Raw genomic sequence first — 47,312 nt, 5'->3', positions numbered from 1 at the left:
TGGCTGTGACAGGTTTATATGGCCCCGGCAGGACGGTTATTTCCGGCCCCACTTCATGACTCGCCGGGCACCTGTGGCGGTTATTTGTGGCCCCACCTTCAACGTTGGATTCATCACTGGATGGATGCGGCGGAAGGCTGGTCTGGATGGAGTCGAGAGTGGAGTTGTTCGCGCGGATTCGAAGGGACGCCCGGGTTGAGGGCCTGTCGGTTCGTGCGTTGGCGGTTCGGTACGGGGTTCACAGGCGAACGGTAAGGCAGGCACTGGATTCAGCTGCCCCTCCGGAGCGTAAACAGAGACAAGGCGTGTCCTGGAGGCTGGAGCCCTTCAAGGGCGCGATCGATGCGATGCTGACCGAGGACACGACGGCGCCGCGGAAGCAGCGCCATACTGCACGCAGGATTTTGGCCCGGCTCATCGAAGAGCACGGTGCGCCGGAGCTGTCGTATTCGACGGTGCGGGATTATGTGCGGGTCCGCCGCGCCCAGATCGATGTGGMGGCCGGCCGCCGGGTTGAGGTGTTCGTTCCCCAGGAACACGCCCCCGGAGCGGAAGCCGAGGTGGACTTCGGTGAAGTCTGGATCATGCTGAACGGGGTGAAGACGAAGTGCCACATGTTCATCTTCCGGTTATCACATTCGGGCAGGGCCATCCACCGGATCTACCCGACCCAGGCTCAGGAAGCCTTTCTTGAAGGCCACGTGGAGGCCTTCAAAGTTCTGGGCGGCGTCCCGACTAAACATATCCGCTATGACAACCTCACCAGTGCTGTAACCGCTGTGGTGTTCGGCCAGGGCCGGCAGCGCCGGGAGAACGACAGATGGGTGTTGTTCCGTTCCCACTACGGCTTCGACCCCTTCTATTGCCAGCCCGGCATCGCCGGGGCCCACGAAAAGGGCGGGGTTGAAGGTGAGGTGGGCTGGTTCCGCCGCAACCGGCTTTCACCGATGCCGGTTGCTGACTCCCTGGACGAGCTCAACGACCGGATCCGCAAATGGGAAGCCCAGGACGAGGACAGGAGGATCAATGACAGGATCCGCACCATAGGCCAGGACTTCGAGATCGAACGGCCGTTCCTGGCCCCGTTGCCGGCAGAGGAATTTGATCCGGGTCTGGCGCTGAACCCGAGGGTCGACAGGTCCTCGATGGTCACCGTCCGGATGGTGAAGTATTCCGTCCCGGCCCGGTTCATCGGCCGGAGGGTCCGGGTGTCATTGCGGGCGTCCGAGGTCGTGGTGTTCGATGGCCGCACCGTGGTCGCCAGGCATCAGCGGCTCGCCGCCCGGTCCGGGCAGTCGGTCCAGCTGGACCACTATCTCGAGGTCCTCAAAACCAAGCCCGGCGCCCTTCCAGGCTCCACCGCTTTGGCCCGGGCGCGAGAGTCCGGGACGTTCAGCAGCGCGCACGAGGCATTCTGGGCCGCCTCCCGCCGGGTCAACGGCGACGCCGACGGGACCCGTGAACTCATCGACGTCCTGCTCCTCCACCGGTCCATGGACGCCTGCGACATCCACGCAGGCATCACCGCGGCCCTCGTAGTGGGCGCGGTCAGCGCCGACGTCGTCGCGGTCGAAGCCCGCAGACACGCCACGACATCTTGCCGGGGCGGGGCCAGTTCGGACCGTCATCCCCGTGTTCATGCTGAAGAGAAGGTGCAACGAGTTGTCAGTCTCACCCAGCGCCGCCTCATGGACCCCGTCGCCGTCATCGCCGGGCTGCCACCTGATAGCCGGCCCCTGCCATCGGTCCGCGCCTATGACGAGCTGCTGGCCAAACGTTCGGAACACCCCGCAGGAACCGCGTCAAAGGAGAACATCTCATGAGCCCCACCGCACCGGCGACCACCATCACCCCGGCCCTGCGCCGGCGGCGAGGCCTGACCGAACAGGCAGCGGTTGCCGCCGTGGACCAGGCCTGCCGCCGACTGCGCCTGCCCACCATCCGGGCAGTCCTCGATGAAGGCCTCGCCGTCGCGGGGAAGGAACAACTCTCCTACCAAGGCTTCCTGGCCGAACTGCTGCTGGCCGAGTGCGACGACAGGGACCGGCGCTCCTCGATCCGGCGCGTGAAAGCCGCGAACTTTCCCCGGGACAAGTGGCTCGGGGACTTTGACTTCGACGCGAACCCGAACATCAATTCCGCCACCATCCACACCCTGGCCACCGGAGAATGGATCCGCAAAGGACAACCCCTCTGCCTGATTGGGGACTCCGGAACCGGCAAATCCCACCTGCTCATCGGACTCGGCACCGCCGCCGCGGAGAAGGGCTACCGAGTCAAATACACCCTCGCCACCCGACTCGTGAACGAACTCATCGAAGCCGCAGACGAGAAGGTCCTGGCCAAGACCATAGCCCGCTACGGCCGCGTGGACCTGCTCTGCATCGACGAGCTTGGCTACATGGAACTTGACCGTCGAGGCGCCGAACTCCTCTTCCAGGTCCTCAGCGACCGTGAGGAGAAAAACTCCATCGCCATCGCCTCCAACGAATCGTTCTCCGGCTGGACCAAAACCTTCACCGACCCGCGCCTCTGCGCCGCCATCGTGGACCGGCTGACCTTCAACGGCACCATCATCGAAACCGGCACCGACTCCTATCGCCTGGCCCATGGCATCGCGCGTAGAAGTTCGGAACAGGTGAACAACCCCGCTGCAGGAACCCAAGGTCCCCACGGAGGTGAATCCGACCTCATGCCACGGGCGCCGGCAGGCACTCGGTGACTCCCCTCGAAACTTTCCCCAAAAGTAACCGATACGGCATCCGCGTGGGGTAGTTTGATCGCTATGTTGACCGGATTCAAGAATTTCATCATGAAGGGCAACGTCGTAGACCTTGCCGTCGCCGTCGTGATTGGTGCCGCCTTCGGTGCCGTAGTCACGGCCCTAGTCCAAAGCGTTCTCATGCCGTTCATTGCGGCCCTGGTCGGATCTCCGAACTTCGATAGTTTCGCCGTCGTGACCCTCAACGGAAACGACATCAAATTCGGTGTCCTGCTCACGGCAATTGTTAACTTCGTGCTCGTGGCGGCAGCCATTTACTTCGTCATCGTCGTGCCCATGAACCACATGGTCGAGCGCCGCAACCGGCGCCTCGGCATCAACCCGGACGTCAAGGAAGAAGCGGCCGAAGACCCCCAGATTGCCCTGCTTACGGAAATCCGGGATTCCCTCCGGCAAGACCGCAGGCCCTAATCAAGCCGGCGTACCCGAACCCCGCCAAAATCCGCTGTCAGCGCTGAACCGCGGCGCAATTGCTTCGGCACGCTCACGTTCCACAGACCGACGCTGCGATAGCGTGTCTCTCAGCGGCGCAGGGATAAATCCGGGCGTTCGTGCAGCCGCAGGCTGGCTGGGCTTGTTTTCCGTCATCGATGAAAGGACATGAAAATGGCTGTTTCGATTGAATTGGGCAAGGCATTGGACAAGGGCTACGAGAACTCGACTCTGGACGAGGTCCTTTCGGCCCCGCCCTCGGCTCTTGCCGGACTGACCGAAAAGCACGACGAACTGCTTGCCGGTATGGGAATCAAAACCATCCGCGATCTGGGAAGCAACAAATACTTCGCTACGGCAGGGGTACTGGTCGCACTCTCCGGCAAGGTTGGGTAGTCGGTCTGGACTGTTAGCGCGTCTAACGGCATCTGCCGTTCCCCCGGGCGATACAGGAACCCTTAGCCAACCGGTGCGAAAACCGTCCCGCGAGCCCGAGACCCACAACAACGTTCCGTGAACCTGGGGCCACTTTCAATCGCCCCTCTGGGGCCAAAAATACTTGACACAATCACTGGGCCATTGGCCGTCGCCGGGCAAGCTCTCCCAGCCCTCCAGCACCGCAGGGGCCTCCTTCATCTGCTCCCTTTGCGGGCCGCCCAGGTGGCGTGCGTGACATAGAGCAGCGGGCGCGTCTCTGGATCCCGGCAGGGCCACCGTTTCGCGGACAGGCAGACCTTGCACGTCTCCATATACTTTTCCGGAACCACCGGCCGGACCCTCATCTCTGTCATCGCCGTGCCCGTGCTCCGCTGCCATGCCCATCACCCTACAGATTGAACGTGGCTCCGGCGGAGGCTACTGACTCCCGCTATCAGGACAGTTCTGAATGACCTTCTGGCCCGTGGCCATCTCCATCATGGCGCGCCGTATGTTGACCCGGGCAAGGCAAGGGACCGGCTAAGCCTGGCATTTCTGCTTTAGGTGTCGGACGTATTTGAACTAATTTCCGCATCAGCCATTGTCATGGTATTCACTAGCGTGGGAAGAGGAGCGACTGTGAGAATTTCGCCTAGAGTCGCAAGGGTAAAAACCCGCCCCTCAGTGTCACGGACAACGGGTCCGAGCGTGTCATTAACACGTGTCCACCCCATTCCGCTAAGGACGGCAAACAAGGGGATTCCGCCAAGTCGAATCGACTCTCCTCGAAGTCGCTCAAAACGAAGTGCCTTGTCCCGCGCGGTTCCGCCGTCGTTCACAAGTTTGCATTCGAGGATTCCCCGTAGGCTGCCCGAGTCATCGAAGATCACGAAATCTGGCGCGGGCTGTACTTGAAGTTCAAATCTCCGAGCTATTTCGGCTTGGTCGTGGGCACCCGTGCGTATGTACGGGACGCCAGCGCTCAGAAAGAGTTGCTCCACGGCGTCCTCTATGAGATTGCCGCGCTTAGTTGACGTCGCATCCAGAACTTGCCGATAAGCGCCCCCGTAATGCCGCTGGTGAAGGAAATCTGCGTAAGGCACACCGGTTGTGGCCAGGTTGCTTGCAGAAGACCATCCGTTTTCAGTATCGATCTTGGCTTGTTTGGAGCGCAGTCCTCCTCCTGGATCACCAAACAAGGATCCGTCCATGATTTGAGTCAACGTCTGAGCAATCGTCGTTGCTTGATCAGGTGTGGCGGTCGTTCCATTGCGTTCCAGGGAGTCGATCTTGTCTGCAGATACTCGTGCCCTTTCAGTTGCTTCGGCCACGAGTACCGTAGCCTGCGCGAACTCCGCTTTTGTCAGGCCGAGAATAGTCCGGAAGACCAAGAGGGTTCGAGGATCATCGGTTATCGTCGTCGAAAGCGTTGTTTCATCAACGACTGTAAAGTCGCTCGTTGCTGCGGCTGCCGCGACATACGCTGCACGGAAATACGGCGCTTCATAAAAGGGTGCTTCATGGATGTAAGCAAAATCGGGGGCCAGATGCGGAACGTATGCCTCGCGGGCGACGTCAGCAAATATACGTGAATGCTCCGCTGTTCCATGACGCTGCGATACGAGCCTGATCTGGGCAACCCGTTGATCCCAGGTGGGAGCTTGAACGATTGCTTCCACGGTTTCGTTGACGGTGGCCACTAGCCGATATCCATCAGCGAGCCACGTGGGTCCCAGGCAAAGGGCGAGAACCAGTCAGAGTAACGGTCAGTGTGAATGCGTGGGTACGCGCGGGCGGAAGAATCGAGACGAAGAGGCACAGGATGAACTTTACTCACCTCGTCGACAGCATTGGTCACGCCATCCGAAGAATGGGGAAACAGGGATCACTCGTCGGCGGCCCAAATCTCCCTGGCTATGACACGGCGCTCCTCGCCCACTGCTGGGTAGCGCCCGGCACGAAGATTCACCATTTCCTCACGCTGCCGGCCCAGGATCGATTCCTGTTCGAGAAGTGAGAGACGAGCCTGTTCACGTTCCGGGTCGTACCGCTCCTTGTCGCGCTCATAACGGGCCGCGTCCGCCGCGAACTGCGCGTCGCTGCGCCGGCCAACCTCATCCAGCATCTCCTTCACTTCCGGGTCTGTCATCTGGCGGAAGCCGGGTTCCGCACGCCTCCACTGTTGCATTACCGCCAGCGCGGAGGTTCCTCCGCGGCGCGGTCTTCGTGGACCCAGGGGTTCCACCGGGCGTCATCGTTGGTCTCAATGAAGGTGGCGCGCGGCGACATACTCCTCAAAAGGGGACGTGGCGCCTGGCGTTGGAGCCACAAGCGTGCCCTCCAGCTCGTAAATCCCCTCCGGCCGGCGGGATTTCGACTCGGTCATAGCTTGTAGGATCGTCGATCCGTCCAGGAACCGCCAGACTCTGGCAGAGGCTTGGATCTGAAGCGTGTTGCTGCGGCGGACGCATCAAACCTGTAGAGCGCAGCATCCAAAGCAGAAATCGCCGAAAAGTGTGTTGGTTTCGCACTCGAGCGCAGCAACCCCTTAAAAGTGCGTCTTGCCAGGCGTCGTCACGCTAGTATCGGCTAGAACGTAACAAGACGGCCTACAGCCGATAAAGGGGATGGGGGTTTGCCGAGGTTCAATGAACCCCCGTGGACACGAGACTTACGTCGTCGTGCCAGCGGTTGCGGCAAATAAAAGCACATGTCAGTTCTGCAGCCACCGACTCCACTCTCCCACGAACAACATGCTTTGTTGGTAGCGGCGACCCCGCTCTCCAATCTCCAAGACGCCTTAAATTGGATTGCCGAACAGCGCCCTGTAGCGGGTGGAATCACGCACCGCTTGCTGACCGCACTGGTGCATGCTGCAGATGCCGCTGTTCCAGGTGCCGAGGCAGCTCTTCGTGCCATCGCCAGGCAGGTCCTGCACAGTACGCTGGATACCAGCGCCGATTTGGTTTCAACCAAAACAATCGTGGCGCCCCACCGCTATCAGGAAGCTCTAGCGGAGGTCGTGAGGAGGACTCCGACCAGCTCCTTATCCGGTATTACCCCTCAGGCTGTTGGCGCAGCACAAGCAAGCAACACGCTCGTGGTGGAAGCCCTAGCCCTCGTCGCAGGCCTTAGTTGGCGGGATCTCAGGGATCGCGCCAGTGCCAGGGGAACCAGTCTTCCCGGCGAATCGACCGGGCCCTGGCAATCCAGCCAAATCCGGTGTGCCTTTGCCATCATCGATGAGATTGTCAGGGGGCAAGTAAAGCCCCAGCTGGCTGGAGCAGTCGGCGCCCGTCCCCTCGAGCTCCTGCTGGAAGGAACCAACAGCTGGTCGGCCGTGGACGCGCTGTACCGCGATGGCGTCAGTTACGGGACACTCCTTGCACAGCGCGATGTGGGAAGCGCCTGGAGTGCTCACCGCAATAGAACGAACACAGAAATAAGTCGGCTAATAGTGGTCAACGTCCTCAGCGCGCTTAGCGAAGCTGGGGTCTCCTACTGGTCTGTGGAAGGCCCTGGAGCAGTTCCGCGATCCTTTCTTGCTAAACAAGCCGTGCAGTCCGGGAAAAAAACACCAGGGCAACTCTCTGTCGTCACCAAAAGCCCCGACGGCAGACCCGCTTGTGCTGTTTTGGTTGCCGTGGCACGCGATGGCGGAACGGCCCGAAAGACGGCGGCAACGTTTCTCAGTCTCCCGGAATCTCTGGCCCTCCCCGCGGCGCTGGTCCTGGTGGGAACCGGCTGGGCGGATCGAAGCGAAAGCGACAAACTGGTTCGCGCCTACGGTGGGCGGATCTTCACGGAACACACGCTCCAGGAGCTAGCTGTGTTGGCGGCAGAAATGTCAGTCATCAGTGACACCATTGGGGCGACTAAATCTCTTGAGGAGCGGTAATGACGACCACCATGACAATCGAAGCACGTAAGCAGACGATTCAGGCAGCTGTTCAAGCAGCAGACGCGGCATCCAAGGCCGGAAACGGCACCTCTGAATCTATTAGGTGGAAGACGGGGCAGCTGATTTTGCCGGTCGCCAGCGTCGATGTTGATGTGGTTCTCCTCAGCCGCGACAGCCACCGGATCAAGGCTCAGTTGCAGTCACTCCCGCAGGCGGATCAGGACCTGGTCGAGTCGGATCCGTACGGGGTGCAGGCTCAGGAAATTATCGCTCGACTCCTGAGGGAAACGGCCGGTTATGAGCGGATCAAGAGTGCTATTGCCAATGACGGCCAGCTCGACGCCGGCGTCCTGACTACCGGGGGTGTGTTGGTTAACGCCAACACACGCGTGGTGGCTCTGCGGGAACTGCGCCAGAAGTACGTCAAGGTTGTTGTTCTCCCCGAAGACGCAGGGCCCAGGGAGATAATGGAGCTCGAACTCCGCCTTCAAATGGAGCAGGAGGTTAAGCAGCCGTATAGCTTCACCGGCCAGCTTTTGTTCATGGAAGACCTCGTAAACAGCGGCAACTACACCACGGCGGAAATCGGTCTGGCGCTTCAGACTGGGCTCACCAACAGTCGCACCGACCTCAAGAAAGCGGTCGACCTTGTTGAAGGAGAGCTTCGTCTTCTTAGCCTGATTCGCGAAGTCCTGGCCATGAGTGGTGGTGCACTCAATCTTCTCTACTTTGATGACAAGCGGCAATCGCTGCTCGAAATCGATCAGGATTACCAGAAGCTGAAAAACACCAAACCAGAGCAAGCCGCACGTATCAGGGATGCGCAGCTGGCAGGAATGATTGCAGACATTGGATACAGGAATCTTCGTGATGTCGATGCCGTCCTTCTGGACGAGTATGTAGGGCCGGCCCTTGAAGAAGACGCGATATTGGCTCCCCACCTTGGTGCGCTTTTGGAAGTCACTGCTTCCGAGGATGAGGATGCACTCGAGGGACTGGACTTGCTTGGCGATGAGGCCGATGACCAGCCCCTGAACAGTGGATTCAGCTTGTCCGGAATTTACACTTTGCTCGCTCAGACCAAGCCGGAGGAACACATAAGTGTCCCGAACGAAGACGGCACGATGGTGAATTTGTCTCGCGACGTCGTGGTTTCAGGTGTGTATGGAGCCTTGACAACAGCAATCGAGAATAAAAGGCGGGACACTCGTAGGCTCGATCGTCTTACTGCACCCATGGTGCACCTCAAGGAGGCAGCGAAAGCCTTGGACAGCGCTACCGTTGCCTACGCCGAGGTGAACAAGAGGTCCGGTTTTAACCAAACCGAATTCTTGAGGGCCATCGCGGAATACCGGAGGGCCGCCACGAACTTTTCCATGTCTACGGGTCTAGGCAACGAAACTGACGGCGATGACCTAGCCGCCGGCGACACGGATTTCGAGGACACTCGTGCCTGAGTCCACCCTCGTGCTCGATTTGGTTGGTTCGCCTCCAGTCGTACGGGCGAGCAGAATCGGTGAAGTAGCCCAAGGATTTTGGCTTCAGCTTATAGGGGAGTGGGGCTCTGACGGCTTACGGCCGGGACAGCAGATAACGCTGCCCCTGGAGCGTCTGCTTTCACGGATGGCTTGGCTGCGCGCAGCCTGCACACGCTACAACGTGAGAATTAGCTGGCAGGACGAGCTGAGGGCACTTATTGAGCAAACGCATGCGCAAAGAAGGCTGCTGCAGGGTTCACTTGCCAATCCTGAGCCCTTGGGAGTTGAGGAAGTTCAGGAGCGGCTAACGGGTGGCCGCTTTACCCGAGAACTGCGTCCCTTCCAGGTGAGGGACTTGGGCCAACTACTCTCACTCGCCAACGGGGCAAACTTTTCTGTACCCGGTGCGGGCAAGACCTCGGTGGCCTACGCCGTATATGAGGCTGAACGGGCTGCCGGCAGGGTGCAGCAAATGCTGGTGGTGGCACCACTGTCGGCTTTCGACGCCTGGCAGTCCGAAGTGTCTGCGTGCTTTGAAGAATCTGAGCAGCCGGTGGTGGCCCCCTTCGTCGAATCTGTTCCGCACGGTGCGGAAGTGGTCATCGTGAACTATCACCGGCTTGGCAGCCGATATGAAGCGTTGTCTCGCTGGGTGAATGAAAGGCCCACTCTGGTCCTTTTGGACGAAGCTCACCGGATGAAACGCGGCTGGGATGGAGCATTTGGCAGTGCATGCCTGAATATTGCTTTCCACGCCGCACGCCGTGACATCCTCACTGGGACTCCAGCACCTCAAAGCCCCCAGGACTTGGTGGCTCTGATGGATTACCTGTGGCCTGGACAAGCCCGCAAAATATTGCCGCAGGATGCCCTGTCTACCCCTCCTCCTCCCGACTCCGGGGCACAAATTGCTTCTGCTATCTCCCCGTTGTTTGTCCGTACACGCAAGAGCGAACTGGGCCTGCAAAAGCCGATAATGAGCGTAGTCGAAGTAGAGCTCGACCCGCTTCAGGGACAGATATACGAGGCGCTGCGGGACCGGTACGCCGGTAGCCTGCGGGTCAATATGGCAGAGCGCGCGACATTTGCGAAAATGGGCGAAATTGTCATTTATCTGCTCGAAGCGGCAACCAATCCCCAGCTTTTGGCGGCCGGATCTGGTGCGGAAGACGATCCAAGCTTCCGTCATCCTCCCTTGGACGTTCCACCCGACAGTGCGCTGTGGAGTCTCCTCCAGCAGTACAACCAATACGAGACGCCAGCGAAGTTCAAACAACTCGCCCAGATGATCGCAGACAATGCAGCACAGGGGAGGAAGACGCTCGTGTGGAGCAACTTCGTACGCAACCTGAAGGCACTGGAACGGATGCTCGCTGTGCATCAGCCGGCGCTCATTTACGGCGGCATACCGTCGGAATTCGCGGATCCGACGGCGGATCGTACACGCGAAAGCGAGCTTGCCCGCTTTCGCACAGACCCCAATTGCATGGTCCTGCTTGCGAATCCTGCCGCCATGAGCGAAGGCGTGAGCCTTCATCAGGTCTGCCACGATGCTATTTACTTGGAACGTTCATTTAATGCCGGACAGTACTTACAGAGTATCGACCGGATTCACAGGCTTGGGCTCAGTCCCGACCAGGACACCCGGATCACATTCCTGCTCACGCGTGGAACTGTAGATGAAGTCATCGACGACCGGATAAGGGCGAAAGCGGAGCGTCTCGGCGAGATGCTCGATGACCCCGACCTAAGCACCATGGCACTGCCATCGGATGAGGATTACGGGCCGGCGATCGACACGGTTGAGGATATGGCTGCCCTCTTCGCACATCTCCGAGGGGAGGGATGATTACAGGCAACGCGGGGGCGGACCAGATGGCCACCCGCTCCACGCCCACGGCCTTTCAACTGCAGGCTGCCCTGCTGGCTGGACGGGTACTGGACACCGCCGGCAATTCAGCCGAGTCGCTCCTGGTTAGCTATGACCGGTTGGCAACAGGCGGATTTTATCGATCTCAGGATTTGCAGGCCGGTCACCGGTTGTTGGAACGTGCAGGCCTGGTTAAAACCACGCCTTCCAATCACCTGCCTACCCCCGAACTCAAAGAAATCTGCCAGCTCCCCGACGATGTCGCCTCTGAGCTGTTATTGCAAGAACTCCTGCTGAGAGAGCCTCCTTTGTGGCTTTACGCAGCGGTAGTGGATGACGAGGTGCGTTGGGAAAATGTGCCAGAGGCCGATCAGAACGCCCTCGCTCAGCTCCTTGCCGACGCTGCCCGGCGAGAAGCCATCCTGCTTACCCTGGGGCGGACCTTAGACGCAGAACTTCTCGCTGAAAGAGGGTCGTTGGGCGAGGAATTCGTCGTGCAGCTGTGTCGAGAACATCTTCAGCAGCGGGATCGCCCCGACCTTGCGGGAACAGTACGTCGAGTCAGCCTCCAAAGTGACCAACTTGGCTACGACGTCACGAGTCCGGACACCACAGGTCGGCGCCACCGTATGGAAATAAAAACTACGGGTAAGGCATCTACTGGACGTGTGGAGTTCTTTCTTTCCAGGAACGAGGCAACTGTCGCCGGGCGTGATCGTGCTTGGTCCCTGGTGGCCGTTAGCCGGGACAGAGACGACAACCTGCATCTAATAGGGTGGTGCCCAGCAGTTCACCTGGTATCACACCTCCCCAGAGACATCTCGACTCAAGGACGCTGGACAAATGTGCGACTGAGCATCGCAATCACAGATTTTACCCCTGGGTTGCCCCTTGATAATCGGCCTGAGAACGGGGACCGGTAGTACTACCCAGGCGTGCTTATTCGATCGTTGCTGCTGGGGAACCCTTTTTCGCCCGTGGCTGAGGACGGAGGAATTCGGTGTCGCTGGCCTCTGCCATGAAGTCCTCTCGCCACGTGCCGCTGAGCTCGCCGATCTGCAAAGCGTAGGAAGCGACGACAGTGAGGAATTCCTGCTCTGCTCCAGGCTCTTGGGTGGGTTGATGTTGAGCGAGGGGTAGTGATGATAGGGGTACCAGGTCGAGCAACAGATCCAACGTACACGCGCGTACTCCGCGCTTTGCATGGTCGGTTTCATTTTCGCTATGAACAATTGTGCATCCGGCTGTGCGAAGGCCGGCGCTTTGTAGGGCTTCAAAGAGCTGCACCCAAGCGCGTGGATCGCGGTTGGCATAACTGAAAATGAGATGCCCGTCGTCACGAAGAAGCCGTGTTGACTCGCGGAAGATGGAAGCCAGGAGCGCCTCATAGCTTCCATCCGCCACAAGTTGCCCAGTCACGCGGTTGACCACCGCGTCTGCCGTCAGGTCAGGCTGGGAAAGGCCAGCCCATGCCTGCAACGGCAAGGAGAGCTCCCCGTAGTGAACGTCGTCATGATATGGAGGATCTGTCAGGACAAGATCGACTGAACCATTGGGTAAGAGCTGACGCTGAGAACTTCCAACAACAACGAGAGCATCTGGCCGGTCTAGTGGATTTCCGTCTACATCCTCGCCAATTAGCGGCTGGACGGAGGCGGATGCAGCGGCCAACGGTCCCTGAACATGCAGTCGACGGCTGGTTTTTTGCTGGAGCCACTCTGCGGCTTTAACGAGCTGGATCAATCGACGGAGCGTTGTTCCTCTGCCGCTGACGGTCGTTCCCCAGACATTCGGTTCTGCAGCCAAGGTAGTGAAATTGAATCTGTGCCCGGCCATGGATTCGTAGCTCTTTAGGTAATAACGATCCCACCGTGAGAGATGGCCAGCCATCTCTGTGGAACCAAGTACGGCGAGCCTCAGGGCCGCTACTACAGCCTGGTCTTTGGAGCACTCCTCGGTGAGCTGCAGCAGTTTCTCGACCATGGCCCGCTGGCGCCGAGGGTAGAGATCCTCCCATTGAGTGAAGCCATGACGAAGCAGCACGGACGTTTCTTGGCCCGCTGGGATAGTTCCGAGGTTACGAGTGGGGTGCGCGTACTCGGCTCGCGCAGCATCGAGTTCTCCGGCTGTGGGGAGGCCCAGCTCGCGGCGACCGTTGCCGGCACGCTCGACCAGGACGACTTCCCAGTCGAATCCCCCTGAAGCACGCGCCTCCAAGCGGTCTTGATGGCCGCATGGGCAGGTGACAACGCGCCGGGGCGTGTAGGCGGCAGACGGGTCCGTAGCTGCTGAACACGTCGGGCACTCTTGGAGGCCAGTACGCACCCCTTCAAAGAGATGACCGTTCGGGCAGGCGAGGAACGCCTCGGGCTTGTTTCGTTCTACGCGGCTAAGAAGACTCACCAGTGCGTGTGGAAAAAGCCGTTGCGAGACCCCGCAAGCAGTACATGCGCCCACGGCGACACGGAAAGTGTGCGATATTTGGCCCAATGATCCATCTGACAGCAGAGTGCCGTAGGCGGCCTGCACAGGGGTAACAACACGCTGGGTGAGTGCGGCAATGCCAGCGCGGAGATCGTCCGGGTCGGGGAGGCCCAGCATGGCAGTCAGGCCTGTGGCGGCCCAGGGGTTCAGATCTTGGGCGTAAACCTTGTGCCCTCGCATCACCGCCGCCAGAGGGATCACTCCGCCGCCGGCAAATGGATCACTAACGACCATGCGCCCGGAGTGATCGCGACTGACCGCATCGATGATGGAGCCGTTCACAGATTCAGTTCTACGCGCCCACCACCGGTAGGTGCTGACCGGCGGGAGATGAACTTCCCGGTTCCGCACTTCGCGACGCACCCGTGCGCTAATCTCATTAGCGTCAAGGTGACGCAGGGGGCTAAGTATTGGGCCGGCAGCTGCCTCACTCGGTGTTGAGATGCTGGAAAGGAAGACATCAGCCTTTGAGCACAGCTCTTCAGCGTTCACTGTCACTACTCGCGCGTCCATCTAGTGCCGGGCCTTTTCTCGATGGGATCGAACGCTATTGGGTGCCCCCACATAGCGGCATCCGTCATGCGTGCATCGTTCCCAGTGTCCCTTCTCCACCGCTTCGGCAGTAACGGAGTGGATGTCACCAAAGCCGTGTCCATGCAGCATTTGTGCCACCGAGCCACCGTACTTGGCCGCCAGGAGTGCAGCTTCTGCAACCTTGTCGTGGCCCCGGGCGAAGAAGGCTCCGATACCAACCTGCTCCCCGCAACCGCACCAGCAGGTGCCGGTGGGAATCAAACGCGCGTTCTCTAAGACAGTCACCTGATCAAGATAGCCCTTCTTGATGGCGTTCCAAGAACCGACTCTCGCTAGGTGTGAAAAATAATGCCTTGCCCCTGCTATCGCGTGGTAGTTTTTACACGCAGAACCGGGATCAGCCAGGCCTACAACTTGTCGATCCAAGTATCTTCTTCACGGTTATCCCATGCCGTGCCCTGGCGTGTTGGCTTGGGGGTCTGCATGCTCTTTAGGACCTTCAAAAGGCGGTGAGCCTCGACTGCCTGAAGGTCACGGAGACCTGCTATCGAACGAAAAGTGACAGATTCAACGATTTCCTTGCGTTGGTCTTGGCTCGTGATGCCCGCGCGTTCAAATGATTGCCTGATCTCTGCAACTTGTTCGGATTGAACCGGCAGGGGCGTCTGGGCCGTGGAAGTGCCAGGCACTTCCACATCAAAGAGTGAGGGGATCTCGTTATTCATAATCCCCCACTCTATCGACTGCACGCCCGGCGCCGGCCGCGCCAGCAACGTTCGAGAATGAAGCGTGAGTACTGGCTGCCGAAGGTGATCCCGATGAACTTTCGTGCCCGCGCCTACCATCCGTCCAAGGGCTGAATCCGTCCACAATGAAGTCACGGCACAGGGTGACGACTCTGTCGCGGGACGTTGCCTGATGCGAAAGCCACCAGTTGCCCAACTGCTCAGTGACGCCACTGACTGCATACGCGTAGGCGTTGATTCTGTCGGGTTCCATATCAGTGACCCAGTGGCCGATAACGTCAGCGATGCGATTCACAGTGTCTATCCGAAGCGTGGCCACGTGATCGACGACGTCCTCAGACACACCCGGACCCGTGCTGTACAGCATCGCCCAGCGGCCAGGATCTTGTTCCAAAATCTGCAAGAACACATCAGCTACCTGCTCGAAGCCGTCGCCCATCAGTAGTGGACCCCTACCTGCGCAGATGAGTTCGCCAAGGCGATGCTCCAGGTCGGCCCGCGCACGTTGTACGCAAGCAATGAAAATGGCCTCTTTTGTGGCGTAATGACGGTACACCACAGTGCGGGTGACGCCTGCCGCGCGCGCAACATCTTCCATTGAGGTGTCTTTGAACCCATGATCTGCGAATAGGCGTTCAGCGACGTCGAGCAGCTGCTGCCCACGTCTATCGCGGGTTAGGCGCGCCTTAGGCGTCCTGGGATCCGATGAGCCGACCATGGCGCAAGTTTACAGCGTGTCAACTAGTCCCGTTTTAGCCCCGCCGGAACGGAGAAATGGACGTCGAGGGCGCCCCCGGGTCCGCCCGGTCTGCCACCCGGGAACGGCGTCGTCCAGGAGCCTGAACTTCACGGAGTCCAGTTCACCGCGGCGGTGTTTGTAGCGCTGGGTATGGATCCACACCCCGAGGGTGTGTTCACGCTCTGAGTCATAGTCGTGGTGGCGGGGCCAGTCGTGGCCTTCCTCGCGGTAGGCCACGAGCTGGTCGAGGCGGCGGTGCCAGCGGGCTTCGTCCTCGGATTTCCTGCGGTTTTCCTGCCACCCCGGCACCTGGGCCAGACCGTTACGGTAGGCCGCGTCCAGGGTCCCTGCGGCCGCTTCGCGTCGGCGCCCGGACAGCCACCGAGCCATCGACCTTTCGCCCCGGTCACAGGCACGGTCCTGGGGGAGCCGGCCCTCGGCCGAGACCCAGGCGATGATCACTTCCATGCGGGCGAGATCCTTGGGGGAGGGGTGAGGAGCGGGGTCGGCGGCCTGGTGCTCGGCCTCGAGTCCCGGGTCCTGACGGCGGGCGATGGCCAGGTGGTATCCGACGGTGTTGGGCTCGGCGCACACGAGGGCAGCGATGCGTTTCCGGCTCAGTCCGAGCCGGTACATCAGCACCCATTCCGCGTCAGGAGCGCGCCGCAACAGCCTGTCCATAATGGACCCCATCCTGCCACGGCCTATCCGCAAGTCGAGCGGCCATGGCGGGTCAACAGACAATTCTTTCGAGCGTCCATTCGCGCGGGCGGAAATCAGGCACTGCTTCCGGCCTGCCATTCGCCTTTTCATATCTGATCGCTTCCTTGGCGGGGCGGCCCGGATCATCAGGGTGCTAACTCTTTGCGTAGCCCTATGCCGGGCAGTTCCTTTGGGGGAGTGCAGGAAGGGCCTCGCGCAGAAGCGGCGAGGGCTGGCCGGCTCCTTAAGCGCCGAAGGTCCGATTCCCCTGAAAGTACGGGATGCTGGAAGTCCCAAATGACGAAAGCGAATCCTTGACCCGTCTCCAGCATGATGGCGTCGGCTTCACCCGGCTGTCTCCATGGGACTGAGCAGCGCCGGCGGCGCCGGCCATCTCGATCCGCTGCTGTATCCATGGAACCCGGCCGTGGCCTCGGGTGTCATGGACGGTGATGAGTTCCGGCCCCTTGAGCTGTCAGCCGGACTGGATGAAGCCCTCGCGCAAGCCGGCGCGGCACCGCTGGAGGCCCGTTCCCCGGTGGTCTCCTCGGCTCGAATTCAAGCGCGGACGTGATGCGGCGGAAATTCGCCAGCTACCGCCGGCCTGTCAGTGCGGTCCTCCCGCTGGTCCGGGGGCAGCTCCACAACATCGCCGTTGGCCACTCCGCCCACGTGAGCAAGGCCGGCTATATAGCCGCCGCCCCGTATCCGCGGATGGGGGAGTGCACAGCGGTCTGGCTGTCGTGGCGGGACGATGTCCAACTGATGGCCCTCGACGGAATGGAGCCCAACTACCGGCGGATCCAGCTCGACGGCGAAGCCTGCCCGCTCCTGGTGGACCACGGGGAACGTCCGGAGGAGTTTTCGCTGTTCACCTCGCGCTGGGGCGTGCTGACCGACGGCGACGGCGGGAAACTTCACTTCCTCGACCGGCCTGCCCTCTTCGGGCTCCTCGCCGGCAGCGGCAACGGGGACCTGCTGGAGGAAGGGAAGCCCGTCTTCGACGGGCCGCCGGACCTCGTTGCCGAGCAACTCGCGATCCCCTCGGTCCAGGCATGAGCCAGGGAATGGTTCAGCTCGGCCGGCCTCACCGCGCCCGTGGACTTCGGCGGGCCTTGACCGGTAGCCACCTGTCTGGAACGTCTCCTTCACCGGGCGGCGATGTTCCCGGAAGTGTGCTGCGCAATGCATTCGGCATCGCGGCCCGCACCCGCCACGATGGACGAGCCGTGCCCCGTCAGCCACGGCAACCCGACGGCGTACAAGCCCGGGCGTTCGGTAACGCCGCGGGGGTGCCGGGGGTAGTTCCATTCGTCCAGCACCGGGATATCCAGGATGCTGAAGTCCAGCCGCTAGCCCGTGGCCCAGAGGACCGACGTGACGTCGGCGACTTCGAGGTTCAGCCGCGCCGATTCCGAAGGAAGCCAGTCGTTCTTGCGCGGCGGCACTGGCTCCGGTGCCGACATGCCGGTGGCGGCAATATAGCTGTCGAACATCGGCTTCATCCGCTGGTGGAATGCCGCCTCCACCAGGCACAGGCGTTCCGCAAGGTCATCACTGAAGACGAGGTCGCCGTCGTCGGCTGCCTCCGGGGCGGGTCTGTCATGCGGCAGGCCGACAGCGCGAGTGAGAAGCTCGGCGTGTTCAGGAAACGCGCCCCGCCCGGCCTGACACGCCCCGCCAAGTGTTTCGCACCGTTCCGGCAACTGATGTTCGACTCGATCAGTACCTCGCAGGGGTCCGATATCTAAGCCCGAACTACTTATCCGGCGGACCCGGGCTGTCCTTTCTTGACCCTCCAGCGCCAACCGGGCAACTGCCGTTGCCCTAATGCAATGAGGGCCAGCGGTGCTCCAATCAACGGAAGCGGGAGCGAAGGTAACCGTCCTGCTCGGGTGTGAGAGCGCCCCAGCGGTCGCCCTCAAACGGCAGCTTGCCATACTTATCTCGCAGTGCCTGCCGGATCGTTTTGGGGCTCTTGCCGACCTCGCGTGCTAGCTCGACCGGCGTGAGTCCGCGTGCTCCTGCGGCGGGGGCCGGGGCAGAGTGGCGGGGCGGGGGAACGGAGGCCACGTCCGCGGACGCCTCCCGGACTTGCGAGCCTGACGCCTCCAGAGTCATCGCCTCGCGCGCCCGCCGCAGCCGAGGAAGCGGCCGGGGGTTGTGCATAATGTTCAGCGGCGGCATCCAGCGGTGGATGACTGCGACCTCAACCTCTCCGAGCGCCTGCGCGAGCAACGGCGGTCGCTCCCACACTGCGAGTGATAGGCGCTCGTGCATCCAGGCCGTGAGCCGGGCATCTCCAACCGGCGTGAGCCCGTAGTTCGAAAAGTGGCTTGGCTTATCGGGGTTGCGGGGAACCGCATGAAGGTCGAGCGCGTCGCGCAGCAGTGCGGCGAACGACCGCCGTACAGTCGAACTGCCGGTACGCGGCTTCTTGGTCGGGCTGGCCGCGAAGTGGGTGTCGAGTTCCCGGCTCACAAGGTCGTCCTCGCTCTTGCCAACGTACAGCGCGGAGCCCGGCTCCGGGTCCAGGCCCAGGGTGGCCCACGCCTCGGCGTCACCATAAATGGCGTACAAGCCGGGAACGGGCCGCACGTGGCCCTTCGCCTGTGCGACGGGCCAACGCTCCCCTGACAGAGCGGCGATGGCATCTTCCACTTGCGGCGAGAGCTCGGATGGGATCATGCGAGGGATGCTAACAGGTGCTCCGCGCCCTCTTTAGTCGTGATGGCCCGGCGCACGCGAGGGTGTCGCCGCCGGAGCTGGAGAAGAACTGGTCGACTTGCTGAAGGGCGGGAGCCATCGCTGCGCCGGGTGTCGATGCATGATGAAGTCGCATGATGCGCGAAAGGTTCCCAGGACTCGTGCGTCCGCGGCGGCTAAGACCGACGCTAGCCCCTTGGTCGAACTTAGGACTGCAGCGACTGCATCACGGAGAGGTGCCCGGCACCGTCGGCGAGGACGCACTTGGCTAGCAGGGCAAATTGGCGTGTTTGTCGTACTGCGTCAGCGCGAGCACCGGATCCGGGCCCGCAGGTCCAGTAGCTTGGCACGGCTCGGCCACATCTGGCTGCGGCTGATCTGGCACCCGCCGGGCCCAGGATCCGGCCGAACCGGGAGTTGGTTCGTGCCCTTCAGATGGTAGAGCCGCACCTGAACGGGACCGGTGTGGTGGCAAATCTGCTCGCATCACGACAAACCAAAGGGCAGGCCGGCTGTGAAAGCCGCCCTGCCCTTGGTTACGTAACAAGAGTTCGCCTACATAACCCCTGTCGGCACCAGCAGCGCCCAGGCCAACGCGGGGGCCACCAGGACCACGCCGCCGGCGTACATCATGAGCTGGCGGTAGACGCGCTGGCGGTCGTTGTCGCGGGCGTTGGCCACCACCAGGGCGCCGTCGGTGGAGAACGGGGAGACGTCCACGACGGTGGCCGCGATGGCGAGCGCGGCGACGGTGCCGGAGGCGCTGAGTGAGCTGGTGGCCAGCAGCGGGCCGGCCATCGGGATGAACGCGGTGAGCAGCGCCGTCGAGGACGCGAACGCGGAGCCGACGCCGATGACGTAGCAGAGCACCAGGGCGATCAGCAGCGGCGCTCCCAGGGCCAGGGCCATCTCGGCGAGGGTGTCGATGACGCCCACGTGCTGGAGCAGCGAGACATAGGTGATCATGCCGGCCACGAGCAGCACCGTGGACCAGGACACGCCGCCGATGAAGGTCTTGTGTTCCTTGATGTTGACGAACGCCAGCAGCAGGCCGGCGGAGAGGGCCACGAAGCCGATCGGCAGGTGGAAGCCCAGGGTGCACACCAGGATCACTGCGATCAGGGCCAGGGTGAAGATCTGCTGGCCGCCGGGGCGGCCGGTGCGGGGCGTATCCAGGCCGGCGTACTCGTTGGCGTGCTTGTCGCGCAGTTTGCCCAGCAGTGCGAACAGCACGATGGTCAGCGCCGAGAGGATGAAGTTCAGCGCGAAGCTGGCCGTGAAGAGCCCGCCCTGCGAGATGGGGAAGCCGTTCTTCAGCGCGATGTCGTGCACCAGCACCCCGGCGACGGACAGCGGGGAGAAGCCTCCGGCGTGGGCCCCGTTGATCACGAAGGCGCCCATCAGCACCGGGTGGATGCGCGACTCGTAGGCCAGCCCCAAGGCCGCCGGCGCCAGCAGCGCCACCGCGGCGGGGGAGAAGGTGCCCAGCGCCGTCAGCGCGGCGGCCAGGAGGAAGAACACCCAGGGCAGCAGCATGGTCTTGCCCCGGACCAGCCGGACGCAGGTCTGGACGATGATGTCGATCGACCCGTTCCGCTGCGCCATGCTGAAGAAGTAGGTCACGCCGATGATCGTCAGGACGATGCTGGCCGGGAAGTCCTCCAGGATTTCCTTGTCGCTCATGCCCAGCATGAAGTAGCCGACGCCGAAGGAGGCCACCAGCCCCATGACCCCGATGTTCAGCGGCCATTTGGTGGCGACGACGAACATCACCACGAGGATGACGAGCGGGATGATCTGGGTGGCGGTCATGGTCGGCTCCGATTCAGAGGCGGCCGCGGGGTTGAAGAGGACACCTCCGAACAGGAGGGCGATCAGACCCAGGACAGCGATCGCGGCTACCGTCACCAGCAGGATACGGCGACGGCGGTCCCGGCGCCGGGAGGGCTCGACGCGGGTGTCGCCGGGTGCGGCCTGTACGGACGCCTCTTCTGTGGGCTGTTCCGCAGTCTTTTCTGCGATGTTAGTCATGATGCGTTCTCCTCATCGAGTAGCGCTGGCAAGGGAGGCGTCGACGGCGGTGCCGAGGGCCTCGGGCAGGTGGATGGTGGTGGTTGCGATGGTGCGGGCGGTGCGGTCGACGCCGACGAGCAGTTGCCCGTCCCGTGCCTCGCTCCACGTTTCGATCACTCCGGCCGGGGTGCGCAACCGCAGCGTGGGGCCGGCGGTGCCGCCGGTGATGTCGCCCAGCAGGGTGCCCGGGGTGCGGGCGGCGAGGGTCAGGGCGATGCTTCCGGTGATGGCCAGCGCCGGGTGCGGCTTGCCCATCGAGAGCATGACGACGGCGACGTCGGACTCGGCGTCGGACGGGGCAGGGGCGCCCACGACGGCGACCTTGGGGACCGCGCGGGCGGCCTCGGCGGGAGTTGCCGCCAGCCCCATCCGCACGGCGGCCTGGCGGCGGATGTGTTCCAGGGTGTCCAGCTGCAGGTCCAGCCCGGCGGTCCAGCTGGCGTGGCGCTCCGGGTCCAGGCCCAGGTCCTCCGCGCGCAGCATCACGACCGGGGCCCCGGCGTCGACCATGGAGACGGTCCAGCGGGTGCCGCCGGCGACGATGGTGTCCGTGGCTGACCCGGTGGGAAGCAGCCGGCCGGTGGTCATGCCCGCCGGGTCCAGGAAGCCGAGCCCCACCCGGTAGCCGGGGAACGGGACGCCGGGCATCTCTGCCTGCGGGACGATGGGCAGGGCGCCGGCCGGCGTCGCCACCCGCTGGATGATGATCTGGCCGGTGTTGGTGTTGCGGGTGACGATCCGGGTGACGTCGCCGTCGGGAACCACCCAGCCCTTTTCGATCGCGTACAGGCCGACGACGGCGGAGCAGTTGCCGCAGTTGCTGCCCCAGTCCACGGCGGCCTCCTCGATGCCCACCTGGGCGAAGGTGAACTCGACGTCGACGCCGGCGTCGGCGTGGCGGTGCAGGATCATCGCCTTGCTGGTGGTGGAGGTGGCGCCGCCGACGCCGTCGATCTGCCGGTGGTCGGGGCTGCCGAACAGCCGGGGCAGCAGCACGTCCGGGCTGATCCCGGTCTCGTCCAGCTGGCCTGTTTCGAAGACCCAGCATTTGCTGGTGCCTCCGCGCATCCACTCCGCTTCGATCTTCATGGTCTGTTCCTAGCTTCGGTTCTGCATAGATCTGCCCCAATGGTGTTCAAGGGCTTGATTCGAGATTGATCCAGATCACAAATGAAGACAAGGTTGGATTTCTGCACGGGACTGTAGTGATGCTTCATTCATTGTCTTTGAAGCTCAGGCCATCCTGCCTACCGGAGTGCCGCCGTCGGAAATTGTTCGCTTCACCCCCGGAAGAGAGCGTGAATGTATAGAATTAACGGATTCAACAGAAGGGCATAGCGTTGCTTAACGATCCTGATCGGGAATTGTTCGACATTCGGCGCCTTGCCTTGCTGGTGGAGGTGGTGGAGCAGGGGTCGATCACCGCTGCGGCCGAGCTGATGATGTACACGCCCTCCGCCGTTTCGCAGCAGCTGAGGAAGCTTGAGCAGGAAGTCGGCCAGCCGCTGCTGAACCGCCGCTCCCGCGGAGTGGTGCCCACCGAGGCCGGGCAGGTCCTCGCCGGGCACGCGCGCAAGGTCATCGGGCAGATGCGCGCCGCCCAGTCGGACCTGGACCAGATCGCCGGCCTCAAGCGGGGCTCGCTGACGGTTGGCACCTTTCCGACGCTCGCCGGCTCGTTCCTGCCGGTTGTCATCCGGGCCTTCAAGAAGAGGTACCCGGCGATCGGCCTGTCCCTCCGCAGCGCGCGGTTCGATGAGCTGGTGAGCGACCTGCAGTCCGGAGTGACCGGGCTGTGCCTGCTGTGGGACTACCCTTGGAACCGCTTTCACGACGATTCCATCCGGATCACGGAGGTTTTCCAGGAAAGCACGGTCCTGCTGGTGTCCCGCAGCCATCCGCTAGCCGACCGCGACGAGATCCGGATGGAAGAGCTCCGCAAGGAATCCTGGATCGTGCGGGCCGAAGCGCACCCCGTCGTCGAAGTGCTGCAGCGCTCCGCCCATGAAGCCGGCTTCGAACCGACCATCGGCTTCCTGGCCAACGACTACCAGGAAGCGCAGGCGATGGTGAGTGTCGGCATGGGCGTGGCCATGGTGCCGAAGACGGCCGTGGCCCTGCAGCACCCGGACGTCCGGGTGATCAGCCTCGGCGAGGCCGCGCCCCTGCGGCGGGTACTCCTGGCCCAACGCCAGGACAAGGTCTACGCCCCGGCAGAGGTCGCCTTCCATTCCACGTTGCTGGAAATCGCCCGCGAACGCGCCGGGGACTACCTGTAGGGAGGGCGCCCCCGAGACATCTGATCGGCCAGGAATTCGGCGTCGTCGCCCACACCTGAGAGCAGGCCGGACTTGAAGGTGTGCATCCAGTGCAGCCCAAGGAAGTACAGGCCCGGAACGGCGGTGACGCCGCGCTGCTGGGCGGGCCGGCCGCGGGCATCGAACACCGGAATCCTGACCCAGCCGTAGTCGTAGCCGTACCCCGTCGCCCAGATGATAGTGGTGATGCCTTCCGCCGGGAGGCTCAGCGACTCGACCTCCTGTACACCGGGAAGAGGCTCTGGTTCCCCCGAATCCGCCTCGGCGAACCCATCCTCACCGCCTCTGGTGATGAAGTCCCGGGCTGCAGCCACGAAGCCGGCGTACGCCTGATCGGCCTCATCGAGGATCTGATTCGCGTTGGCTTGCACCCCCAGCTCGCCGCCTGACGCTCCGGTGACCCGGCCAATCACGTTCGCGCCGGCTGCCGCAAGCTTGCGAACGTCGACGTCGTAGCCGCCATTCACCCCTGTCACGACCGTCGACGGCGGGTACTGACGCTCGGGAAAGCTGTCGATGGTTTGCGCAAAGCGGCCCAGTGCGTCGAACCACCAGTAGGCGTCCTTGCCCCGGAAGCGCCGCGGGACGCGCCGGTGCCTGCTAACCGAGAGGTAGACGCGGCGTCCGGCACGGAGCAGCTCATCGGCCATCTGGGTGCCGGAGGCGCCGCTGCCGACAACGAGCACGGCACCTTCCGGCAGGGCCTCGGGACGCCGGTAGCGCGTGGGGTCGAGCTGCAGGACCGATCGTGGGACCTCGTGCGCCACGGCGGGGATCCGGGGAAGCTGAAAGGGCCCCGTCGCGATGACGACGTTCCGCGCGCGGATGGAGCCGTCAGCCAGGGACAGCTCGAAGCCCTCGTCCCCGCCAAGCGCCGCGAGACCCTGGACTTCGGCGTGTTCACGCACGGGCGCCGCCAGGTGCCCCGCATAGTCCTCCAGGAGACTGAGAATCCCGCGGTAGTGGGCGAACCCCTCCGGATCGGGCCCCTGATATGCGTAGCCAGGCAGCTGCAGGGTCCAGTTCGGGAACTGAAAGCGGAGGGAATCCCATCGCTCGGTCCGCCAGCGCTCACCGACCCGCCCGCGCTCCAGGACGACGTGGTCGCGGCCTTGCTGCTGCAGCACCCGACTCATCGCGAGCCCGGCCTGACCGCCGCCGATGACAACAATGTCCTGCTGCTCCCGCATGCTCAGCTCCTGGGAACCGGTGACCCACCCGGCGCACCAACCGCATGCACTCGCCGGGTTGTTGGAAGTGTCAGCCCGCCGGTTTGATGTTTTGGTTGATGTGGAAGAGGTTGCCGGGATCGTACTTGGCTTTGACTTGGGCGAGGCGGGCGTAGTTCCCAGCGTAGGTGTCCTCGATGTGTGGCTGGTCGTCGGCGTCGAGGAAGTTCACGTAGCCTGCGCCGGATCCGAGGGGGTGGAGTTCGGCATAGTAGTCGCGCACCCATTTCCTATTGGCGTCATTGTCGGCCGGATCCTCCCAGTGGCAGGCAATGTCCACTGCAAAGTCGGCGTCGCGGTAGGGGAACGCGGTCGCGTCCCGCCCGACCCGCTGGACGGCACCGTTAATGGGATAGAAGTGGTTGGCCGTCTGGACGCTCGGAATGGCCTCGCCGAACTTCTCAGCGACACGGACGACGTCGTCGCTCAGGCGGGGCAGGAACGCGGACTTCCAGTAGGCCTGCAGGCCCTTGGGATACATGGGGTCGAAGAGTGTATTTAGCACCGTGTACGGAATGGGGCCCAGGAAGGAACCGGCGGCGGGCGCGACGTCGAGGAACGGCTGCCATTGACGCTCCCCTTCGTCGTGGGGGCCAGCCCAGCCGCCCACCAGCACCACCACGGGCTTCCCGTGATATTCCTCAGGCAGGAAGGGGACAGGCGGCCCCTGGTGGAAGCCCAGGAAAACTCCCATTTCCTCCGGTGCGGTGGCGATGTAATCCCGGTAGAGCCGTGCCACCGCGTCGGCGTGCTCCAGAAGGTGGATGATCACTCCGCCGTAGAGAACATCCACCGGGTGCAGGTTGAACTCAAAGGAAGTCACGACGCCGAAGTTGCCGGTCCCGCCGCGCAGCGCCCAGAAGAGGTCCTCGTTTTGTGTGTCGCTGGCGACGAGGAACTTCCCGTCGGCGGTCACTACGTCCGCGGATTTCAGGTTGTCGCACGAGAGTCCGTACTTGCGGGCGAGGTAGCCGATGCCTCCGCCGAGGGTTAGACCAGCAACACCCGTTGATCCAATGATGCCTCCGGTGGTGGCAAGGCCGAAGGCGCACGTGGCGTGGTTGAAGTCCGCCCACGTCACTCCGGCTTCGGCCCGTGCTGTCGCATTGGCAGGATCCACGCGCACGCCCCGGCAGCCAGTGAAGTCGATGACGAGGCCGCCGTCGCAGGTCCCGAACCCGGGTGCGCTGTGGCCGCCGCCGCGCAGGGCCAGGTCCAAACCGGTGTCCCGCGCGAAGTTCACGCCTGCCATGACGTCCGCGACTTGCGACACGCGCAGGATGGCTGCGGGGCGTTTGTCGATCATTCCGTTGAAGACGGCACGCGCGGTGTCGTAGTCCGCGTGATCGCTCGTGATGACGTGGCCCCGCACTTTCTCCTGGAGGGCCTGGAAAGAGCTGTTGTCCACCGTGTACTCCGATTCACCCGGGCCGGGCATGCCCGGGCAACTGGGCACGGCCGCTGGGTCGTGCCGGGTAATGGGTTTAGCAGCCGATGGGGCCCTGGGTCGTGGAGGGCAAAAGCCTATGCCGCAGGCTTCCACAGCGGCGGAGACCTTATGCACCTTGGCAACCCAGCATCGTTACGCGGGTTGCCTTGGCGTGATTCCGAGACGGGGTTCGCCCTCGTCTCAACGGGTTACAGCACGGCTACTCGTAAATTACCCCCGCCCCATACGGCGGTCAATAACCTGTTGCGCGGCCCCCGCCTCGTCCGTTCGGCCAATGGGTTCTACTTCGCCACCAGCCCCGGCAGCCTGTCTCCGGGCCCGGTCAGGCGCCGGCGGAGGCGCGGAACGCCAGGTACCGCGGGTCCCCGCGACCCAGCAGCGCTCCCAGGACCTCCGCCGCCTCGGCGTCGGCGGATCCCATGTCCGTGGAGAGCCAGCGCATCAGGAGCCCGGGGTCGGCGCTGGCGCGCACGGCCGATCCCACGGCCAGGTCCAACTGGTCCCGGAGCAGCTGGACCGCTAGGACGCCGGACCGGCTGAGGAGGGGAGCCCGGTAGGATTCCAGCGCTTCCGCCACCCGGCCCTCGCGCAGCTGCCCCAGCACCCGCCCCGAGTCGGACCGTCCGGCCACGTCCGCGGCCAGCCGGTACGGGTTGGACAGCACCGCCTCGCCGAGCAGCGACCGGAGCCGGAACATCTCGGTGCGGATGGCCTGCGGAGTCCCGGCGTCGCCGTGCAGTTCGTAGGCCAGCTCCTCTGCCGCCCAGCCCTGCGCGCGGGAGTCCAGCAGCGCCAGGATCTCGGCGCGGCGCGGCGTCAGCGGCACGCGGCTGCCGTCGGCCATCAACGCTGATGGCTTGTCGCCCAGCAGTTCCAGGGACGCCACCGCCGCCCTCGGCGGCGAGTCGACCGGGCCGCGCAGGCGCTCGCGGGGGCGCTGCCCGCCCGGGCCCGACGGCGCACCCGCGGAAGTCCCGCCGTCGTGCGTCCCGCCGTCGGGCGTCCCCAGGAGCGACTCCGCCACCCGCACGGCGCACCGCACCATCCGCAGGGTGTCCGCACTGATCGTGTCCAGCGGCCCCGAGACGTCCAGCACCCCCAGCACCCGCCCGGTGGCCGGATCCGTGATGGGCGCCGCCGAACACGCCCACTCGTGGTGCGTGCGGACCAGGTGCTCCGCGGAAAACAGCTGCACCGGGCTACCGGTGACCAGGGCCTCGCTGATGGCGTTGGTGCCGATCCCGGCCTCGGACCAGTCGGCCCCTTCCAGGAACTCCAGCCGGTCAGCCTGCCGCAGGACGGCCGGGCTGCCCACCCGCCACAGGATCTCGCCGCTGGCATCGGTCAACACCAGCAAGTGCCGGCCGCTCCGCGAATCGTCGGCCAGCAGCTCATGCAGGGCCGGCATCACGCGCTGCAGCCGGTGCTCCCGCCGGAGCTCCAGCACCTCGGACACCTCGTGCAGGTGCCGCGGGCTGTGCTGGTCCGGGCTGATGCCCAAGGCCATGGCCCGGTGCCATGAATCGGCCAGGCTGGCGGGGATTTCGGGGCGCGGGACGCCGGAGATGACGAGTTCATGTGCGCGGCGCAGGGTCCGTGCATACCGTGCCGGGTCAGAGAACCTCAGGCCGTAGTCCACTCAGCTCCTCCCCGCAGTCGGCGGCAGTGCCGGACCGGTGGGCGTGTAACGCCGCTGTTACCCCCGGCGCGCTCCAATGGTGATGCAGCTCACGCTCGCCCCAGCATATCGCAGGGTACCGGCGGGACGGGGCTCACCTGGCAACATCACAAAGGAGTGGAGATGACCGGAACACCAACCGCTGCCGCGCAGGCCTGGCTGGCGTCCTTTGATGACGCGCTGCAACGGCGCGACTTGGACGCGGCCCTGGAGCTTTTCGAGGATGACAGCTACTGGCGCGACTTCGTGGCGTTCACCTGGAACCTGAAGACCCTCGAGGGTAAGGCGGACATCCGACGCATGCTGGAAGCGACACTGGAACGCGTACAGCCCGCGGGCTGGGCGCTCGCGGAGGATGCCACCGGGGACGCCGACGCCGTGGAAGCCTGGATCACGTTCGAGACCGGCGACGCCCGCGGCTACGGCCACCTCCGGCTGCGGAACGGCAAGTGCTGGACGCTGCTGACCACCATGCAGGAGCTGAAGGGCTTCGAGGAGAAGAAAGGCCCGCGCCGTGAGCAGGGCGTGGCTCACCAGATCGTCCGCGGCCGCCGGTCCTGGCTGGAACTGAAGGAAGAGCAGGAGGCCCGGCTCGGCTACGAGCAGCAGCCGTACTGCGTGATCATCGGCGGCGGGCAGGGCGGCATCGGCCTCGCCGCCCGGCTGCGGCGCCTCGGCGTGCCCACCATCATCATCGAGAAGAACCAGAACCCCGGCGACTCCTGGCGGAACCGCTACAAGTCCCTGCACCTGCACGATCCCGTCTGGTACGACCACCTGCCGTACCTGAAGTTCCCGGACGACTGGCCGGTCTTCGCCGCCAAGGACAAGATCGGCGACTGGCTGGAGCACTACACCCGGATCATGGAGCTGAACTACTGGTCCGGCACCGAGTGCGTGGGAGCGGCGTACGACGACGGCGCGCAGGAATGGACGGTCGACGTCGTCCGCAACGGCGAACCGGTGACGCTGCGGCCCAAGCAGCTGGTGTTTGCCCTGGGCGTCTCCGGCTACCCGAGCATCCCCGCCTTCGACGGCGCCGAGAGTTTCCTCGGCGAGCAGCGCCACTCCTCGCAACACCCCGGCGGCGGCGACTGGACGGGCAAGAAGGCCGTGGTGATCGGCTCGAACAACTCAGCGCACGACATCTGCGCGGACCTCTGGGAGCACGGCGCCGACGTCACCATGGTGCAGCGGTCCTCCACCCACATCGCCCGCAGCGAGTCGCTGATGGACCTGGCCCTGGGTGATCTCTACTCGGAGCGGGCGCTCGCCAACGGCATCACCACCGAGAAGGCGGACCTGCTGTTCGCCTCGCTTCCCATGCGGGTGCTTCCCGGGGCGCAGGTGCCGGTGTACCAGCAGATGGCCGAGCGGGACGCGGAGTTCTACTCCCAGCTCGAGGCCGCCGGCTTCGACCTGGACTTCGGCGTGGACGGGTCCGGCCTGTTCGTGAAGTACCTGCGGCGCGGCTCGGGCTACTACATCGACGTCGGCGCTTCCCAGCTGCTCATCGACGGGCGGGTGAAGCTGAAGTCCGGCCAGGTCGCCAAGATCACCGGCAACGCCGTCGTGATGGACGACGGGACCGAGCTGGAGGCGGACCTTATTGTCTACGCCACCGGCTACGGCTCGATGAACGGCTGGCTGGCGGACCTGGTCTCTCCCGAAATCGCGGACAAAGTAGGAAAATGCTGGGGATACGGCTCCGATACGCCAAAGGACCCTGGTCCGTGGGAGGGTGAGCTGCGCAACATGTGGAAGCCGACCAATGTACCCAGCCTGTGGATCCACGGCGGCAACCTGCACCAGAGCCGGCACTACTCCGCCTATCTGGCCCTGCAGCTGAAGGCCCGGATGGAAGGACTCGAAACGCCTGTTTACGAACTGCAGCCAAGTCACCACACCCGCTGACCGGGCTCAATCGGCGGCCGCCGGCTGGACCCAACCGGCGGCCACCGGCCGGCCCGGTGAAACCCCATATCCGTTCCACTGATTGGAAGGACCATCATGAAGGCAGCACGTTTCCATGGCCGCAAGGACATCCGGATCGAGGACGTCCCGGAGCCGGAGCTCCGGGCCGGCGCGGTGAAGATCGACGTCGCGTGGTGCGGGATCTGCGGCACTGACCTGCACGAATACCTGGAAGGCCCCATCTTCTGCCCGGCGCCTGGGCACCCGCACCCGCTCTCGCACGAGGAGTCGCCGGTGACCCTGGGGCACGAGTTCTCCGGGACCGTCTCTGAGGTGGGCGAAGGCGTGGACGGGCTCGCGGTGGGGGACAACGTCGTCGTCGAACCGTATTTTGTGGACGGCGACTGCGATATGTGCCAGGCGGGCAGTTACCACCTGTGCCGGCAGATGGGCTTCATCGGGCTCTCCGGCGGCGGTGGCGGGCTCAGCGAAAAGATCGTGGTGGACCAGCGGTGGGTGCACCCCATCGGCGACATCCCGCTGGACGAGGCGGCCCTGATCGAGCCGCTCTCCGTGGCCCACCACGCGGTGGCGCGCAGCGGCGCCAAGGCCGGCGACGTGGCCCTGGTGGGCGGGTCGGGCCCCATCGGGCTGCTGACCGCGGCCGTCCTCAAGGGCATGGGCGTGACGACGATCATCAGCGAACTGACCCAGGCCCGGAAGGAAAAGGCCCTCTCCAGCGGGGTGGCGGACCACGTGCTGGACCCCAGCCTGGAAAACGTTCCGGCCCGGGTGCTGGAACTCACCGGCGGGACCGGCGCCGACGTCGCCTTCGAATGCGCCGGCGTGAACGCGGTGCTGGACACCATGCTCGACGCCGTCCGGCCCGGGGGAGTGGTGGTCAACGTGTCCATCTGGGGCGCGCCCGCCACGGTGGACATGCAGAAGCTGGTGCTGAAGGAGATCGACCTGCGCGGCACCATCGCCTACGTCCGGGACCACCCCGCCGTGATCAGGATGGTGCAGGAGGGCAAGGTGGACCTCAAGCCCTTCATCACCGGAAGGATCGCGCTCGACGACCTCGTGGAACAGGGCTTCGACACCCTGATCAACCACAAGGACACGGCCGTGAAGGTGCTGGTGCACCCGTAGGGGCCGGGGCCCTGTGCGGTGCGCCGGGCGTTGCCGGGACTATGCGGTCTCCGGCAACGCTGCGGGTTGCACGGCTCCCGGGGCCCCATGGCGCCGCCTGACGCTGGCTCGGCGGAGAGCTTCTGAGCCGGGTAACAGTCGGGTGTTCCCATCCCGGGTCTGGGTTGGAACAATGCTGCCATGGCACGAATTCTTGGGTTCCTGTTGTTTCTGGCCGTGCTGGTCTACGTGATCGCCGCAACGTGGCTGTTCGTCCTCGCGCTGGTGGTGACCGTGGCGATCGTCAAACATGTACGCACCCGGCACCGCGTCGCCCCGCGGGCCGCCCCGGCAGCCAAGCTCCACCACAACGCTCCAGCCGTCCCGCGCGCTATCCCGCGCCCCGCCCCGGCGCCGGCCTATCTGTCCCGGTGGTCGGTCCAGCGCCGGTGGGTCGTCGCCGGTGACAAGGACGACTGGGACCAGGCCTTCCGGGACGCCGAGCTTCAGGCGCAGGTCTGCGCCGCCGGACCGGGGGCCACCCGGAGGTAGCGCACGCCGTCACCGCCCCGCTATGTGCTCTGCCACGAACTTCGCGTCGTCGCCCACCACCGACAGCGTGGCCGACAGGTGCTTCGTGAGCCAGGGCAGGCCCACGGCATAGAGACCCGGGACCTCAGTGACGCCCCGGCGGTGCCGCGGGTAGTTCCACTTGTCCAGCACGGGCGCGTCGAGGAAGCCAAAGTCCAGGCCGTAGCCGGTGCACCAGATGACCGAGGTGACTCCCTCGGCTGCCAGGTCGAGCCGCGCCCCCGAGTCTGCGGGCAGCCACTCGTCCGCCGGCGCGGGTTCCGCGGGCGGGGCGTCGATGCCTGCCGCGGCGATGTAGGCGTCGGCCATCCGCCCAAGGCGCTCGCGGAACCCCGCCTCCACCAGGGCGAGGCGTGCGGGGAGATCGTCGCTGAAGACGAGGCCGCCGTCGTCCGTTCCCTCGAACCGACCGTGCAGGCGGACGCCCCGGCGGCCGAGGTCGCGGAGGTGGATGCCATGGCCGCCGCCGTTGCCGGAGATCAGCGGGTTGCACATGAACCGCGCGGCCGGTGACGGCAGATGGTCCGCCTGGAGGCCGTTGATGCCGAATTCGGGGCCGTGGAGGTTGACCTGCAGGATCCACTGGAAAACATCCTGGCCGCGGTACCGCCGCGGAGCGTCGGGGCAGGTGGAGACGGACAGGTGGACCTCTCGGCCGGCATCGAGCAGGTCCTCGGTGATCTGCCCGCCGGACTGCCCGGTGCCTACCACCAGCACGGCGCCGTCGGGAAGCTGCTGCGCGTTGCGGAAGTCGTGGCTGTGCAGCTGGCGGATGTGCCCGGGGAGATTGCCTGCCGACGCCGGAAAACGCGGCCGCTGGAAGGCGCCGTTCGCGAGGACCACGTTCCGCGCGAGCCAGCGGCCCTGATTGGTCTCCACCGTGAAGCGGCCGTCGACGACGCCGACCCGGGTCACCTCCGTGCCGAGCCGGACCGGCGCCTTGATCCGCGCGGCGTAGTCGCGGAACAGTCTGATCACCTCATCCCGGGGGAGGAAGGCGTCCGGCTCGGGACCGTCGTAGCTCAGCTCCGGCAGCAGGAACGAAAAATTCGGGGTGTTCAGGAAGAACGAATCCCAGCGGTCCTGCCAGGCACCGCCCAGCTCCCTCCGCCGTTCCAACACGTAGTGGTCGACGCCGTACCGGCTCAGCCAGCAGCTGGTCGCCAGGCCGGCCTGCCCCGCGCCGACCACCAGGGTGTCGGCCGACTGGACAGGTCCCGCGCCGGGGGAGGGAATGGCTACTTCCTCGGCGCTTTCGGTGCCTTGGAGGCCTTGGCCGCCTTCGGGGCCTTAGGCGGCAGCCCGGCCACATACTCGAACGCCCTTTCCACCCAGGCCCTGGCGCGCTCCTCGCCGGTGCCGCCGCCGTCGCCGTTCCAGACCTCCGGCAATCCGGTGTAGCCGCCCATAGGGCGCTCGGCCGGGCCGAACGGAACGGTCCGCTCCGAACTTTCGAGCGCCGCCTGATCCGCAGTGGAAAGCTTCACGCCAATGGTGGAGCCGAACAAGCCGGCGAACATGTTGCCGTTCACGAACGCCCCGAGGTTTCCGAACATCGGCTTGATGACCACCCCGGGATGGTCCGGAATCAGCGAGCGGAAGTGCTCCTTGTCGGCGTCGGACGCTTTGGGCATTTCCATGCGTACCTCCCGGAAATGGGGGCCATTGAACAGGTCTTTCTGCAGGATATGCCCGGGGCCGCGCCCGGTACAGACCGCCGGTGTTCTGCCCCCGCTACTGCAGCCCCGGCACCCCGTCCCGGATCTCAAACGACGCCTTCGTGCTCACCGGTGCGCCCGGCGTCGTGACGTAGTCCAGCGTCCGGAAGGCGGCGGTCATGGCGTCCTTGGTGATGCGGGTGTTCACGTAGCCGCGGTTGTCGTTGTAGAACTTCAGGTGCGGGTTCCAGGCCATCGTGGCGTCCGTGGTGGAGCCGGTGCCATTGCCGGTCGAGGTGATCGAGGTGCACACCAGTTCGGAGCCGACCACGGGGGAGGCCGGCTCCTTGTAGTCCACCTTGACGTCGTTGGCCCAGTTGCGGTGCACGTCGCCGGTCAGGACGACGGCGTTCCGCACGTCCGCGTCCACCCAGCCCTGCGTGATGCGGCGGCGTGACGCGGCGTAGCCGTCCCAGCCGTCCATGGAGACGTCGTCGATCTCCGGTGCCTGGTTCCGGTCCCGCTCGGCGAAGAACACCTGCTGGCCCAGAATGTCCCAGCGCTGCGTGGAGTTCCGGAACCCCTCCAGCAGCCACTTCTCCTGCTCCGCGCCGGTGATGGTGCGGTCCTCCGCCAGGCGCTCGGTAACGTTCTTCCGCCAGCCGTCGCCGGCGAGCTGGTCGTCGCGGTACTGACGGGTATCCATCATGTGGAAGTTGGCCACCTGGCCCCACTGCAGCTTCCGGTAGATCTTCATGTCGGCACCCGCCGGCACGGACGAGCGCCGCAGCGGCATGTTTTCGTAGTAGGCCTGGAACGCGGCGGCGCGGCGCTGCCGGAAGTGCTGGGTGGTGTCGTTCAGCTGCCCGGCATCGCGGTTCTCCGGGACGTCGTCCGCCCAGTTGTTGTCCACCTCGTGGTCATCCCACACCACCAGCCACGGCGCCACGGCGTGCGCGGCCTGCAGGTCGGCGTCGGCCTTGTACTGCGCGTGCCGCTGCCGGTAGCCGGCCAGGTTCACCGTCTCCGGTCCTGCGTGGTCGCGCGGGTTGCTGCCGCCGATCACGTAGCTGTCCTTCTTGTACTCGTACAGGTAGTCGCCCAAGTGCAGCACCAGGTCCGGGTGGTCCTGGGCCAGCCGGGCGTAGGCGGTGAAGTAACCGTGCTCGTACTGCGCGCAGCTGGCGAACGCCATGGCCAGCGCCGCCGGCACCTCGTGCGGTGCCGGGCTGGTCAGCGTCCGGCCCACCGGGCTGATGTGCCGGCCGGTGCGGAACCGGTAGAAGTATTCGCGTCCCGGCCGCAGGCCTTTCAGCTCCACGTGCACCGAGTGCGCGGTCTCGATCCGGGCGTGCTCGACGCCGCGGGCCACCACCGTGCGCATGCCTGCGTCCTCCGCCACTTCCCACGCCACCGCGACGTTGCGTGCGGGCATCCCGCCCAGCCCGTCCCCGGCCACCGGGTCCACCGCCAGCCGGGTCCAGATCACGAAACCGTCCGGCCACGGCTCGCCGGAGGCGATGCCGAGCCGGAACGGATCGGTGCGGAGACCGGCGTCGTCCGCGGTGGAAACGGCGACGGCGGCCCCCGGCCAGGCGGCGACGAGCCCCGCTCCGAGGCCGGCGGAAAGAACGGATCTGCGCGAAATGTTGTCCATGCCCGCCACGCTATTCACGCCGGATTGACCCAATCCAAGGAAGACATGAATGCGCAGTTAACTGCGTGACAAGACCTGACACGACAACCGTGCCCGCCGGGTTCCGGCGGGCACGGTTGTCGTGGAGGCGCGGTGCTCCGTGCGGCGCTGGCTTAGGCGTGTGCCTTGGCGCGGCCCTTGGTGAGGATGACTGCCAGCGCGATCATGCCGGCGCCGAGCACCAGGTGCAGGATGTTGTCCAGGCTGTTCAGCGGCACGAAGTCGCCGGCCGAATCTTCGGGAACTACCAGGCCGTACACGAACAGGACCAGGTAGATGACACCGCCGTAGAGCAGGAAGGAGCGGGCGCCGGTGGCGGTACGGGCCAGCAGCAGGCCGGCGGCGCCGAAGAGCAGGTGGACGATGTTGTGCAGGACCGAGACCTGGAACAGTCCCAGCAGCATGGCCTCGGAGTGGTGGCCGGCGAATTGCAGCGACTCGTAGTTGGTGGTGATGCCCGGGACGAAGCCCAGGATGCCGACCAGCAGGAAGACGGCGCCGACGGCGAGGCTCGCCTTCTGGACGGTGGTGCGGGCTGCGGTCCGGTTGTGGGTCGTGGTTGTCATGCTGGCTCCTTGGGTGCGGGCTTGCGGTGAGGGAGCGACCTGTGGTTCGGCCGTTCCGATGCTTATGCCAGCAATTCGGAGGACATTGAGCGGCGGATTGCTCCATCCGGCGGAATTTGCTCCGGGGAGCAGCAGGGCGAGTGAATCCTGCGGGACTACTCCCGTGCGACCAGCCGGAAGCCGCACCGTGAGCTGACCCAAAGCATTGACTCATGGGCAGTGTTTGCTCTACGTTCTCGAATTACGGAACCACTCATGCATTTTGTAAAAGCGGAAAGCGTGATTTTCATGGGGTCAGCCATGATTGAGACGAACGACAATATGCTCATGATTCTTGGCGGTGACGGGTATTTGGGCTGGACGCTGGGACTGGCGTTGGCCAACCGCACCGGCCGGCAGGTGGTTCTGGTGGATAACCTCATCAAGCGCCGCTGGGAAGAAGAGGCTGGGGCCAAGGTCCTGGTGCCACTCCGGAGCCCCGAAGCGCGCATCGCCGAATATGAACGGATCTTCGGGAAACAGAATCTTTCATTCGAGAATGTCGAACTCCTGGACCCGAAGGCTGTTGAGAAGGTAATTGCGAAGTACCGGCCCGCCGTCGTCATCAACGGCGCCCAGCAGCCCTCGGCGCCGTTCTCAATGAGCAGTGCGGAGAATGCGGCAGCCACCTTTACGAATAATATCGTCGGCCACCTCAACGTGCTGTGGGCTATCGCGCACCTGAGCAGAGCCACTAAATACATCAAGCTTGGCTCCGGAGGCTGCTACATGGCCACCGACACCGATGCGGTCCCGCTCGGTAAGCACGACTTCGCTTTCGAACATGAAGGCCGGCAGCACAAGGTCCTGCAAAGCTTCCTTCCGATGCAAGCCACCGACTTTTACCATCAATCGAAGATCACTGACCTGCTGATCGATGACCTTTGTTCAAAAATGTGGGGCTTGAAGGTCATGACAGTCCAGCAAGCCACCATCTTTGGAGCGACAGTTCCGGAAAACCATTCACCTGAGCGTGGCGGACTGGCCGCCAGATTCAATTACGACGCCGTCTTTGGCACGGTCATCAATCGCTTTGTCTGCCAGGCCGTCGTCGGCCATCCCCTGACTGTTTATGGCGACGGGACCCAGAAGACCGGCCTGATCAGCCTGACCGACACGGTCGACAACTTCCTCAAGTTGATCGACCTCGACGTCGAGGCCGGTGAACACCTGATGGTGCACAACTTCACCCATCGTCTGAGTGTCGGTGAAATAGCCCAAAAACTCGCAGAAATCGATTCCTCGGTCAAAATCGAGCATGTCACCAACCCCCGCCAGGAAGCGACCGGCAAGCTGGAACCCCACGTGGAAGTGCATGAGGCAATCAGGGCCTGTCACAGGGACCTGGAGGCCCGGCTGCAGGCGGAATTGGCCGCCATGCTCGAGTTCACGCGCCGCTACAAAGACAACATCGAGCCGTCCATCATCATGCCAAGAGTTAATTGGTCTCCCAGGCAAGCCGCTGCCCGCTAACCCTGCCCACTAAGCCCGTGGCCGCCCGCACCGCCCCGGCCCCGCCCGCTGAACCGTTGCCCATACCGCCCCGGCCCCGCTCGCTGGCGGCGTTACTGGCGGCGTCACCCGCGATCACCCGCGATCACCCGCGCGAACGCTAGCTTCTGCTACCGTCGAGGAATTCTCGGGCGAGCCGGGCCAAAACCTCGACGTCTTCCAGCTTGGACTCGTGGATGAAGGAGAGTCGGGCCACGTCCTGGATGGGCTTTAGGTAGACGCCCCGTTCCGTCAGGAATCCGCATAGGCCGGCCGGATCAGGGATGCGTAGCGAGACGATGTTGCTTTGATGCGTGCCGTGATCAATGAAGTCCAGGTTGTGTTCGTGCAGAATACCCTTGATCCCCGCCAGGAGCTCAAGGTTTTTCTGTTCGATGGCGCCCATCCCGATGGCGTTGGTTTCCCGGAGCGCTGCATGGAGTGCCGCCAGGCCGCTGACATTTTGGGTCCCATCCTGAAACCGGGCGGCCGTACTTTTGAGCACGTAGGAATTCTCGTCGAAATGTTCCACGCTGCGAATGCCCGCTTTGCTGTCACGCAGGAGGGGCATGACGTTCCGGTTGACGTACATGAAGCCGATCCCCATGCCGGCGCGCAGATACTTTTGGCCGCCGCAGACCAGGATGTCCACCGGGGTCCTGGTTAGATCAATCCTCCGCGCACCAACGTGCTGGACGGCGTCGACAACCAGGAAGATGCCCAGGCCGCGGCACTTGCGCGAAAGTAAGCCGAGGGCCGGCATGAATCCGTCGTACTGCTGGGCCGAGGAGATGCTTATGGCCCTTGTTCGCGGGCCGATGCTCTCGAGCAAACGCAGGAACGCGCCTTCATTGTCGCGGCCCGTAATTACCCTCACCGTCACGCCGTCGTGGCGCTTGCGCAACCACGGCAGCAGATTCGCGGGATATTCGTTGCCGAGCACCAGTACCTCATCGCCCCGCTGCAGCGGCAGGGCCTCACTCGCCATGATGATGCCCTCGGTCGTATTTTTTAGGTACGTGATTTCTTCAGCCGCACAATTGACCAGCCGGGCGGCTTCGGTGGCCATGTCGTCTGCCAGTGTGTCGTATTGGTAGAGCACTTCGGGGGGCCCGTAGAGGTAAAAATCCGCCATGAATGTGCGTGCGGCTTCATAAGCGGCCCGGCTCATCGGCGCAACGGTGGCATAGTTGAAAAGTATTTTCTCGGATATCGGTGTGGGGCCCTTGCGGACTGGGCCGCGGAGCGCGGCCGCCTCGATTGCCTGCGCAGTGGAGGCCAGTGTCGCACCCTTACGCATGGTTGCCTCCCCGCTTGGCACCTGTACCTCGACCCGTACCGAGTGAAGCTCAAGTTATAGGCGCGGTGATCCCGTGTCACGAGTAGTCATTACCCGGAAAGCGCCCGGTTTCAGAGGCCATGTCGCTGCGTGTCCGGGAGGATGTGCCCGGGAATTTTCCGTCGGGAACCAGACTGCGAGGGCGCGAATCCATGCCTGCGAGCTAACACCAGCCACCCGCCCCAATGTAACGAACTGGTAACATAGGGCTGATGCCGAATCAGTCTGGTCAAAAACGAGTCACCCAATTGGACGGCCTCCGCGGGATAGCCGCCCTGGTGGTCATCGCCTGCCATTTGCTCTCCACGCTCCCGGGAATCGGGAATGTGGTCTTCGATGACCGGTCCGCACCACTCGACGCTGCGGGGCACTGGGCGGTATTTTCCCCGCTGCACGTCCTTTGGAACGGCACTCCCGCGGTCCACGTCTTCTTTGTGCTGTCCGGCTTTGTCCTGATCCTGCCGTTCACCCGCGGGGACAAGGCCACCCGCTGGACCACGTACTACGCCAAGCGATTGCTGCGTCTCTACCTGCCAGCCTGGGCGGCCTTAGCCGTGGCGGTCGCGCTGGTCGTGACTATCCCACGCACAGTGTCTTCCCTGCAAAGCTCCTGGGCGAACATGTACGTCACCGACCCCAGCGTGGGCCAGGTCGCCAAGGACGGCCTGCTTCTGTTGGGCGCGAGCACCATCAACACCCCGCTGTGGACCCTCCGGTGGGAGATCTTGTTCTCCCTGCTGCTGCCGGTGTACGTCTTCGGTGCCCTCCGCTGGCGGCGCTTCTGGCACCTGAAGCTCGGCATCGTCGTGGCCCTGGCCGCGGTGGGCGCGGTGCAGCACATCGATTGGCTGATCTACCTGCCCATTTTCGCCATCGGCGCGATCCTCGGTGCCGAACGCGAACGGATCCGCGAGCTGACCCGCTCGTGGCCGCGCTTCGTCTGGCTGCCTGTCACCGCCGCCGGCCTGGTCCTGGCTAACGCAGAATGGTTCAGCCCCGCCAAACCGGTCGACGGCGTCGAGGCGCTGGTAACGGTCGGCGCGACGCTGCTCGTCCTGGTGTTCCTGCTGTCCGGCTCCGCGAAGAAGCTCGGAGACACCGCCGTTGCCCAATGGCTGGGCCGGATCTCCTTCAGCCTCTACCTGGTGCACCTGCCGATCATCCTGGCCGGCGTCACCCTGCTACGGTCAGTCTCGCTTCCGCTGGCGCTCGCCGTCTCCGCGGTTGCCTCGTTCGCGGTGGCCGAACTGTTCTACCGCTTCGTGGAGCAGCCCGCCCAGCGCCTCTCCATAGCCGCAGGACGGGCCGTGGAGAGGCGGCTCGGCGGCCGCCGCGACCGCGCGGATCCCCCGGCGAAACCGGGCATCGCGCACGAGGTGGGAACGACGTCGTCGGCAGCGGACCTCGGCCGGACGCGGCAATCCGTCTCGTAGGTAGGCGCGCGGCGGGGGCGTCCCAAAGGGCGCCGATGATGACGAGTGGTAATCCTCCGCCCATCCGTCCTGTAGAGTAGTTCTTGTTGTTGTGTTTATGCAGTTCGTAGTTCAGGCAGTACGCACGGTCGAAAGCCCGTGTTCTTCTGAAGCAGCGGTTTTGAGCACCCCAAACAGGAGGACCCGAAAGTCGGGACAGTTCCTCCACCTTCACGAAGGACAAAAATAATGGCTACTGGTACCGTCAAATGGTTTAACGCTGAAAAGGGCTTCGGCTTCATTTCCCCCGATGACTCCTCACAGGACGTTTTCGCGCACTACTCCGCGATCAACTCCTCGGGCTTCCGCTCCCTCGAAGAGAACCAGAAGGTCTCCTTCGAAACCGAGCAGGGCCCCAAGGGTCCTCAGGCCACCAACATCCAGGCTATCTAATTTCCTTAGATACCCGGAACCGTTAGGTTTCCAGCAGGGCCCGTCTTCGGACGGGCCCTGCTTTTGTTTAACCCGGATGTGCCAAGCGTGCCCAAGTAGCTCGCGGTTGTTGTCGTTTTGAGGCCCCAAAACGACAACAACTGCGAGTCAGTTGGGGCCTAGACACCGTCCACGTGCGGGAGCATCCTGTTGCTGTCCGCGTTCGCCACCACGCGGCCCCCAGGGATTGGCGAGGGAAGCTGGCACAAGGATCATGAGCGAATCACCAGACGCCCGGCAGAAACTGTCCGACCGGATCGACGAGAAGCAACGCGCCGTCCGCGCCTACCTGGCCCGCGAACGGCCCCGCCGGAACCGGCTCTCCAACGTCAGCATTGTGGGCAGCGGACTGGCCGCTGCACTCACCGCCGGCCCCGCGGTGGGCGGCACGGGATTCACCCACGCCACGGCAAACCTGCTCTCGCTCAGCGAGGACTCGATCGTCTGGCGGGTGCTGTGCTTGCTGGCCGTGATCCTCTCCGTCGCCGCCGCGCTGTCCACCAACTTCGCCACCTCGCGTGCCGTCGCGGACCGGGTCAGCGCCGCCGAAACCTGCAGCGCCCAGCTCGAAAGCCTCGCCGTCTCCCTGGACATCGGCCACATCGACGTCGACGAAGCGGTCAAGCTCTACCAGCAGTACGCCGGCCAGGTCCCGTTCGTGGAAACCGCGCACGCGTGAAGGCTGCCTTGCTGCCGATGCCCTGTCAGTTATGGCTGGTCTGAGCCCGTCGGAACAGCCAAAGCTGATAGAGCATCCGCCTCGCACCAACCGTTTTCCCCATCGGAAGCGCCCGACGTCGGCCGCCTCACCCGGCCCGGTGCCCCGCCTGCCGCCGCGCCACCCACCCGGCCAGCACCGGGTTGTCGATCTCCTTCGCCAGCCACTGCGCGGATTCGGCGGCGCCCGCATCGCCGAGGGCCGCCCGGTGCGACTGCGCCCGCACGGCAAACTCACGCATCCCGGACCGGCTGGCCAACGCACCCAGCCGGTCCGCGAACTCGGAGGCCCGCGGCGAACCCGAGGCCAATGCCACTTCCGCCGCCACGTCCAGCAGCCGGGCCGAGTACCAGAGGTACCACGGGCTGGGCGCCATGCCCCGGCCCACCCAGTGTTCGGCGGCGGCCAGATCGCCGTGTGCCAGGAACAGCCGCGCCTCGGCCCCGGCCGCGAGGGCCATGTAGCAGTGGTCACCGGCCAGCTCCGCCATCACCCAGGACCGGTCGATCAGCGCTGCCGCCTGCTCGAGCTCCCCTGCCGCCAGATACGTCTCGCCGCGCAGCCCGGCCACGAACGGCTCGAACGCCGTCCAGTGTTCCGCGGCCACCCCGGCCAGGGCCCGGTCCAGGCACGCCCCGGCCGGGCCAAGTTCGCCACGGATGAGGTGGACCCGGCCCAGCAGTGCCTCCCCGAACGCCTGCTGCCGGCGGTTCCCGGCCTCTGCGGCGAGCCGCACCGACTCGGTCAGAGCGGCCACCGCATCTGCGTAGCGCGCGGTGTCCGAGGCCAGCATGCCCTGGATTGCCAGGATCCTCGACTGCTCGTCCGGGAACCCCCTCGCGGCCCTCATCGCCCGCTCCAGCCAGCCGGCGGCCCGGTCCGGCACACCGCGCTGCACCGCCAGGTAGCCCAGCTCCCGGTACGCGGCAGCAGCGGTGCGGGAGCCGCCGTCGGGCGACTCCGCCGTCAGCGCGCGGTGGAGGAAGTCCGCCACCTCGGCGCCGCGGCCGCCCGCCTGGTGGATGACCGCCCCGGCCAGTGTCACGAGCGACTCGGCCAGCAGGTGTCGTTCGCCCGCCCGCTGGGCCAGTTCGACGGCGAGGCGCAGCTGCGCCAGCCCGCGGTCCACCGCGCCGGCCAAGAGCGAGGCTGCACCGGCGTCGAGGTAGGACCGCACGGTGGCAGCGTTCGCCGGGGTGCCGGAATCCGCAGCGGTCCCCGGTTCCGAGAGCGCCCGGCGGACCTCCTCGGGCAGCGGCAGCCCCAGCTCCGCGCGGTACAGCTCGCCGAACTTGGTGACCTGCTCGCGGGCGCGGCGCTGCTCACCGAGGGCCACCAGCGCCCTGACCAGCACGGCGGTGCAGTCGGTGTTGAACGGATCCCGCTGCAGCGCCCGGGATGCGAGGGCGGAGGCGTCCGCCGGGGCGCCGGCCGCCAGCGCCGCCAGCGCGGCGTCGTAGAGCAAGGACTGCAGCGCGTTCTCAATCCGGTAGCGCTGGTCCGCGAGCCAGGATTCAAACACCGGGCTGTCAGCAAAGTTCAGGCCTTCCAGCAGCTGGCCCTCGAACCGGCGCGGAGCGACGTCACGGCCCCCTGCCGAACCCAGGAGCTCCAGCACGTCGCAGCGCCAGCCCGGCTGCAGCTCCAGCCGCAGGGGATCGCCCGCGATCGCCGCGCCGCCGAGCACCCGACGCAGCTCGGAGAGGTTCCAGCGCAGCGCGCCGAGTGGATCCGCGGCGTCGGGAAACAGGAGCGCGGCGGTCCGCGCGCGGCCAACGCCGGCCGGGTTCAGGGCGAGGTAGGCCAGCACCGCCCACGCCTTGCGGCCGCGGGGCTGCGGGGGAGCCCCGCCCGCGGAGTCAAGGTCCGTGGGTGCTGGGTCAGGGGGTTCGACCCGGGGCGGGCCGAGGAGCCGAATCCAGGTGTCGGCCATACCGAATTTTACCGCCGGAACGTCCTCACACGCCTGCTCACACGGTGCTTGCAGACACTGAAGTCATCCACCCGCCACCCACCACCGAGGTGCATCACCATGGAAGTACTTGCAGTCCTGCTCGCCGGATCCGCCCTGGTCGCGATCCCCGGCACGTTCGTCGCCATCCTGCGGGACGGCCACGGCCACACCCCGGAGGTCCGGTCCGACGAACCGTGGAAAGCCGGCAACCTGCCCAGCGAACCCTACGCATCGGCGAACCGGGCCTTCCCGCCCACCCTCTGGTTCCGGTAGACACCAGCGCCGGGCGCATCCACTGGCCCGGCGCTGTTCACGCTCCCGCCACCACCGGTTTACGCGGGCAGTCAAGGATGGCACCATGACTGATTTCACCCGCCGCAATGTCCTCAAAGGTGCCCTGGCCGCCGCCGGCGCAGCCGCCGTCGTCCCCGCAACGGGCGGAGCGGCCAGCGCCGCCCGGCCCGCCGGAGTCGCACTGGTCCGCAACCGCCTGACCCTTCCCTCCGGCATCGCCACCGGCGATGTCACCACCGGCTCCGGTGTGCTGTGGTCCCGCGCGTCGGGCCCCGGCCGGCTGGTGGCGAACCTGCTGGCCGTCGACGACGACGGGTCCCCGCTCCGCGGCGGCCGCGCCTTCAGGCGGGTGCTGCGGGGGAGCGCCGCCAGTGAGGCGACCGACTTCACCGCAAGGATCAACGCCGAACACCTGCCCGCCGGCACCCGTTTCGCGGTGAGCCTGCACTTCGAGGACGCCGACGGCAACGCCGGCGAGACCGCGCAGGGATCGTTCAGCACCGCGCCGGAGACCGGGCTGCTGCACAGTGGCCGCGCCGCCCGCGGCCAGAGCTTCGTCTGGAGCGGCGACACCGCCGGCCAAGGCTGGGGCATCAACGAGGAGATCGGCGGGATGCGCGGCTACGCGGCCATGCACGCCACAGCGCCGGACTTCTTCATCCACTCCGGCGACACGATCTACGCCGACGGGCCGATCAGCGCGCAGGTGACCGAGCCGGACGGCAAGATCTGGCGCAACCTCGTCACCGAGGAAGTGTCGAAGGTGGCCGAATCGCTCAACGAATACCGCGGCCGGCACCGCTACAACATGATGGACAGGAACGTCCGCGCCCTCTACGCGGAGGTCCCGGTGATCGCGCAGTGGGACGACCACGAGACCCACAACAACTGGTACCCGGGCCAGATCCTCACCGACAGCCGCTACACCGAACGCCGCGTGGACGTGCTCGCCGCCCGCGGCCGGCAGGCCTGGCAGGAGTACCAGCCCATCGCCGGGGTCAGCGCCGGCGGCACCGGCTTCGAACCGGCCCGGATCTACCGGAAGATCAGCCGCGGCCCGCAGCTGGACATCTTCTGCCTGGACATGCGCACCTACAAGGACGCCAACACGGACGGCAAGGAACGGCAGCTGACGCACATCCTGGGCCAGGAGCAGGCCGACTGGCTGATTCGCGAAGTCAGCAAATCCAAGGCCACCTGGAAGGTCATCGCCAACGACCTCCCGCTGGGGCTGGTGGTGCCGGACGGCCCGGTTAACCAGGAATCGCTCTCCAACCGCGACGCCGGCGCCCCCTTGGGCAAGGAACTCGAGCTCGCCGGGGTGCTCTCCGCGTTCAAGCGCAGCCGGGTTAAGAACGTGGTCTGGCTGACGGCCGACGTGCACTACTGCGCCGCGCACCACTACTCGCCCGAGCGGGCCGCGTTCACCGACTTCGACCCGTTCTGGGAATTCGTCGCCGGGCCCATCAACGCCGGCAGCTTCGGCCCCAACGCCCTGGACGGCACGTTCGGGCCGGAGGTGAAGTTTTTCAAGGCCGGCGCCTACGCAAACGAATCCCCGCGCAGCGGCGAAAGCCAGTACTTTGGCCACGTGGACCTGGGCGCCGACGACGTCTTCACCGTCAGCCTGCGCAACGCCAACGGTGCTGTGCTGTGGAGCAAGGCCCTGCAGCCGGAGCGGTAGCGCTGGGAGCGGGCCGGCGTCGGCGTCGTACTTGGGTGGGCGGGACGGCGTCGCAAACATGAGTGGGCCCCTCCCGGAAAGTCCGGGAGGGGCCCACTGGCGTGAACGGAGACGGCGCCTACGGCGTCGGCATGCCGCCGTTGACGTTGAGCGTCTCGCCGATGACGTAACTGGACTCGGACGAGGCGAGGAACACGTACGCCGGCGCCAGCTCGGCCGGCTGGCCGGCGCGGCCCAGCGGGGTCTCTTTGCCGAACTCCGGCAGGTCCTCGGTGGGCTGGCCGCCGCTGGCCTGCAGCGGGGTCCAGATGGGGCCGGGCGCCACCGCGTTCACCCGGATGCCCTTGGGTGCCAGCTGCTGGGCCAGGCCCTTGGTGAAGTTGTTGATCGCCGCCTTGGTGGAGGCGTAATCCACCAGGGTTTCCGAAGGGCTGTAGGCCTGGATGGAGGTGGAGTTGATGATGCTGGAGCCGGCCGGCAGGTGCGGCAGCGCCTCCTTGGTCAGCCAGAACATCGCGTAGACGTTGGTCTTGTAGGTGTGGTCGAACTCGACATCGGTGATGTCGCCGAGGGCCTTCTGCGCGACCTGCTTGCCGGCGTTGTTGACCAGGATGTCCAGGCCGCCGAGTTCCTTGACAGCGGTTTCGACGAGCTCCCGGCACACTGCCGAATCCTTCAGATCGCCTGGCACCTTGACCGCCTTGCGGCCGGCCTTCTCGATCAGGTTCGCGATCCGGGTGGCGTCCTCTTCCTCCTCGGGAAGGTAGGACATCACGACGTCGGCACCCTCGCGGGCGAAGGCGATCGCCGTCGCGGCGCCGATGCCGGAGTCCGCGCCGGTGACGAGCGCCTTGCGGCCCTCCAGCCGGCCGGTGCCGCGGTACGTGTCCTCGCCCAGATCCGCCTTGGGCGTGAGCTTGGCGTCCAGGCCGGGCTCCGGCTGGCTCTGCTCGGGCGGCTCGATCTGCTCGTACGCCGTAACGGGGTTCCTGAACGTGTACTGGTCAGTCATAGTTCTCCTCCGATGGTTGCGCTGCGCCCGGGCTTGTCCTCAGCCCCGGGCACGACGGCGGGTGGATCCCACAACACGCTAAGCATGCTTAGTAATTACCCTAGCCAGATCGGGGGAGCGGATGCAACGGGGGCGGGGATGCTCTGCCGACCATTGTCGGCAGGGGTGAAGTGTGTTTCACTTTTTAGGTGGAGGGGAGTATCCCCCAAATGTTCCGTCGTCAGTACGGCCGCCCCTGAGCGGCCCGGCGGGCAGGCCCCTTGGGGCCGGGAGAGACCTCCAGTTGGTGTTGACTGACTGGAAGCGGGTGCTCTTCGGTGAATGTTCCTCTGTGGGCCTGGTTGGCCGTCCTTGGCGTGATCGTCCTGATGTTGGCGGTGGACCTGTTCGCCCACCGCAAAGCGCATGTGATCGGCGTCCGTGAAGCGGCGTTGTGGTCCGCCGTCTGGGTCGCGTTCGGCGTCGGATTCGGCGCGCTGGTGTGGCAGCTGTACGGGGCCGAATTCGGCCAGCAGTACTTCGCCGGGTACCTGATCGAGAAATCCCTGGCGGTGGACAATGTCTTCATCTGGGCGATCATCTTCACGTATTTCGCCGTGCCCCGTGAGTACCAGCACCGGGTGCTTTTCCTCGGCGTGCTGGGCGCCCTGGTGTTCCGCGGCGTCTTCATCGCCGCGGGCTCCGCCATCATCGCCAGCGCCGGGTGGGTGCTCTACCTCTTCGCGGCGTTCCTGCTCTTCACCGGCTACCGGATGATCCGCCAGCGCAACGACCACCCGGAGCCGGAGAAGTCTCGGGCGCTGAAACTTTTCCGCCGGTACGTGCCCATGACCGACAAGTTCCACGGGCAGAAATTCCTGGTCCGCAAGAACGGCCTGGTGCTGGCCACCCCGCTGCTGGCCGTCCTGGCCCTGGTCGAGGTTACGGACATCATTTTTGCCGTCGATTCGATCCCCGCGATCTTCGCCGTCACCGACGAGGTGTTCCTGGTCTTCACCGCCAACGCCTTCGCGATCCTTGGCCTCCGTGCCATGTACTTCCTGCTCGCCGACCTGATCCACCGGTTCATCTACCTCAAAATCGGCCTGGCGCTCGTGCTGGTCTGGGTCGGTATCAAGATGCTGCTCAAGATCGACATCTACTACATCCCCACCCCGCTGTCGCTGGGCGTCATCGCCACAATTCTCGGCGTGTCCATCGGCGCAAGCCTTTGGGCCACCCGCGGCCAGGAGCGCAGGGCTCCAGCGGGGCCGGCCCACGCTCCGTTCGGGACCGCCACGGCCGCGGAAGTGGCGGAGCTGGAACCGCTGTGGCGGCGGGGCCGTTCGGGTGCGAAGGCAGCGGCGTCAACGACAACGACAACGACGACGACGGCGACGACGACGGCGCGTGGCGGGGAGGCGGGGAAGCCCGGCGCCGGCGAACCCGGCGGCGACCCGCATGCGGCGGCACCCGACGCCGTCCCGCCCGCGCCCGCAGAGAGTGAGGGCAGGTGAACGACGGCGTGAAACGGGCTGATCGGATTGGTTTCACCCTCCGCCGTGGCGGGGCCGGCATTCCGACTGTGACCCACTCCACAGAAGTCCGATGTCGAACGGCTGGGCGCTTTGACCCCGCCGGAGGGGCTGAAACCCGCGGATTTCCGGGGTTTGTGGCGCGGGGAGGTGCTTGCGGGGGCCGATTTGTATGGGGTCGGGTTGGTGTGTAAAGTAGTTCGAGTCGCCGCCGCTGAAGCGGAAAGATAGCGACCGACCCCCTGATAAACGGCCTGGAAAATGGCGC

At 64.9% G+C, this 47,312-nt stretch carries 44 protein-coding genes and 1 pseudogene; 23 read left to right on the top strand and 22 right to left on the bottom strand.

All coding sequences use genetic code 11. The features are described 5' to 3' along the window. Positions 1 to 146: 146 nt before the first annotated feature. From istA to AB4Y91_RS16460, 4 genes and pseudogenes are all read left to right on the top strand, one after another. On the top strand, positions 147 to 1,823 hold the full coding sequence (gene istA, locus AB4Y91_RS16475) for an IS21 family transposase (RefSeq protein WP_441419497.1): 1,677 nt from the start codon (positions 147 to 149) through the stop codon (positions 1,821 to 1,823). Continuing rightward, positions 1,820 to 2,611, top strand: a pseudogene (istB, locus tag AB4Y91_RS16470) (IS21-like element helper ATPase IstB); the annotation flags it as partial. The gene istA and the pseudogene istB, both read left to right, overlap by 4 nt. A gap of 174 nt (positions 2,612 to 2,785) precedes the next feature. Then, complete coding sequence (mscL, locus tag AB4Y91_RS16465) at positions 2,786 to 3,193, top strand: large conductance mechanosensitive channel protein MscL (RefSeq protein WP_066435231.1); 408 nt, start codon at positions 2,786 to 2,788, stop codon at positions 3,191 to 3,193. Between the two features lie 195 nt (positions 3,194 to 3,388). Further along, positions 3,389 to 3,610 carry a hypothetical protein gene (locus AB4Y91_RS16460; RefSeq protein ID WP_056741113.1) on the top strand — a complete coding sequence of 74 codons (222 nt, stop codon included), beginning with the start codon at positions 3,389 to 3,391 and terminating at the stop codon, positions 3,608 to 3,610. A gap of 581 nt (positions 3,611 to 4,191) precedes the next feature. Here AB4Y91_RS16460 and AB4Y91_RS16455 read toward each other — a convergent pair. Next, positions 4,192 to 5,331, bottom strand: coding sequence for a hypothetical protein (locus tag AB4Y91_RS16455; RefSeq protein WP_441419496.1), 1,140 nt, complete (start codon positions 5,329 to 5,331; stop codon positions 4,192 to 4,194). 185 nt (positions 5,332 to 5,516) lie between these two features. Further along, positions 5,517 to 5,780 carry a hypothetical protein gene (locus tag AB4Y91_RS16450; RefSeq protein WP_441419495.1) on the bottom strand — a complete coding sequence of 88 codons (264 nt, stop codon included), beginning with the start codon at positions 5,778 to 5,780 and terminating at the stop codon, positions 5,517 to 5,519. A 561-nt stretch (positions 5,781 to 6,341) separates the two neighbouring features. Here AB4Y91_RS16450 and AB4Y91_RS16445 point away from each other — a divergent pair. The 4 genes from AB4Y91_RS16445 (at position 6,342) to AB4Y91_RS16430 (ending at position 11,803) form a co-directional block, all read left to right on the top strand. Continuing rightward, the gene (locus AB4Y91_RS16445; RefSeq protein ID WP_441419494.1) at positions 6,342 to 7,529 is read left to right on the top strand and encodes a hypothetical protein; all 1,188 of its coding nucleotides are present in this window, start codon (positions 6,342 to 6,344) and stop codon (positions 7,527 to 7,529) included. Then, positions 7,529 to 8,989, top strand: coding sequence for a hypothetical protein (locus AB4Y91_RS16440; RefSeq protein ID WP_441419493.1), 1,461 nt, complete (start codon positions 7,529 to 7,531; stop codon positions 8,987 to 8,989). Before AB4Y91_RS16445 ends, AB4Y91_RS16440 begins: the two co-directional genes overlap by 1 nt. A 166-nt stretch (positions 8,990 to 9,155) precedes the next feature. Next, positions 9,156 to 10,859, top strand: a complete 1,704-nt coding sequence (locus AB4Y91_RS16435; RefSeq protein ID WP_441419492.1) for a DEAD/DEAH box helicase — start codon at positions 9,156 to 9,158, stop codon at positions 10,857 to 10,859. Continuing rightward, positions 10,856 to 11,803, top strand: a complete 948-nt coding sequence (locus tag AB4Y91_RS16430; RefSeq protein WP_441419491.1) for a protein NO VEIN domain-containing protein — start codon at positions 10,856 to 10,858, stop codon at positions 11,801 to 11,803. Before AB4Y91_RS16435 ends, AB4Y91_RS16430 begins: the two co-directional genes overlap by 4 nt. Before the next feature lie 16 nt (positions 11,804 to 11,819). Here AB4Y91_RS16430 and AB4Y91_RS16425 read toward each other — a convergent pair whose 3' ends face one another. Then, on the bottom strand, positions 11,820 to 12,923 hold the full coding sequence (locus AB4Y91_RS16425) for a hypothetical protein (protein WP_441419490.1): 1,104 nt from the start codon (positions 12,921 to 12,923) through the stop codon (positions 11,820 to 11,822). Here AB4Y91_RS16425 and AB4Y91_RS16420 point away from each other — a divergent pair. After that, positions 12,909 to 13,082: a hypothetical protein gene (locus AB4Y91_RS16420; protein ID WP_441419489.1), complete on the top strand. Its 174-nt coding sequence runs from the start codon at positions 12,909 to 12,911 to the stop codon at positions 13,080 to 13,082. The genes AB4Y91_RS16425 and AB4Y91_RS16420 overlap by 15 nt on opposite strands. 795 nt (positions 13,083 to 13,877) lie before the next feature. Here the strand turns inward: AB4Y91_RS16420 and AB4Y91_RS16415 are convergent. The 4 genes from AB4Y91_RS16415 to AB4Y91_RS16400 all read right to left on the bottom strand — a co-directional run bounded on the left by AB4Y91_RS16415 (position 13,878) and on the right by AB4Y91_RS16400 (position 16,064). After that, complete coding sequence (locus tag AB4Y91_RS16415) at positions 13,878 to 14,183, bottom strand: hypothetical protein (protein ID WP_441419488.1); 306 nt, start codon at positions 14,181 to 14,183, stop codon at positions 13,878 to 13,880. A 122-nt stretch (positions 14,184 to 14,305) separates the two neighbouring features. Then, positions 14,306 to 14,623: a hypothetical protein gene (locus AB4Y91_RS16410; RefSeq protein WP_441419487.1), complete on the bottom strand. Its 318-nt coding sequence runs from the start codon at positions 14,621 to 14,623 to the stop codon at positions 14,306 to 14,308. Further along, the gene (locus tag AB4Y91_RS16405) at positions 14,616 to 15,362 is read right to left on the bottom strand and encodes a TetR/AcrR family transcriptional regulator (RefSeq protein ID WP_441419486.1); all 747 of its coding nucleotides are present in this window, start codon (positions 15,360 to 15,362) and stop codon (positions 14,616 to 14,618) included. The genes AB4Y91_RS16410 and AB4Y91_RS16405 overlap by 8 nt, the downstream gene beginning before the upstream one ends. A 9-nt stretch (positions 15,363 to 15,371) precedes the next feature. Then, on the bottom strand, positions 15,372 to 16,064 hold the full coding sequence (locus tag AB4Y91_RS16400; protein WP_441419485.1) for a helicase associated domain-containing protein: 693 nt from the start codon (positions 16,062 to 16,064) through the stop codon (positions 15,372 to 15,374). Positions 16,065 to 16,446: 382 nt separating this feature from the next. Between AB4Y91_RS16400 and AB4Y91_RS16395 the strand changes: the two genes are divergently transcribed. Continuing rightward, on the top strand, positions 16,447 to 16,659 hold the full coding sequence (locus tag AB4Y91_RS16395) for a hypothetical protein (RefSeq protein ID WP_441419484.1): 213 nt from the start codon (positions 16,447 to 16,449) through the stop codon (positions 16,657 to 16,659). Beyond that, the gene (locus AB4Y91_RS16390; protein WP_441419483.1) at positions 16,656 to 17,144 is read left to right on the top strand and encodes a hypothetical protein; all 489 of its coding nucleotides are present in this window, start codon (positions 16,656 to 16,658) and stop codon (positions 17,142 to 17,144) included. Before AB4Y91_RS16395 ends, AB4Y91_RS16390 begins: the two co-directional genes overlap by 4 nt. Positions 17,145 to 17,233: 89 nt before the next feature. On the opposite strand, the gene AB4Y91_RS16385 is transcribed toward AB4Y91_RS16390, so the two are convergent. Together AB4Y91_RS16385 and AB4Y91_RS16380 are read right to left on the bottom strand one after the other, a co-directional pair. Continuing rightward, the gene (locus AB4Y91_RS16385; RefSeq protein ID WP_441419482.1) at positions 17,234 to 17,407 is read right to left on the bottom strand and encodes a hypothetical protein; all 174 of its coding nucleotides are present in this window, start codon (positions 17,405 to 17,407) and stop codon (positions 17,234 to 17,236) included. A 30-nt stretch (positions 17,408 to 17,437) separates the two neighbouring features. After that, on the bottom strand, positions 17,438 to 17,581 hold the full coding sequence (locus AB4Y91_RS16380; RefSeq protein ID WP_441419481.1) for a hypothetical protein: 144 nt from the start codon (positions 17,579 to 17,581) through the stop codon (positions 17,438 to 17,440). 15 nt (positions 17,582 to 17,596) lie between these two features. Here AB4Y91_RS16380 and AB4Y91_RS16375 point away from each other — a divergent pair, with 15 nt between their 5' ends. Then, positions 17,597 to 17,836: a hypothetical protein gene (locus tag AB4Y91_RS16375; RefSeq protein ID WP_441419480.1), complete on the top strand. Its 240-nt coding sequence runs from the start codon at positions 17,597 to 17,599 to the stop codon at positions 17,834 to 17,836. 106 nt (positions 17,837 to 17,942) lie between these two features. Here AB4Y91_RS16375 and AB4Y91_RS16370 read toward each other — a convergent pair whose 3' ends face one another. From AB4Y91_RS16370 to AB4Y91_RS16360, 3 genes are all read right to left on the bottom strand, one after another. Then, positions 17,943 to 18,773: a GIY-YIG nuclease family protein gene (locus AB4Y91_RS16370; protein ID WP_441419479.1), complete on the bottom strand. Its 831-nt coding sequence runs from the start codon at positions 18,771 to 18,773 to the stop codon at positions 17,943 to 17,945. Between the two features lie 573 nt (positions 18,774 to 19,346). Then, positions 19,347 to 20,822: an SLC13 family permease gene (locus tag AB4Y91_RS16365; RefSeq protein WP_441419478.1), complete on the bottom strand. Its 1,476-nt coding sequence runs from the start codon at positions 20,820 to 20,822 to the stop codon at positions 19,347 to 19,349. Between the two features lie 12 nt (positions 20,823 to 20,834). Beyond that, positions 20,835 to 21,953 carry a PrpF domain-containing protein gene (locus AB4Y91_RS16360; protein WP_441419477.1) on the bottom strand — a complete coding sequence of 373 codons (1,119 nt, stop codon included), beginning with the start codon at positions 21,951 to 21,953 and terminating at the stop codon, positions 20,835 to 20,837. 251 nt (positions 21,954 to 22,204) lie between these two features. On the opposite strand from AB4Y91_RS16360, the gene AB4Y91_RS16355 reads away from it, so the two are divergent. Beyond that, positions 22,205 to 23,143: a LysR substrate-binding domain-containing protein gene (locus tag AB4Y91_RS16355; RefSeq protein ID WP_441419476.1), complete on the top strand. Its 939-nt coding sequence runs from the start codon at positions 22,205 to 22,207 to the stop codon at positions 23,141 to 23,143. Here AB4Y91_RS16355 and AB4Y91_RS16350 read toward each other — a convergent pair. The 3 genes from AB4Y91_RS16350 to AB4Y91_RS16340 form a co-directional block, all read right to left on the bottom strand. Then, a complete protein-coding gene (locus tag AB4Y91_RS16350; RefSeq protein WP_441419475.1) occupies positions 23,134 to 24,372 on the bottom strand; it encodes an NAD(P)-binding domain-containing protein in 1,239 nt (412 codons plus the stop codon). The genes AB4Y91_RS16355 and AB4Y91_RS16350 overlap by 10 nt on opposite strands. Before the next feature lie 70 nt (positions 24,373 to 24,442). Then, a complete protein-coding gene (locus AB4Y91_RS16345; protein WP_441419474.1) occupies positions 24,443 to 25,819 on the bottom strand; it encodes an FAD-binding oxidoreductase in 1,377 nt (458 codons plus the stop codon). 364 nt (positions 25,820 to 26,183) lie between these two features. Continuing rightward, positions 26,184 to 27,500, bottom strand: coding sequence for a GAF domain-containing protein (locus AB4Y91_RS16340; protein ID WP_441419473.1), 1,317 nt, complete (start codon positions 27,498 to 27,500; stop codon positions 26,184 to 26,186). 162 nt (positions 27,501 to 27,662) lie between these two features. Between AB4Y91_RS16340 and AB4Y91_RS16335 the strand changes: the two genes are divergently transcribed. The 3 genes from AB4Y91_RS16335 (at position 27,663) to AB4Y91_RS16325 (ending at position 31,136) form a co-directional block, all read left to right on the top strand. Then, on the top strand, positions 27,663 to 29,453 hold the full coding sequence (locus AB4Y91_RS16335) for an NAD(P)/FAD-dependent oxidoreductase (protein WP_441419472.1): 1,791 nt from the start codon (positions 27,663 to 27,665) through the stop codon (positions 29,451 to 29,453). A gap of 96 nt (positions 29,454 to 29,549) precedes the next feature. Further along, a complete protein-coding gene (locus tag AB4Y91_RS16330) occupies positions 29,550 to 30,605 on the top strand; it encodes a 2,3-butanediol dehydrogenase (protein ID WP_441419471.1) in 1,056 nt (351 codons plus the stop codon). 180 nt (positions 30,606 to 30,785) lie between these two features. Continuing rightward, positions 30,786 to 31,136, top strand: a complete 351-nt coding sequence (locus AB4Y91_RS16325; RefSeq protein WP_441419470.1) for a hypothetical protein — start codon at positions 30,786 to 30,788, stop codon at positions 31,134 to 31,136. 9 nt (positions 31,137 to 31,145) lie between these two features. Here the strand turns inward: AB4Y91_RS16325 and AB4Y91_RS16320 are convergent, their stop codons facing one another. From AB4Y91_RS16320 to AB4Y91_RS16305, 4 genes are all read right to left on the bottom strand, one after another. Continuing rightward, complete coding sequence (locus tag AB4Y91_RS16320; protein ID WP_441419469.1) at positions 31,146 to 32,366, bottom strand: flavin-containing monooxygenase; 1,221 nt, start codon at positions 32,364 to 32,366, stop codon at positions 31,146 to 31,148. A gap of 47 nt (positions 32,367 to 32,413) precedes the next feature. Further along, the gene (locus AB4Y91_RS16315; RefSeq protein WP_441419468.1) at positions 32,414 to 32,815 is read right to left on the bottom strand and encodes a TfoX/Sxy family protein; all 402 of its coding nucleotides are present in this window, start codon (positions 32,813 to 32,815) and stop codon (positions 32,414 to 32,416) included. 94 nt (positions 32,816 to 32,909) lie between these two features. Next, positions 32,910 to 34,490 carry an alkaline phosphatase D family protein gene (locus AB4Y91_RS16310; RefSeq protein WP_441419467.1) on the bottom strand — a complete coding sequence of 527 codons (1,581 nt, stop codon included), beginning with the start codon at positions 34,488 to 34,490 and terminating at the stop codon, positions 32,910 to 32,912. Positions 34,491 to 34,642: 152 nt separating this feature from the next. Further along, entirely contained in the window at positions 34,643 to 35,095 is a 453-nt protein-coding gene (locus AB4Y91_RS16305; RefSeq protein WP_441419466.1) for a DUF4383 domain-containing protein, read from the bottom strand. Between the two features lie 255 nt (positions 35,096 to 35,350). Between AB4Y91_RS16305 and AB4Y91_RS16300 the strand changes: the two genes are divergently transcribed. Next, positions 35,351 to 36,607: an NAD-dependent epimerase/dehydratase family protein gene (locus AB4Y91_RS16300; protein WP_441419465.1), complete on the top strand. Its 1,257-nt coding sequence runs from the start codon at positions 35,351 to 35,353 to the stop codon at positions 36,605 to 36,607. A gap of 139 nt (positions 36,608 to 36,746) precedes the next feature. Here AB4Y91_RS16300 and AB4Y91_RS16295 read toward each other — a convergent pair whose 3' ends face one another. Further along, positions 36,747 to 37,925: an aminotransferase class V-fold PLP-dependent enzyme gene (locus tag AB4Y91_RS16295; protein ID WP_441419464.1), complete on the bottom strand. Its 1,179-nt coding sequence runs from the start codon at positions 37,923 to 37,925 to the stop codon at positions 36,747 to 36,749. 251 nt (positions 37,926 to 38,176) lie between these two features. On the opposite strand from AB4Y91_RS16295, the gene AB4Y91_RS16290 reads away from it, so the two are divergent. From AB4Y91_RS16290 to AB4Y91_RS16280, 3 genes are all read left to right on the top strand, one after another. Then, a complete protein-coding gene (locus tag AB4Y91_RS16290; protein ID WP_441419463.1) occupies positions 38,177 to 39,397 on the top strand; it encodes an acyltransferase family protein in 1,221 nt (406 codons plus the stop codon). 228 nt (positions 39,398 to 39,625) lie between these two features. Beyond that, positions 39,626 to 39,829 (top strand): cold-shock protein, encoded by a 204-nt coding sequence (locus tag AB4Y91_RS16285; protein ID WP_011690916.1) that lies wholly within the window; start codon positions 39,626 to 39,628, stop codon positions 39,827 to 39,829. A 253-nt stretch (positions 39,830 to 40,082) separates the two neighbouring features. Next, positions 40,083 to 40,547: a hypothetical protein gene (locus tag AB4Y91_RS16280; protein WP_441419462.1), complete on the top strand. Its 465-nt coding sequence runs from the start codon at positions 40,083 to 40,085 to the stop codon at positions 40,545 to 40,547. 127 nt (positions 40,548 to 40,674) lie between these two features. On the opposite strand, the gene AB4Y91_RS16275 is transcribed toward AB4Y91_RS16280, so the two are convergent. Then, positions 40,675 to 42,519, bottom strand: a complete 1,845-nt coding sequence (locus tag AB4Y91_RS16275) for a BTAD domain-containing putative transcriptional regulator (protein ID WP_441419461.1) — start codon at positions 42,517 to 42,519, stop codon at positions 40,675 to 40,677. Positions 42,520 to 42,618: 99 nt separating this feature from the next. Here AB4Y91_RS16275 and AB4Y91_RS16270 point away from each other — a divergent pair, with 99 nt between their 5' ends. Both AB4Y91_RS16270 and AB4Y91_RS16265 read left to right on the top strand, forming a co-directional pair. Then, positions 42,619 to 42,813 (top strand): hypothetical protein, encoded by a 195-nt coding sequence (locus AB4Y91_RS16270; protein ID WP_441419460.1) that lies wholly within the window; start codon positions 42,619 to 42,621, stop codon positions 42,811 to 42,813. A gap of 85 nt (positions 42,814 to 42,898) precedes the next feature. Next, positions 42,899 to 44,518 (top strand): alkaline phosphatase D family protein, encoded by a 1,620-nt coding sequence (locus AB4Y91_RS16265; RefSeq protein WP_441419459.1) that lies wholly within the window; start codon positions 42,899 to 42,901, stop codon positions 44,516 to 44,518. A 118-nt stretch (positions 44,519 to 44,636) separates the two neighbouring features. On the opposite strand, the gene AB4Y91_RS16260 is transcribed toward AB4Y91_RS16265, so the two are convergent. Next, positions 44,637 to 45,530, bottom strand: coding sequence for a glucose 1-dehydrogenase (locus AB4Y91_RS16260; protein ID WP_441419458.1), 894 nt, complete (start codon positions 45,528 to 45,530; stop codon positions 44,637 to 44,639). A 317-nt stretch (positions 45,531 to 45,847) separates the two neighbouring features. On the opposite strand from AB4Y91_RS16260, the gene AB4Y91_RS16255 reads away from it, so the two are divergent. Next, complete coding sequence (locus AB4Y91_RS16255; protein ID WP_441419457.1) at positions 45,848 to 47,026, top strand: TerC family protein; 1,179 nt, start codon at positions 45,848 to 45,850, stop codon at positions 47,024 to 47,026. The last annotated feature ends 286 nt before the right edge of the window (positions 47,027 to 47,312 follow it).

It is taken from the genome of Arthrobacter sp. YAF16 (assembly GCF_052113385.1).
Lineage (GTDB): Bacteria > Actinomycetota > Actinomycetes > Actinomycetales > Micrococcaceae > Arthrobacter.
Note: the sequence above shows the minus strand (reverse complement) of the source record. Positions and strands in the feature narration are given on the sequence as shown.

Excerpts from the sequence above, each read along its gene's own strand:
- mscL (WP_066435231.1), top strand. The coding sequence starts at position 2,786 with ATGTTGACCGGATTCAAGAATTTCATCATGAAGGGCAACGTCGTAGAC.
- AB4Y91_RS16460 (WP_056741113.1), top strand. The coding sequence starts at position 3,389 with ATGGCTGTTTCGATTGAATTGGGCAAGGCATTGGACAAGGGCTACGAG.
- AB4Y91_RS16450 (WP_441419495.1), bottom strand. The coding sequence starts at position 5,780 with ATGACAGACCCGGAAGTGAAGGAGATGCTGGATGAGGTTGGCCGGCGC.
- AB4Y91_RS16445 (WP_441419494.1), top strand. The coding sequence starts at position 6,342 with ATGTCAGTTCTGCAGCCACCGACTCCACTCTCCCACGAACAACATGCT.
- AB4Y91_RS16440 (WP_441419493.1), top strand. The coding sequence starts at position 7,529 with ATGACGACCACCATGACAATCGAAGCACGTAAGCAGACGATTCAGGCA.
- AB4Y91_RS16435 (WP_441419492.1), top strand. The coding sequence starts at position 9,156 with ATGGCTTGGCTGCGCGCAGCCTGCACACGCTACAACGTGAGAATTAGC.
- AB4Y91_RS16430 (WP_441419491.1), top strand. The coding sequence starts at position 10,856 with ATGATTACAGGCAACGCGGGGGCGGACCAGATGGCCACCCGCTCCACG.
- AB4Y91_RS16420 (WP_441419489.1), top strand. The coding sequence starts at position 12,909 with ATGACGAAGCAGCACGGACGTTTCTTGGCCCGCTGGGATAGTTCCGAG.
- AB4Y91_RS16410 (WP_441419487.1), bottom strand. The coding sequence starts at position 14,623 with ATGAATAACGAGATCCCCTCACTCTTTGATGTGGAAGTGCCTGGCACT.
- AB4Y91_RS16405 (WP_441419486.1), bottom strand. The coding sequence starts at position 15,362 with ATGGTCGGCTCATCGGATCCCAGGACGCCTAAGGCGCGCCTAACCCGC.
- AB4Y91_RS16400 (WP_441419485.1), bottom strand. The coding sequence starts at position 16,064 with ATGGACAGGCTGTTGCGGCGCGCTCCTGACGCGGAATGGGTGCTGATG.
- AB4Y91_RS16395 (WP_441419484.1), top strand. The coding sequence starts at position 16,447 with ATGGGACTGAGCAGCGCCGGCGGCGCCGGCCATCTCGATCCGCTGCTG.
- AB4Y91_RS16380 (WP_441419481.1), bottom strand. The coding sequence starts at position 17,581 with ATGTTCGACAGCTATATTGCCGCCACCGGCATGTCGGCACCGGAGCCA.
- AB4Y91_RS16370 (WP_441419479.1), bottom strand. The coding sequence starts at position 18,773 with ATGATCCCATCCGAGCTCTCGCCGCAAGTGGAAGATGCCATCGCCGCT.
- AB4Y91_RS16365 (WP_441419478.1), bottom strand. The coding sequence starts at position 20,822 with ATGACTAACATCGCAGAAAAGACTGCGGAACAGCCCACAGAAGAGGCG.
- AB4Y91_RS16360 (WP_441419477.1), bottom strand. The coding sequence starts at position 21,953 with ATGAAGATCGAAGCGGAGTGGATGCGCGGAGGCACCAGCAAATGCTGG.
- AB4Y91_RS16350 (WP_441419475.1), bottom strand. The coding sequence starts at position 24,372 with ATGCGGGAGCAGCAGGACATTGTTGTCATCGGCGGCGGTCAGGCCGGG.
- AB4Y91_RS16335 (WP_441419472.1), top strand. The coding sequence starts at position 27,663 with ATGACCGGAACACCAACCGCTGCCGCGCAGGCCTGGCTGGCGTCCTTT.
- AB4Y91_RS16330 (WP_441419471.1), top strand. The coding sequence starts at position 29,550 with ATGAAGGCAGCACGTTTCCATGGCCGCAAGGACATCCGGATCGAGGAC.
- AB4Y91_RS16325 (WP_441419470.1), top strand. The coding sequence starts at position 30,786 with ATGGCACGAATTCTTGGGTTCCTGTTGTTTCTGGCCGTGCTGGTCTAC.
- AB4Y91_RS16315 (WP_441419468.1), bottom strand. The coding sequence starts at position 32,815 with ATGGAAATGCCCAAAGCGTCCGACGCCGACAAGGAGCACTTCCGCTCG.
- AB4Y91_RS16310 (WP_441419467.1), bottom strand. The coding sequence starts at position 34,490 with ATGGACAACATTTCGCGCAGATCCGTTCTTTCCGCCGGCCTCGGAGCG.
- AB4Y91_RS16305 (WP_441419466.1), bottom strand. The coding sequence starts at position 35,095 with ATGACAACCACGACCCACAACCGGACCGCAGCCCGCACCACCGTCCAG.
- AB4Y91_RS16300 (WP_441419465.1), top strand. The coding sequence starts at position 35,351 with ATGCATTTTGTAAAAGCGGAAAGCGTGATTTTCATGGGGTCAGCCATG.
- AB4Y91_RS16295 (WP_441419464.1), bottom strand. The coding sequence starts at position 37,925 with ATGCGTAAGGGTGCGACACTGGCCTCCACTGCGCAGGCAATCGAGGCG.
- AB4Y91_RS16290 (WP_441419463.1), top strand. The coding sequence starts at position 38,177 with ATGCCGAATCAGTCTGGTCAAAAACGAGTCACCCAATTGGACGGCCTC.
- AB4Y91_RS16285 (WP_011690916.1), top strand. The coding sequence starts at position 39,626 with ATGGCTACTGGTACCGTCAAATGGTTTAACGCTGAAAAGGGCTTCGGC.
- AB4Y91_RS16280 (WP_441419462.1), top strand. The coding sequence starts at position 40,083 with ATGAGCGAATCACCAGACGCCCGGCAGAAACTGTCCGACCGGATCGAC.
- AB4Y91_RS16275 (WP_441419461.1), bottom strand. The coding sequence starts at position 42,519 with ATGGCCGACACCTGGATTCGGCTCCTCGGCCCGCCCCGGGTCGAACCC.
- AB4Y91_RS16270 (WP_441419460.1), top strand. The coding sequence starts at position 42,619 with ATGGAAGTACTTGCAGTCCTGCTCGCCGGATCCGCCCTGGTCGCGATC.
- AB4Y91_RS16265 (WP_441419459.1), top strand. The coding sequence starts at position 42,899 with ATGACTGATTTCACCCGCCGCAATGTCCTCAAAGGTGCCCTGGCCGCC.
- AB4Y91_RS16260 (WP_441419458.1), bottom strand. The coding sequence starts at position 45,530 with ATGACTGACCAGTACACGTTCAGGAACCCCGTTACGGCGTACGAGCAG.